Origin of the sequence: Thermoanaerobacter wiegelii Rt8.B1, from assembly GCF_000147695.2 — a bacterium.
Lineage (GTDB): Bacteria > Bacillota > Thermoanaerobacteria > Thermoanaerobacterales > Thermoanaerobacteraceae > Thermoanaerobacter > Thermoanaerobacter ethanolicus.
This window is the reverse complement of record NC_015958.1, coordinates 852,229-909,899: the sequence shown is the minus strand read 5'-3', so window position 1 is coordinate 909,899 and position 57,671 is coordinate 852,229. Positions and strand designations below refer to the sequence as shown.

Genomic DNA, 57,671 nt, shown 5'->3' with positions numbered 1-57,671 from the left:
CACAAGGTTCTACAACTGTTTGGGGAACTTTAATGGTACACTATCAAAAAAAATGGCTGTGGTATGTGGGAACTGCTATTGTGTTACTAGTCTCTTTCTCCAGAATGTACTTAGGAGTCCATTGGCCAATGGATATTGCTGGAGGAATATTGATAGCTATTTTAATTATAATTTTAAGTGAACTTATTGATAGCATCGTGAAAGAAAGCAATTTTAACATAAGTTTATCTTTTAAAATTATTTTGTCAATTTTAATCTCTGCGCTTTTTATATTAATTTTCCCTCACAAGGATATTTATGAATACATGGGTTTAATTTCTGGTACTTTAATAGGTTATTTTATAGACAAAGAAAAATTTGATTTTACTGTCCATGCTCCTCTTCAAAAGCAAATTTTGAAGTTACTAATTGGCATAATTGTATTTTTTGTACTTAAAGAGGGATTAAAATTTGTGTTGCCTTCTGGAAATATTTTTAACGCTATAAGGTATACAATTTGCGGACTGTGGCTTTCTCTTGGTGCACCTTATGTATTTAACATTTTTAAACTAAATGAAAAATCGATTAAGGCATAGAATTAATCTATGCCTTTTTTATATAGTTTCAATTATATCTTTTGCTCCAAATCCTTTATTTAAAATATTTGAAAAGTCTTGCTTTGATTCAATAGCATTTTTTAACTTTGTACTTTTCCCAATATCTCCAATCAATATTGCACCAACAATAATACCGTCTTTAAAGTAAAGTTTGTAATATACATTATTTCCCCTATATCCTTTTGATATATTTCCTTCGCCCGATATATCACCTGCTGAAAACACGTCAATACCTGTTATTTTAAGTGTACTTGAAGGTGTAACTTCCTTATAGAGAGTTTTATTGCCAGAAACATTTAAACCTGCATTCTTGCCTTGAGCCATTGCCACTGTCCATAAACCATATATTTTGCCATTAAACTCAGCAACATCTCCTGCTGCATAAACATCTTCTATATTTGTTCTCATGTACTCATCTACGATTATCCCTTTATTTACCTTAATTTCAGTTTCTTTTACTATATCAATGTTTGGCTTTACACCAGAAGAAAAAATTACAAAATCCGCATCCATTTTTGTTCCATCTTTTAATATTATTCCATTTACAGTTTGCCCTGTAATTTCTGTTACTTCAGCTCCAAGAAGGAGATTTATCCCATTTGACTCTATAATATCTTTCAAAATCATTGATCCTTCTTCATCTGCTTGTCTTGGCAAAAGTCTTGGGAAAAATTCTACCACTGTAATTTCATAGCCATTTTGTCTTAATGTCCAGGCAGCTTCCAGTCCTAGAAGTCCTCCACCAATTACAACGCCTTTTTTCTTATCTTTGATAAACTCGTTTAAGTCTTTTACATCCTCAAGACTTCTTATTGCAAAAACTCCTTTTTTCTCTCTCCCCAAGACATTAGGAATAAAACTTGAACTTCCTGTCGCAATTATGAGCCTGTCATAGCTTATTATTTCATCATTTGAAAGTATCAATTTTTTATTTTTTGTGTCAACTTTTTTAACACTTGTGTTCAGCATAAGTTCTATATTATTATCTGTGTACCAATTTTCTTCCTTGACCAACAAAGACTTAAAATTCAAATCCTTACCTAAAAATTGTGATAATTTCAATCTGTAATAAGTTGGATAAGGTTCTTTTGATATAATGGTTATTTTACCTCCTCTGTCATTTTTCCGTATATTTTCACAAGCACTAAGAGCAGCAATACCATTGCCTATCAAAACGTATTTCATAAGCTCATCTCCCATAAATATTTTAACAATAATTATTTTCTAAAAACATTATATCCTTTTTAAAAATATTATTCAATAATATTTTTAAATAAAAAAGACCTCTTCTTTTTAAGAGGTCTTATCCAATATTAGCCATACTTTTAGTGTGCTTATCAGCTACTTTGCTAGCCCCATAAGATGCAGGCTTAACTTGTGCTTCAAATCCACATCCTAACACCATGTTAACCACTTCTTTTATAATATCTCTCGTTTTACCATTTTCCCCTACATCTAAATGAATCTGTATATTTATATCTTTTTTATCAGTCTGATTGATCTTTTCAAAAAGCTGATTCGCTATTTCAATGCTGTAAGTAGCCTCCATAAAAATCCGTTGTCTTAAAGACAACACCTTTTTATTATAAAATTTCCTATAATAGTACCTGGCACCTTTTCCTTCTCGGTATATGATTACAGCAGTAACAAAACATACGGATTTACCTGGTTGAGAGTCTGTGCCCACCATTAATTTGTAATTAGATTGCCGGTCTCCCTCAACAAATTCCATGATGTCTTCGAACATTTTATCAATATCCATTTTTCCCTTCGTTGGGCTAATGAAATACAATGGCCCCATCTCCTTTAACTGCAAATTGCTTAGCGCAATTAAATCTTATTTTAATTTTTATTATACACCATTTTCTTAAAAAGTGTATTAAAATTTTTTATTTTTTGTTAAACTATCAATTTTGTAACAAACAGTATCAAATCTGCAGCTGGTATAAATATAAGCTGAGCCAGCAATGTACCCAAAATTTTCCCAAACACAAGAAGCACTACCATACTGTCCACATCATGTTGGGTCCTTTTACCGCTTAAGGCCTGGTCAGTTATAAGAGCCGCCACAGGGTCAACTACAACGGTAAACAATACAGTCGCAAATCCATTTACAATACCAGAAAGCTGACTGGCTGTAATTCTATACTCAGGAATAATAGCTCCGGCGTAAAGTGAAGATATAACACCTGTGGTGTAGATAGAAGTAATAATAACGTTATATATCAAAAAAGTTTTTGGTATGTTAGCCTTCCAGACACCTTTTAACATAGACAGCCTTGGCAGAACAATCTTTTTCTTTATCTTTTTTAAATTACTCCATCTAAACCCCTTAAGAATAAGCTTAGGGACTGTTCCAGCTCCTTCCATTCCATTTATGGCAACAGTAAAAATCGATACAAAAGTGGGCATCAGGGGTGCTCCTATCAATGCCCCTAATGTAGCTGAAAAAAGTACAATTCTCATATCATTTTGAAGGAGATGAACCTTGTCCATTTTTATCGCCATATCTACAATACTGCCAAGAAAAGGTGCTTGAATCATATTTGATAGTCTTGATATCACAGCCATAATGTTAAAAAGCGAAAGAGCAACAGCAAGCTTTCGAGTTCTTACACCAGAAGGTCTTATGGAATAAGAAAGTGTATCAATCAAATTTATAACCATCGTAAAGAAAGCTACAATTATGAGTCTTTTTGCATCTATCATTTGTTCACATCCGTTTCTTTATTTAAATTCCTTTATAATTATATTGTACAATGCTTTTTTTTTCAACATTTATCTTTTTCCAAAGATCGTGGTATAATCTATGATATCGGAGGGATATAAATGACACAAAAACATTACAGCAAATGGGTAATTCTTTCTGCAGTCGTCATAGGCAGTATTATGGGACCAATTGATGGAAGTGTTGTCAACATAGCGATGCCAGAATTCACAAAAATTTTTCACACTAACATAACAACAGTAAGCTGGGTCTCCATGACATATCTCTTAGTTGTAAGTAGCTTAATGATGACTTTTGGAAGACTTGGTGACATGTTAGGCTACAAAAAATTGTATCAGTACGGCCTTTTGACTTTTTCAATTTCTTCTGCGATTTTAAGTCTTTCTGTAAACATATATATGTTGATAATTATGAGAGCTTTTCAAGCAGTAGGAGCCGCCATGCTTATGTCAATGTCTTCCGCCATAATTACATCTGTGTTTCCTCCAAACGAAAGAGGTAGAGCTCTTGGCATCAACGCTATGTCTATATCAATCGGTCTCGCGATAGGTCCTACATTAGGTGGACTTCTTTTGAAATACTTAGGCTGGCGTTCTATATTTTACATAAACGTACCTATCGGTATAATAGGTTACATATGGGCTCATATTGTGGTCCCTGACAACAAAGGAGTAGCTGAAAAATTCGATCCTTATGGCTCTATTTCTTTCTTTGCTTTTCTTGCAAGCCTTTTGCTTTTTATTTCAGAAGGTGGAACATGGGGTTGGTCGTCTCTTACAAGCATAGTCGCATTAGTTACATCAATAGCATCTTTGATAATTTTTATCAACGTAGAAAACAAAGTAGAGTTTCCTATGTTTGACTTTTCCCTTTTGAAAATAAGGTCTTTCACTTTTGGAAACATAAGCACCCTGCTAAACTTTATGGCTCAAAACACGATGACTTTTTTAACCCCTTTCCTCCTTCAGCATCTAGGATTTACTACTGAAAAAGCAGGTATAATCATGACTTCTTTCCCTCTCGTCATGTTCGTCGTAGCACCTTTAAGCGGTATTTTAGCTGATAGATACGGCGCTCAAATTTTATCAACTATTGGCGCACTAATTTCTGCAACAGCCCTTTTTCTCATGGCAACTTTAACGGAAAAATCTACTATGTTTGCCATTATGGCTCGCCTTGCTCTTTTTGGAATAGGAAATGCTATCTTCCAAACGCCAAATAACAGTGCAGTAATGGGAAGTGCACCAAAAAACAGATTAGGGGTAGCCTCCGCCTTCCTTGCAACAATGAGAAATGTAGGAATGGTAATGGGCATCGCAGTAGGAAGTGCGATATTTACCAACAGGTTAAAAGTTTATCAAGCTCTAAAATTTTCTTCTAATGCAGCCTTTATGATTGCGATTAAAGAAGCTTATATAACTGCAGGAATTTTCTCATTGATATGCGCTTTTACTTCTCTGGTGAGAAATAATGTTAAATTAATACAAGGAAAGGATTGATTTAAATGGAAACCACTCTTGCTATAGTAAAACCCGACGGTGTCAAGAGAGGGCTTATAGGAGAAATATTAAAAAGATATGAAAACAAAGGTTTAAGGCTTAAAGCGGCAAAAGTAATAACTCCAACAATTGAGCTTTTAGAAAAGCACTACGAGGAACACAAAGGCAAGCCTTACTACAAACCTTTAATACAGTACATGTCCTCAGGTCCTGTCTTTGCAATGGTACTAGAAGGAGAAAACGCCGTAAAAATAGTTAGATTATTAAACGGTGCTACTAAAGTGGAAGAGGCCCTCCCTGGAACGATAAGAGGTGATTTTGCTTCTAGTACTACTTTTAACATTATTCACGGTTCAGATAGTATTGAATCTGCAAAAAGAGAAATAGCACTGTGGTTTCCTGAATTAACATGAATATTTTTGTGGACAGGGCATAAACTCTAATAAGGCGAAGTGACTTCACTTCGCCTTAGTTAATGGTACTATATAAGCAGTATAAAGATTGTTAAATACAAATTCTATTGAAGAGAAAAACACCACGACCAGCCAATCATAGCCAGTAAGCACTGTTGTCTTAAACACAACACTTAAAGGTGGAATATATATTGTAGCTAAGAAAAGCAAAAATGATGTCAAAACTGCTAACACCAAGTAAGGATTAGTAAAAATCCCTATCTCAAAAATTAAATTTCTTTCTGACCTACATTCAAAGGCGTGTATCAGCTCTACCATCACTAATGTAGCAAAAGCTATAGTTCTAGCTTTTTCCAATGTCCCATAACTTAATGCAAATACATATGCTCCAAGAGTACTCAATGCCATTAAAAATCCCACTATAATGATTCTTATACCCAACCATCTTGAAAATACACTTTCTTTAGCATTTCTCGGTCTCATCATCATTATATCTTTTTCAGGAGGATCCATCCCCAGAGCTAAAGCCGGCAACCCATCAGTAACAAGATTGACCATTAATATTTGAATTGGAGCAAGAGGCAATTTTAAGGCCATTAAAGCTGCAAAAAACATAGTCAAAACTTCTCCAAGATTACAAGAAAGCAAAAATCGTATAAACTTTCGTATATTGTCATAAATTATTCTTCCTTCTTCAACAGCTGCCACAATAGTGGCAAAATTATCATCTAATAAAATCATAGAGGAAGCCTCTTTTGCAACTTCTGTTCCTCCTTTTCCCATAGCAATACCTATATCTGCCTCTTTCAAAGCAGGGGCATCATTTACCCCATCCCCTGTCATTGCTACTGTAAAACCTTTGTTTTTAAGGACTCTGACAATTCTGAGCTTATGTTTTGGGGTTACCCTTGCATAAACACTAATATTTGTACAAACTTTCTCAAGGTCCTTATCTTCCATGTTATCTATATCCTGCCCTGTAATCACTTTATCATTTTCCCCTAATATTTTTAATTCTTTTGCTATAGCAGTTGCAGTAATCTTGTGGTCACCTGTTATCATAACCGGTTTTATTCCTGCCATCTTACATTTTAAAACTGCACCATATACTTCCCCTCGAGGAGGGTCTATCATCCCTTCCAATCCTACAAAAACCAAATCTTTTTCTATAAATTCTGCAGCCATTGGAAATTTAGGAGGAAGCTTTTTGTAAGCAAAGGCCAATACTCTCAAAGCTTCCCTGCCAAAACTTTCATTGATATCTAATATTCTCTTTTTATCAAAAACAGTAAGGGGCACTTCTCTGCCTTCTGTATATTTATATGTACAAAGGTCCAATATTACATCTGGAGCACCTTTTACATAAGCATATTTTTCACCATTTATCTCCACAATAACAGACATCCTTTTTCTATCTGAATCAAAAGGAATTTCCTCCATTCTTTTAATATTTTCTACCAACTCAAGAGAAAGTCCTGATTTCATTGAAAAAGAAAGTATAGCGGCTTCAGTAGGGTCTCCTATGTATTTTTCTTCTTCTAAAGTTTCTTTGCCAATTTTTATCTTTTCCCTCTTAATCTTTGCATTATTGCATAATGCCCCTATCTCCACCATCTTTCTAAAAGCGCTTCTCTCTTTATTTCTCATTGTAGTAAATTTTTTACTTTTATCACCTTTTACTTCAAAAACTTCTTCATCACAAAACACTTTTGTCACAGTCATTTTGTTCTCTGTCAAAGTACCTGTCTTATCCGTACATATTACATTAGTGCATCCTAATGTTTCAACAGCAGGTAATTTTCTTATTAATGCATTTCTTTTAAGCATCCTTTGTACCCCGATGGCCAAAGAAACTGTAACAACAGCAGGAAGTCCCTCAGGAATAGCAGCAACTGCAAGGCTTACACCTGATAAAAACATATAATACAAAGACTCTCCTCTTATTATTCCTAATACTATTACAATACCGCATATAGCAAGAGCTCCTGCTACTAATACTTTTCCAAGTTTATTGAGTCTTTTTTGTAATGGCGTTTCATCTCCTTCAATATCTTTAATCATTCCTGCAATTTTCCCCATTTCTGTTTGCATACCTGTAGCAGTTACAATAGCTTTCCCTCTTCCTTTCGTAACAATAGTACCCATATAAACTACATTACTATCAGTTACTACCGCTCTTTTTACATTGTTTACAGCTTCCTTGTGGACAGGGACTGACTCACCAGTCAAAATCGATTCATCCACTTCTAAATTATGACTTTCTATCAAAACAGCATCTGCTGGAACTTTATCTCCCGCCTCCAAAATAATAATATCATCTATTACAATCTGAGAAGCCTCTATCTCTTTTTGTTCTCCATCCCTCAAAACTTTTGCAATAGGCGCTGCAAGTTTTTTTAAAGCTTCCAAAGACTGCTCTGTTCTATATTCTTGGATAAATCCTAATACAGCATTTAAAATGACGATTATCGTTATTGTCAAAGCATCCGCTAATTCTCCCATCAAAGCAGAAATTAAAGTTGCTGCCAATAAAACCATCACCATAAAATCTTGAAACTGATTTAAAAATATTTGCAAAGGACTAACTTTGTGCCCTTCCTCCAATATATTCGGCCCATATTTCAATAACCTTTTTTGCGCTTCTTGACTATTTAAGCCGGTAAAGTCAGTTTTATCAAAGTAGTAAATTGTTTGTTGCATTTGCTTCTTACCGTAATACATCCCAATCCCCTTTCTTAAACTTTTTGCTCTCTAAATAAAATATGAGGGCATTCTAAAAAACATGCCCTCATTCTTTTAAACTTTGCCATCCATCTCTTGCAAGATTGACTATTAAATTATATCGAGACCTATCAGGATGATTTATCACTTTATTATACCATTTTAATGCCTCTTCTTTATTGCCTAACATTCTATTAAGTTCTGCTATCATGTATATAAGAAGTATTTCTTCCTCATATATATCCGAACCACTATAGGCTTTTATATAAGAATCCAATGCATATTTCAAATATTTTTCTTCATTTACCTTATCATTTAAAATCCTATATATCCAAGCAATTCTAAGACAAGTCTTCGCAAAAACTATGGGTTTATCTTCTTTTATCTGTGAACAATATAAAGCCAATAAATAGGCTTCTAACGCTTTTTGAGGTGTTCTTTCACCAGAAAATTCTCTTTTAACCCACTTAGCCGTTACCAGTGATAAGATTTTTTCCTTTTTGTCATTAGTTATTCTGTCAAATTCAGATTCCAAAGCAGCATATCCACAATTTGGGCACACAATAACTTCATAAAAGAAAGGATTAATGCCATCTTTATATTTAGTATAAAAATCTCTTTCTCTTTCTTCCACCTTCAATTGCGAAGATCTTACTTTGGTATATGTAAACTCTTTTTTACATACTGGGCATACAGTTTTTTTATCGTACAAATATTTGTTCCCCAATATTACACCTCCGTCCAACATTAGTCCTATTAAATATTTTAACATACTCATCTACATTTTTCGACATTCTATAGATAAAAAATTAGCTATACCTCAAAAATTGAAATTATTTGTGATTTATTATTCTATATGTAAGGCCAATAAGCATAATAATGCCTCCATAACCAGCGATAGGATATAAATAATGAACAAGTTTTGCAAAACCAAACCCACTAGCTATAAGGGCCATTCCCCCCGAGGCAACAGTAAAAATCTTATATTTCACTGACCCAACTTCTGTAAACCTTGCCGCAAACCCATATAGATTTCCAACAGCCGTAGTATATATTTCTGCAATCAAAATAAAACTGTATACAAATTTCAAAACCGGCGAAATTTTACCAGCAACATAAAGCATGGGTATCTCATATAAAGAAGCAGTAGGCATATTTATAAGAATTGTAAAAAATATCAAAAATGCTCCTAATCCTAATCCCATTCCTCCTAATATAGCTCCCCATCTTAGTTTTGACCTGTCGTTGGTTTTCTGTCCAAGAGGAGCAAGAATGGCAACTGCCATCAAAAGATTATAGGAAGCATAAAGTATTCCCGACAATGCAAAATTTTTTACTGCAGCTTTAAAAGGAAAGTCAGCAGTTGTTATAACCGTAATGTCTGGTACATAAAAAAGGGAAAAAATACTCACAATAATTACGGCAAGCAAGAGCAAAAGTACGACAAAAGAAATGGCAGAAATAACTCCTCCAATTCCTGTTAATACTGTTACAACCGATAATATTGCCATTACTACACCACCAAAAGCAGAAGAAAGCCCAAATTGCTCTTCAAAAATTGCCCCACAACCTGCTATCATTGCAGATAGTGCTCCAAACAAAAAAATGTAACTACTAAATCTATCACCCTTCCAAATAAAGGTCCCCCAGCCTTCATGATGACCTTTTTATAGGAGGAGGCATTAAGCCTGTTACCTAATCGCAAAATTACATACCCATAAAACACAAACATAAAAATAGCAATTAAAAGCCCTATAATTCCGTTAATTCCATGGTATACAAAAAATTGCAATATTTCTTGTCCCGAAGCAAATCCCGCTCCTACTACTGTTCCTATATAAGTTGCAGCAACTTTAAAAGCCGAAATCTCTTTTCTAATCAAAAAAATCCCACCTTTCTTTCTATTTTAAATATATTTTTGGCGGGAGAAAAAATATTATTCTTTTGTAAAAAACTATTTACTTTTTATCATAAAATGAGTTAAAATAATAGTTGTGCCATAACAAAATATTCTAATAATACGTTACATTTTTTATACACAAGCAACAGGGTGAAAACAAATGAAAAAAAGAAAATGGTTTATTTTCTTTTTAATAGTAGCTATTATAGCTTCATGTGCCTTTTTTGTATATTATAAATACATCCATATAACAAAACATCCAGAATCTGCATTTAATAATGATAACAAAAATAATATTTCCAATTCTGAACAGGCATTATCTAAAAGTAAAATATATATTGCCTTTTTAGGCTTAGACAAAGATGATGAAAGAGTACACACCATAGGAAATTTTAGGACTGATACTATAATGATATTTTCAATTGATTTTAATGGTAAAGTCGTAAAAGTTCTTTCTATTCCGCGAGATACATATGTAGATATTCCCGGATTTTATAAAGACAAAATAAATGCTGCATATGTATATGGCGGTATGGGAGAAAAAGGTTATGCTCTTAGCTTAAAAACCATAAGTGATTTTTTAGGTATCAATGTGCCTTATTACATTTCAATAGACATGCAAACAATACCAGATATTGTAGACGCAATCGGTGGTGTACCTCTCGATGTAGAAGTAAACATGCATAGCCATGGAGCCAACCTAGATAAAGGATACCAAATTTTGGATGGGCAAAAGGCTTATCAGTATGTAAGATGGAGATATGACCCCATGGGAGATATAAACAGAGTTAAAAGGCAACAAAAGTTTATAATTGCCTTTGCTAGCCAGCTTAAGAGTAAAGCAAAAGATGTTTCTACTTATATAAATTTATACAATACTTTTAAAGGAAAGTTGTACACTAATCTCAATTATGAGCAAATACTTGCCTTAATATACTTCGTTAAAGACGTATCACCAGATTCGATAGAAAAATTCACAGTGCCAGGAGACTTTTATGATTTAAATGGAATAAGTTATTGGAAACCAGATATAGAAAAATTAAACGAGGTGCTTCAAGAATTCACAAAATAAAGAGACGCAGCTAGAAGCGTCTCTTTATTTTGTGAAACCAACTTAGTTTCTTTTTTATTGGTTCTATCACTTCAATATCTTCGCCATTAATCACTTTTTGACTGTTACTAATCAAATAGTCTATGTAGGCATCTTCAATTCCTTCTTTTTTTAAAGTCTCTAAAGCTTTTGATATCTTAGGCGCTCTCCCCCTTGTTGTATGAGCATCAGAAGCTATAAAATGCACCATATTGTGTTTTATAAGCTCTAATGACTTATACCTTATCTCATCTCCAAACAAGCCTGTAATGCTTGTAGAATTAATTTGCATAAGCGCTCCTTCGTTAATTAACCTGTATATTATATCAAAATCTCCTTTAACATATGAATATCTTTCTATGTGAGCTATAATAGGAGTAACTTCTATCACCTTAAAGTCAAATATTACATCCTCTATGTATTCCGGATAACTAGCTACTGGTAATTCTATCAAAATATATTTACCCATATCATTTATTGACATAACTTCCCCTTTTTTATAACTTTTCACTAATGTAGGAGAAACAAAAGCTTCACACCCTGGAATTATCTTTAAATCTATGCGCTTTTGAATTAAAAACTCATTTACCTGCTGACAAGTATTTAAAATACTCTCTTTTGATATTTCATGCTCATATTCTATATAATGAGGTGTCGCTACAATTGACTTTATACCATCTTGTACTGCAATAAGTGCCATTTCCTTCGAAATGTCCAAGGACTCAGCACCATCATCAAGGTTAGGTAATATATGACAATGTATGTCCACCATTATCTTTTCCTTCTTTTCTTATGTTGTGGTTTATTATCATCATAATAATAATAATAGTAATAGTAGTATCCTCTATGGCTTTCTTTTACTCTATTTAGTACAACCCCAAGAATATTAGCTTTTACACTTTCTAAAATTTCTTTTGCTCGGCTGATTGCTTCAATTTCTGTTTTCCCAGCTTGTATAACAAGTATTACTCCGTCAACCACTGGCGCTAATACTACTGCATCTGTAACAGTTACAACAGGAGGACTATCTATAAATACATAGTCGTAATCTTTTTGAATATTACTTAATAATTTTTTCATTTTATTCGAACCCAATAACTCTGCTGGATTAGGTGGAATCGGTCCGGAAGTTAATATATGTAAATTATTGTAGCTGTTATCTATATTTAAATAAGCCTCATAGTCCCCTTCATCTATCAATAAATTTGTTAAGCCTCTACTATTAGGCAAATTAAAAGTTTTATGAACTGTGGGATTCCTTAAATCTGCATCTATTACAATAACTTTACTTCCTGTCAAAGCTACAGAATAAGCTAAGTTTTTAACAACAGTACTCTTTCCCTCATTAGGTAGTGAACTGGTAATTAATATACTTTTAACTTTTTTATCTACACTTGTAAATTGCAAATTAGTTCTTAAAGCACGAAAAGCCTCAGCAAAAGGCGATTTTGGATCTGCTACAATTAGATTTCTTGCTGCTACCATTCATTTTCACATCCTTACCTAAATTTAATTTTTTATTTCGGGAATGACACCTAATACAGGTAAGTCCAAGTACTTCTTTATATCTTCTGGGCTTTTTATAGTCCTGTCCATATATTCCAATAAAAATACAACAAAAATGCTTACCATAAGGCCTAAAATAGCTGCTACTGCAATATTCAAACTTGTTTTCGGGCTAATTTTAGAGGTTGGTGGAATAGCTTTATCAATTACCTGCACATTATCAATTTTCATTATTTTTACAATATTTTCCATAAACGAATCTGCAATGGCATTTGCCATTTCTGCTGCTTTACTAGGATCACTATTTTCTACGCTTATCTCAATAATCTCTGTGTTATCTTTAGCTGCTACATCAACACTATTTTTTAATTGGTCAACTGTTAGAGGTAACCTCAGTCTCTCAATTACTGGCTGCAGAACCCTCCTACTTTTAACAATTTCACTATAAGTGGCAGCTAACATCCTACTAGTTTGTATATCTTGAACTTGTATCTGGCTATTGGTAAGCACAGAACTTTGTGTTCTGCTGACTATCAAAGAAGTACTCGCCTTATACACAGGAGTAGCAATGAAATATGAAAAAATCCCGCTCACTATCATAGCTAAAAGGGTAATAATTACTATCACTTTTGCCCTTTTTCTCATAATCAGGAAAATTTCGCGCAAATCAATTTCCTCTTCTGCCATTTTTAAACCCCCTTTTATCTTTTCCTTTGTATACAATTCGCTATAAAAGCAAAATTCAGTTCTTTTTAAACTTTTTTGCTATTTTACTTTTGTAACCGCAGCCTCCTTTTCGATAGCTGTTAAATTGTCAACAAGTTCTAATAAATACCTCTTAAAAGGTTCCCTTAAGTCCTCTCTTTTCAGAGCATACTCAACAGTTGCCATAAGGTAACCTAATTTATCCCCTACATCATATCTCTTGCCAATAAAATTATAGGCGTAAATTGCTTCATAATTTAAAAGAGTTTTTAAAGCATCTGTAAGCTGTATCTCCCCACCTGTTCCTGGTGGCGTGTTTTCTAATATTTCAAATATTCTTGGCGTTATTATATATCTTCCCAGAATAGCTATATTTGATGGAGCTTCTTCTTTTTTAGGCTTTTCTACGAGATTATTCACCTTATACAATCTGTCCTCAATAGGTGTAGAATCAACAATACCATATTTATCTACATCCTCATACGGCACTTCTTGTACCCCAATAATAGAACAGTTGTACCTTTCGTATTGTTCTATCATCTGCTTTAAAACAGGGACTTCCGCATCTACTATATCATCCCCTAAAAGAACAGCAAAGGGTTCATTGCCCACAAATGCTCTCGCACAGTATATAGCATGTCCTAAACCTTTTGGTTCCTTTTGCCTTATATAGTGAATGTTTACCATATTGCTAATATCTTCTACAAGGTGTAAAAGGCTTTCCTTCTTTTTCTTTTTTAACTCCAGCTCCAACTCCACAGATTTATCAAAATGGTCTTCTATTGCTCTTTTATTTCTGCCAGTTATTATAAGAATGTCCTCTATCCCCGACTGTATCGCTTCTTCAACTATGTACTGAATAGTGGGTTTGTCCACAATTGGAAGCATCTCTTTAGGCTGAGCCTTGGTAGCAGGTAAAAACCTGGTACCAAGGCCTGCAGCTGGAATTATCGCCTTTTTTATTTTCACTGTTTTTTCCTCCCATGTAAGTTTTACAGCTTATTTAAATTTCACACCAAATTTAGCTAAAGCTTCTGAAAGCTCTTTTTTAATTGCTTCAAGTTTCTCTTCTGTCTTTGCCTCACATCTCACAATAAGCTCTGGTCCTGTGTTAGAAGCTCTAACCAGTCCCCATCCTTCGTCAAACAACACTCTTGCGCCATCAACATCTATAATGTCGTATCCTTTTTCTTTAAAGTACTCAGTCACACCTTTTACCACATCAAATTTTTTCTCATCGTCACATTCTAACCTTATTTCAGGTGTTGCAGGATATTTAGGGACATCAGCTAAAAGCTCAGACAAAGATTTATCTGTGTTAGAGAGTATTCTAAGTAGCCTTGCCGCAGCATATGCCGCATCATCAAATCCATAGTACTCATCTGCAAAAAACATATGACCAGACATTTCTCCTGTAAACACAGTACCTAATTCTTTCATTTTTGCTTTTATGAGGGAATGTCCTGTTTTGAAGAAGATAGGCTTGCCTCCCAATCTCTCAATTTCTTCTACTAATGCCTGAGAACATTTCACTTCTACAATGGCATCGGCACCGGGATGTTTTTTCATTATTTCTCTCCAATAAAGAATCATCAACATATCTCCCCAAATTATATTCCCCTTATCATCCACAACGCCAATTCTATCACCGTCACCATCAAAAGCTATACCCAAATCAGCCTTCACTCTTTTTACTTCTTCAATTAAATCTTTTAAATTTTCTTCTTTTACTGGATCTGGGAAATGGTTTGGAAATGTAGGATCAGATTCACAATAGAGAGGATATACTTCACAACCTAAGTTATATATAACATCAGGATAAAAATATGAACCTGTGCCATTCCCACAATCGACAACAACTTTAAGCTTTCTGTCACCTAATTTAACCTTTTCTTTTATCATGTTAATATACGAATTAATAGGATAAGCATACTTCACATTCCCTGTACCTTTTTCAAATTCGCCTTTTTCTGCTATATAGTATAGTTTTTTAAGTTCATCGCCATAAATAGTAGAAGGTCCTACCATAACTTTGAAACCATTAAATTGTGGCGGATTGTGGCTTGCAGTAATCATCATCCCTGCTTGATAATTGTACAGGACATTAGAATAGTAAAAAGCTGGAGTTGTCAAAACCCCTACATCTAATACATCACAGCCTGTAGAAGTAAGTCCTTTAATCAAAGCATCTCGTATAGGCCTTGATGATAATCTATTATCTCTGCCTACCAGCACATCCTTAATTCCTTTTTGTCTCACATATGTACCAAAAGCCTTTCCTATTATTTCTGCGGTCTCAGCAGTTAAATCTTCACCCCACACCCCTCTAATATCATACATCCTAAACATGTTTTCATTCAACTTCATTTGTCTCAACCTCCTTTTTATGTCATACAATTTAATTATATAGATAATACTGAAAATCCTCAATACACAATCTTCACAAAATTGTTTCTTGACTTTCCACAAATATATCAACAAGCGTAAACCAGACTCCTTTGCTGCTCAGATACATTTTCAATTACTTCAATAGCTAAATCTACACTTTTCAGTTCCCCCGCTATACTAAGCATAACTTTTGCTCTCTTTTTCCTTTTGTCTATTTTCTTAATAAGCCCCTCATACCCTTTCAATGGTCCTTCAATTATCTTTACTCTTTCTCCTTCCATTATACCTTTTGACAAATCTATTAAATCAGAATTTTTAGTAAGAGCCAAAATTATTTTCATCTCTTCTTCTTTTACAAAAGCAGGCCTTTTCCCTTCTTTCAGAAAAATACCTCTTTTTAAAACTTCAGATATTTTATAATATAAATCATCGCTCATCTCTGCATTTACAAAAACATATCCTGGAAACAAAAGTTTAATTTTTTCCACTGGTTGTCCTTTTACTCTCTCTATAATTTTTCTTTTCGGAATAAGCAATTTCACTTCCTCTTGTTTAAAGCAATTTTCAATAATATCTTTAACTTTGTTCTCATAACCACTTCGAGTAAAAATAACATACCATTTTTTCATTTTTCTACCCCCATTTAATAATTTTATCTCTTATTTTTACAAAATTCAACATATAATTTCTAATTCTTATATAAATGATTATACAAATGGAAACTTGAAAAACTCAGCTATTGTGTTATATTATAATTATTCGAAACAAATTAACGGTTAAAGGGGGACTTTTCATGCAAATTTTTATTGTCGATGCTTTTACAAGCAAAGAATTTAGTGACGATCCTGCAGGAGTAGTAAATCCATCAAGGTGAAAGCATAAGTTTAAGTTATATTAAAAAATTATTGCTGTAAATTTTTAAAGCTTTATAACATTAAAACATTCACAAAAATGTGGAGACATGAGGCAAAATTTTTGATAAAATATTTAAGCGTGTGATTTTAAATTTCGGATTAGGAGGATTTTAGATGGACTTATTTAGAAAAAAATCAGCAGACCAGCTGCTGGAAGCAGCTGAACGGACAGGTTTAAACAAAAAACTCACCGCTATTGACCTTGCCGCTTTGGCAATAGGTTCTGTCGTAGGTACAGGTGTCTTTGTCACAACTGGCGAAGGCGCATTAAGAGCTGGTCCAGCCGTTATAATTTCTTATGTTATAGGCGGTATAACTGCTGCTTTAGCTGCCCTTATATTCGCCGAATTGGTTACAATGTTCCCTGTTGCTGGAAGTACTTACACTTATTCTTATGTTGCCTTTGGTGAGATTATCGCTTGGATAATAGGTTGGGACTTACTTTTGGAATATTTAGTCTCAGCCAGCGCAGTAGCTTCTGGATGGTCTGGTACTTTTGTAGGACTTTTAAAGTCTTTTGGTATAACTTTGCCAGAAATTATAACAAAACCTCCTATTTCGGGAGGAATAATGGATTTGCCCGCAATTTTAGTAACAGCATTTGTCGCTTGGATTTTGTACATTGGTGTCAGAGAAAGTGCAATGACAAACAACATTATAGTGCTCTTAAAAATAGGGGTAATCCTTTTGTTCCTGTTCTTAGGCTTTAGCCATGTAAAATTGTCAAATTTAACACCTTTTGCACCTTACGGTTGGAAAGGCATAATGTCTGCTGCAGCTATTATATTCTTTGCATATATAGGGTTTGATGCCGTATCTACCGCAGCGGAAGAAACAAAAGATCCAACTCGAAATGTACCGTTAGGACTTGTAATGGCAATGATTGTAATATTAGCACTTTATATTTCAGTTGCCGTCGTTTTAGTAGGTATGGTACCTTATAAACAGATTATTCCGGATAATGCTCTCCCAGGTGCATTAATGAGCATTGGAATTAACTGGGGTTCTGCATTAGTAGCTACTGGTGCTGCCGTAGGTATGATATCCACACTCCTTGTAACTCTTTACGGTCAAATAAGAATATTTATGGTTATGGCAAGAGATGGGCTTTTACCAGAAGTTTTCTCCCATGTTCATCCCAAATATAGAACACCCCATATCAACACTATAATTACAAGTGTAGTAGCAGCTATTATTGCTGGATTTTTGCCACTTGATATAATTATTGAGCTTTGCAATATAGGTACTCTGTCTGTATTTGTAATTGTATCAATAGGAATATTAGTCTTAAGAGTTAAAATGCCTAATGTTGAAAGGAAATTCAGAGTTCCTTTTGTTTGGGTAGTAGCACCTCTTACAATGGCTTTCAGCTTATACCTTATGGCAAGTCTACCTTGGGTTACATGGGCAAGGTTTGGAATATGGATGTTAGTAGGCTTGATAATATATTTTGCTTATGGCAGATACCATAGCGTGCTAAATACACAAAAATAAGGGAGGCTGCAAAAAACAGCCTCCTACTTTTGTAAATCTCTTAAACCTTTTATTCCTCTTTTGACCATTTCAGTTACTATAAACGTCGCCACATCATCAGCATATTTACCTGGTCCAAAACCTGCATCATACCCCAATTCCTTTGCAAGTTCATGAGTTATTCTAGGGCCGCCACATATTAATAACACCTTATCTCTTATTCCCTCTGCTTCAAGAAGCTCTACAAGATGAGTCAAATTTTTTATGTGAATGTCCTTTTGTGTAACTGTTTGAGAAATCAAAAGCGCGTCTGCTTTCAGTTCTATCGCCTTTTTAACAAATTCCTCGTTGGGAACTTGGCTCCCAAGATTATGGGCTTCTATCATCTCATACCTCTCAAGCCCATAATGACCTGCATATCCCTTCATATTCATAATGGCATCCAGTCCGACGGTGTGGGCATCTGTTCCTGTTGTGGCACCAACTACCACAATTTTCCTCTTTATGTGCTCTTTGATGTATTTATTGACTTCTTCCATTGTCATAGTTTTGATATCTATAGTCTCTACATGTATAGAAGTATAGTCTACAGTGTGAATAAGGCTTCCGTATATTATGAAGAAGGTAAAATCTTTGTCCAAAGGTGTATGATATACCACCATTGGATTTTCCAGTCCCATCTTCTTTACTAGTTGCTTAGCCGCCTCCACTGCTTTTTCTCCATCTGGTACAGGTAAAGTAAAGCTTAATTGAACTTTTCCATCATTCATCGTATCTCCATAGGGTTTAACTTTGGTCAAATCAAGGGTTTTATCGTAATCTTTCCGCTCTGTAGAGTAAAGCCCACTGCTCATTGTCTATCACCTCTTAGCATAAGGTCTATGAAAGGATTAAAATAGTTTGGGTCTTTCTCTACAACTCCCTCTAAACCTCTTCCTCCATTCATTGACCTTTTAATTCCTGCAAACTTACCTTGCTCTAATGTTCTAAAGAGTCCTTCCTTTTCAATTTCCCTCAATAGCTCATAAGCCTTAATAAGAACTTCATTAGCCCTCTGTTGGATTATTCCACCTTCTTTAAAGTATATCTCATCTGCTATATCTGCCATATTGTTGAATATATACTTTGCACTCTCAATAGACAAAGCCCTATCAGACATAAAAGGCGTGTGTATAGCTTCTGTAAGCATACCCAAAAGGTGAATCTTTTGCTTTGTCATTATAGTCACAATATTAAATAAAGCGTCTTGCACATGCCCTTTAAAAATATTCCCTGTCATGTACTTTGTAGGTGGCATGTATTTTAAAGGAGCTTTAGGGAATATCTCTCTTGCCATTTGCGCTTGCGCAAGTTCGTATAAAAATCCATTTTTAAGGTCAGGATTCATTTCAAAAGCGTGCCCCAATCCTATCTGCTCTTCAGGAATTCCTGCTAAAAGAGCAAATTGTTCATTTATAAGCTGGGAAGCTAAAACTGTGTGAGCCTCTTCATAAGCATCAGAAGTTGTCAAATAATTGTCTTCTCCAGTGTTTATAATAATTCCTGCAAAACCATTTATAATTCTTGAAAAATATTGGTCTACAAGAGTTCTCTTCATATTTATATCTCTAAAAAGAATCCCATACAATGCATCGTTTAGCATAACATCTAATCTCTCTAAAGCCCCCATAGCCGCAATTTCGGGCATACAAAGGCCAGAACAATAATTGCAAAGCCTTATATACCTCCCTACCTCTTCAGAAACCTCATCAAGGGCTTTTCTCATAAGGCGGAAATTCTCTTGTGTAGCGTAAGTACCTCCAAATCCTTCAGTAGTTGCTCCATAAGGTACATAATCTAAAAGGCTTTGTCCTGTAGTCCTAATTACCGCAATTACGTCTGCTCCCTGCCTTGCAGCAGCCTGTGCCTGCACAATATCTTCATAGATATTACCCGTTGCCACAATCAAATAGAGAAGTGGTTCTTCTTTGTCACCGTATTTTTTCAAAAGTTCTTCTCTTTTCCTTCTATTTTCTTTTATCTTTTCAACAGTTTTTACCGCAACCTCTTGAACAGCTAATTTTATATCAAACAAATCCGCCATTGGTATTTTAGTAAGGTCAAGTTCATTTCTACCCACTTTTTCAGCTATCTGTTGAGGAGTAAGTCCTGTATAAAGCATAGCATTACCTATATAGAAAGCTGCTCCAAGTGAAAGTCCCCCTCCATTTTTTATGTTGTCAACCACAACATTAGGAAGAGGGACTCCCATATCATTTACTCCATCTATTCCTAAAAGCCTACATACTGTTCTTTCAATTGCAACAGTAGTATGGGCATCAATAAATTTTTGTGTATTTTCTGCAATATTTCTTGCGCACTCTCTCGCCTTATTGACTATATCCCAATTTAAATTGAGCTTGCTTTTCATATATCACTCCTCCTTCTCATAGTACTTTTCTGCAAGTTTTATAACTTCTTCTTCTAAGCCCAATATTCTACAAATGTTCAAAGCATCTTTTGGAACTTCATAGAAAGAATCTGCCCTTTCCAAATTGTAATCCATATATTCTTGAAGAATTTCTATCGAATTGCTTCTATTCATGCTAATTTTTTGTTTTAGCATTTCAAAGTCAACATTTTTCAGCCCCACTACTTGATAATGAATCATATTTTCCTCTACCACACCGTCATAATGGGTGGCTAATACGGTTATAGAAGGAAAACTATTCAAATACTTTGAAATAGCTTTTACAATGTACAATCCCTCTTCTGGATTTGTTCCCCTCGCTATCTCATCCAATGCAATAAACCCACTCCCTTTTTTTACATCCTCTATTATTTCTTTTAATTTAATAACTTCCGCTCCAAAACTACTTAATCCTCTTGATACAGACTGTAAATCCTCAGAAACAAAATGTATAAAATCTACAATAGGAAAGGAAGCTTCCTCAGCAAATACAAAAAACCCCATTATGCCTAATAAAAGATTAAGAGTGATAGTTTTTAATGCTACAGTTTTTCCTCCCATGTTGGCACCTGTTATAACAGTAGTTCCATTTTTTATCTTTAAACTTATTGGAGTAAATTTTTTGCCTTGAGCCTTTAAAATGTCTGAAACCTGAGGATTTATTACATTCGCAAAGTTAATCTCTAAGTCTTCATTTATCTTGGGTTTTATTCCTCCATATTCCATTGACAATTTAGTTTTTGCCATCAAAAAATCAAAACGACCTATAGCTTTTATATTAGCTTCTAATATACTGATGTAGCTAAACAACTCTTTAGAAATCCTCTTTTTAACTTCTAACTCTTCCTGTTGCTCTAAAACCACTATCTCTAATCTTTTTTCCTTTAACTTTTCGATTTTTTCCTTTTCTGTCTCTAAAAATATTTGTCTTTCAATTTCCCTTTTTTTCTCTCTTATTTCTTTAAGCCTTTGTGAGTATTCATCATAAATGTGAAAAGTAGCAATCCTCTTTTTTTGAGGGTCAAGTAAATCTAAAATAGGTTTTACTGATTTTAGCTTTATATCTTCTATGTCAATCTTTAATCTTTCTATAAAAGTGCGCAGTTCTTCACTCAAAAGGCAAAATATTTTTATTTCGTATAGCTCCACTTCATCTAAAATTTCGCCAGTTTTACACTTTTTTACACTATTTCTTATATCTTTTATCTTAAAAAGTATTTTTAAAATTTTATAAAACAACTCTTTGTCCTTTTCTAAACTCCCTCTCATTAATTCAATATAGTCATACTCTTTTATAACTTTTTCTTTTTCCTCTCTTTTAAAAGGTTTTACATTTTTCATCTCTTCTTTCCCATAAGGAGTTATAACCTGCAATTTAGCCATTATATAGTTAAAGCCTATTTGCTCTCTTTCTTTTTCTGTCAAAAATTTAATATTAATCACCACCCATTACATCAAATACAGGGATAGAGATTTCTCTTTTTAATCTCTCTAAAAACTCCTTTTTGTCATACTGATAATTTAAAGAGGAGACAGGATTTATAGTAACGCAAACTAAATTTACTGGTTTTAGTACTTTTAAAATGCCACCACCCTTTTGAAACTTTAAAAATGTTTCTTCTTGTAAAAAAAGCTTTGTAGAGTCTTCTGCAAGAAACACTACTCCTTTATACTTATCTGTACCTCTCATCACATCTTCAATTAATTTATCAGAGACCACTCCCTTTATAACTACATGAGTGGCCCTTTCTAAATTTTCAACAATCTCTTTAGAAGAATCTATAGCTGTAGGTAGTTCTATCGTTTTATAACGCTTGTCTTTGTATATAAAACCCAAACGAGAGTTATCTAAAATATTTTGCGCCAATTTTAAAATTTCTTTATCTTTTTCTGCCTCTATAGACAAAAGTTTCACAGTAAAAGCTGTTTTTCTAATCGTCTCCTCCATATCATAGGACAAAGCTGCTCCTGTAGCCAGTATTGTAGCTTCAGATACAGAAGGAGAAGCCTGAGTTTTTCTACTTAAAGCTCCATCTATAATAGCTTTATCACAACCCAATTTCAAAAGAAGGTTACATACTTTTGCCATTTCACTATTTATAGATGGTCCTGCCAAATCTACATAACCATCGCTTAATGCTTTAGCAATTACTATTTCTCCCATTGGAGTATCAAATCCTGTAGTTGCAACTATTTCTTTAGTAATATCGCTGTTTAGCAAAGCCTCTTTCGCTGTCGCTATATAGCTACCTTTAGCTATGTAAATTCGAGGTTTGGGGAAAAAAGCTACTTGGTCATACTCTTCTCCATCTCTTCCTATTGAGGTAAGACCAAGGGTATATTTACCCCTGGCCTTACTCAAAATATAATTTAGCACAGTGGTTTTCCCTACATTTTTCGCCATACCTATTATAGAAATAGTACGATAGTCCTTCAGCAATTCAAGTATTTTACTCATCTAATCTCCTTCTCTTTTTCCTTTCTAATTCTTGAGGCTCTATTGTAGCAATTTTGTCTTGCTGGAGAAGACCCGCAACACCAGTTATTTCTTCTGGTCTTTCCTCATCGCATACACAAGGACCTGGCATATAATTTTGTGGCTCTATATATGTGGTGATAACTCCTTCATAATTTCTAAGAACTACTTTGTCATGGCTTTGAGATATTACATAATTGGGGCCTACTGGAATTTTCCCTCCTCCGCCTGGTGCATCTACCACAAAGGTAGGAACGCAAAATCCTGATGTATGACCTCTCAAAGCCTCAATAATTTCAATTCCCTTTGAAACAGGAGTCCTAAAGTGGGAAAGCCCTAATGACAAATCACATTGGTAAATATAATAGGGCCTTACCCTTATTTTCACCAATTCATGAACAAGTTTTTTCATGACATGTACGCAATCATTTACTCCCCTTAGAAGAACCGTCTGGTTTCCAAGAGGAATTCCCGCATCTGCCAGCATTTCGCAGGCCCTCCTAGAATCCTCTGTTATTTCGTGAGGATGATTAAAATGAGTATTTAACCATATTGGATGATATTTTTTGAGCATATTAACAAGTTCGGGCGTTATTCTTTGTGGAAGCACAACAGGAGTTGAGGAACCTATTCTTATTATCTCTACATGAGGTATCTCTCTTAGCCTTTTTATAATCCTCTCTAACCTATCATCTGAAAGAGTAAGTGGATCTCCCCCCGAAATAAGTACATCTCGTATTTGCGGAGTTTTAGCAATGTACTCGATGGCCCTCTCTATTTTATCCATTGGAAGTGGCGCATCAGTTTGTCCTGAAAATCTTCTCCTCGTGCAATGTCTGCAATACATAGAGCATTGGTCTGTTATAAGAAGCAGCACCCTATCAGGATATCTGTGAGTAAGCCCCGGCACTGGTGAATCTACATCTTCACTAAGTGGATCTACCAAATCTTCGGAAGCCCTGTAAAGTTCATTTATAGTAGGAACCGCTCTCTTTCTTATAGGGTCATTTGGATCGTTTGGATCTATTAAAGAAAGGTAATATGGCGTTATAGCCATTCTCAAAGTCTGCAAAGTCTTAGAAATCGCTTGTTCTTCCTCTTGTGTCAAAGGCAAATACTTTTTAAGCTCTTCCACTGTCTCTATTCGGTTTCTAATTTGCCACTTCCAATCGTTCCACTCTTCGTCCGACACATGGCCGAAAAGCTCATATCTCCTATTAACTCTCATTTTTAAAAATCCCCCCATTTAATTTACCTCTGCCTCACTTAGCATACATTTCTTCAAAAACTTTCCTCAGCTTTTCATTCTCTCTCAATTCTTGCAGAGTGATTTCTGCATGATCTTTTGTATAGCCATTTCCTATTATCATCGTGATATCTTTTCCTACGCCTTCTGCACCTAAAGCTGCTTTTGTGAAATTTGTCGCCATTGAGAAGAAATAGGCAATTCCTTCATCTCTTACAGGCAAAATAGTGGACATCTCTGTGTTTGGGATATTTACACAGTTTATAGCAATATCTACTTCTTTTCCTCCGTTTGCTTTTAGAGTTTTATTTAGAACCTCCACTGGTTTTTGCGCATCAGCGATTATAATCTCATGGCAAATGTCTAATTCCTCTAATTTTTTCTTTGCTTCTTCTCTTCTCACAACTCCTATAACTTTGCCAGTCGGTCCTACTCTTTTTTTAGCCTCATAACAGCAAAGCATTCCTGACTTCCCATTAGCTCCAAGCACTAAAACACTCTGACCTGGTTTTACAAGTTTTGCAGTTTGAGCAGGCGCTCCTGCTACATCTAAAGCAGCCAAAGCTAATGTTTCTTCCATGTCATCAGGAAGTTTAGCATAAATTCCGCTTTCAAAAAGTATTGCTTTGCCCTTTATTTCAACTCTGTCTATATCGAGTTTGACGGATAAAATCTCATCTATTCTAAGAGGAGTAAGTGTAAGAGAAACTAATGTCGCTATCTTATCCCCTATTTTTAAGTCCCTCTTGCCGAGTAGTGCATCTCCTATTTTTTCAACACGGCCTATAAGCATTCCCCCAGAGCCTGTAACGGGGTTTTGCATTTTTCCCCTTTCATTTACAATTTGAAAAATTTTTGCCTTGATTTTTTCCACATCTCCGCCAGCTTCTTCTTTAAGCTGTGTAAAACTTGCAGAATCTATATTCAATGCCATCACATCTATTAAAATTTCATTATCATAAATTGTATCCATATCGTTGGAAATCTTGTATGCCGCTTGTGGCAAAACCCCTTTTGGTTCAATTACGCGATGTGTTCCATATTTACATCCCATCATATATAACTCCTCCTACCTTCCTTTAAAATTAAACCTCCATGTATTTTACCCCTAATCCCAATATCTTTCTTGCCTCATCAGGGGTTGCAATTTCCTTTCCTAATTCTCTTGCAATCCTTACAACTTTTTCTACTAATTCTCCATTGGATTTAGCAAGGACTCCTTTAGAAATGTATACGTTATCTTCAAAACCAACTCTTACATGCCCACCAGTCAGTATAGCCATTGTGGCAACTGGAAATTCATATCTTCCTATCCCAGTTGCAGTAAAAGTACTGCCTTCTGGAATACTTTCTTTTAAAAACAGGAAGTCTCTCATTTCGCCCGATATTCCACCGTTTACTCCCATCACAAAATTGAAATGCATAGGCGCTTTTATGTATCCTTTTTTGTGAAGCCTTATTGCTGTATCAATCATACCTTTGTCAAATACCTCAAGTTCAGGCTTTATTGACAACTCATTCATTTTAAGTGCAAACTCAATTATCATATTTTCAGTATTTACAAATATTTCATCTCCACCAAAATTTAAAGTACCACAATCTAAAGATGCCATTTCTGGCTGTAAATAAATAGGTTGAAGCCTTTCTTCACTGGTCATACCAACAGCTCCACCAGTTGAGGGCTGAATTATCACATCTGGACATCTCGCCTTTATGGCTTCGATACACTCTCTAAATCTCTCTTTGTCTTGTGTAGGTGTTCCATCATCATAACGGACGTGCAAATGAATAATGCTTGCCCCTGCGTTGTACGCTGATTCCGCTTCTCTTGCAATTTCTTCTACTGTATATGGTACATTTGGATTGTGTTTTTTTGTGACTTCTGCTCCACATATGGCAGCAGTTATTATCAATTTTTCCACTGCCTATCCCCCCCATCTTTATTTCTTATACATTTGCTTATCCTTTGGAACTACGCATGTACCACTGGCTCTACATACAACGATTGGTTTATCTAAAACTTCTGCCGCCGAATCGCTAATGTCAGGTCTTGCTGCTATCACCTTTTTGGCTTCAAACACCATTTTCCTCGAAGTATTGCCCACTTCTACTATTTCACCTGTAGCTTCTATAAAATCTCCTGCATACACTGGTGCGAGAAATTCAACATTGTCATAGGCTCTAAAAAGTCCTTCATCTCCATCATGCCGTATCAAAAGTTCTGTTGCAACATCCCCAAAAAGGTTTAAAATTCTTGCCCCATCAACAAGATTTCCACCATAGTGGGCATCGTGCATACTCATCCGCACTCTTATTATTGCCTTCAAACCAATCCCCCCTTTACTTTTTCTTTGTAAAAATAAAAGCACTGAAAGATTTTCAGTGCCTAAATAGCCTTTTTGACAAAGAAAAGCGCTATTTATGCAATGAAAATCTTTTCACTGCATAAATAGCGCTCCATGGGCCCTCACCCATGACAGTGATGAGTTTTGTTCTCACCCCCAAGGATATACTCAAGAACAAGTATACCCTTTCGGCAGACAAACCTTCGCCACAAGTATTGGAGGTTCTTCTCCTTAACACCCTGTAGGTACCTGCTTGCCCGCTCCTCTATTTATGCTATTAAAAGCTATTAAGTTTTCAAAATTAATGTAAAGCTTATCATCTATAATATATTATATCACACCCAAAAAATTTTTGACAATACAATATCAAAAATTTTTGTAAAAAAGGGCTTTAACAAGTTAAAGCCCTAAAAAGTATTTGTAAAAGCTCAAATCATCTGTAAGTTCTGGATGAAATGCTGTAGCAAGTAAATTGTCCTGCTGTGCCGCAACAATTTTACCTTCATAATTTGCAAGTATCCTAACACCATCCCCTACACTCTCTATATACGGCGCTCTTATAAACACCGCTTCTATCTCATTTTCAGATACCGCTGGTATCATAAGCCGCGTCTTGAAACTGTCAATCTGACTTCCGTAAGCATTTCGTCTAACAGTAATATCCATTATTCCAAGGTGTATCCTCTCATCATTAACTATATGTTTAGCCATAAGTATCATGCCTGCACAAGTACCCCATATAGGAACTTTCCTCTCGTTTAACTTTAAAATGGCATCTTTAAGCCCAAAATCTACAAGTATTTTTCCTATTGCAGTGCTTTCGCCACCTGGAATAATGAGGGCATCGAGAGTTAAGATAGTGTCCCTGTTCTTTGCCTCTACCGCTTCAATTCCTTTTATAAGCTTTAATTTATCCATATGTTCCTTAACAGAGCCTTGAACTCCCAAAACTCCTACGCGCAAATTACCATCCCCTTGTTGCATATAAATCTTTTTCTTCCAGTTGCCTTATATCTATGCTGGCCATCGCTTCTCCTAGCCCTTCTGAAACTTCCGCAATTATTTCCGGCCTATCAAAATATGCTGTGGCTTTTACTATAGCAGCTGCCATTTTCTCAGGGTTTTGCGATTTAAATATTCCTGAACCCACAAAAATTCCATCTGCACCCAGTTGCATCATAAGTGCCGCGTCTGCCGGTGTGGCAATACCTCCCGCTGCGAAATTCACAACTGGAAGTCTTCCGTGTTGTGCAACATATTTTACAAGGTCATAGGGCGCCTGAAGTTCTTTTGCAGCAGCCATAAGTTCGTCTTCCCTTAAAGTTGTAAGCCTTTTTATTTCGGCATTTATCGTCCTCATATGCCTTACAGCCTCTACTACATTTCCAGTCCCTGCCTCTCCTTTTGTCCTTATCATTGAAGCTCCTTCTCCTATGCGCCTTAAAGCCTCTCCGAGGTTTCTCGCACCGCATACAAACGGCACTTTAAAATCCCATTTGTTTATATGGTACATCTCATCTGCAGGGGTTAAAACTTCGCTTTCATCAATAAAATCTATCCCGAGTGCCTCTAAAATCTGTGCTTCCACAAAATGCCCAATTCTAACTTTTGCCATAACAGGGATTGATACTGCTGCCTTTATCTCCTTTATTATTTTAGGGTCTGACATTCTTGCAACTCCGCCTCTTGCCCTAATATCAGCTGGCACTCTCTCTAAAGCCATAACTGCAACAGCCCCTGCCTTTTCAGCAATAACCGCCTGTTCTGGTGTTGTCACATCCATTATGACTCCACCCTTTAGCATTTGGGCAAGATTTTTATTTAGTTCATACCTTTCATTCATTGTTCTACTCCTCCTTATAATTGTATCGGTATTTGTATGTATCTTAATATCAATTGTATCTATTAAATAATAACAAGTCAATCGGAACATTATAGATACAAAAAAAGAATGCATAACGCATTCTTCAGTTTGTTGACAAAGTTATTTTCTCTTAAGGAGGCATTTTGCATTGTTCGCTCCAGAGTTACAAAGCGACTAAACATAAGCTCGACCCCGGACTCCGGCAGGGTTCCTACGTCAGGTGGCATCCATGCCTCAGGTGCCCGCCTCCGCCGTCCTTGGCTTCGGCCCTGCCTCCGTTCCTTGGTCTCGCTAAGTTTAGTTGCCGCTTTGTAACAAGTCGCTTCACCTATGCAAAATGCCTCCTCTATATGAAAAAAAGAGGTTTGTCTACAGTCTAAAGAATGCATAACGCATTCTAATCCAAAAGTTCTCTATACAATTTCATTAAACTTTCATTTATATTGTTTAACTCACTTACAATAGGACTTAAATCTTTTGTTATATCTTTACTGTATATTAACTCTTGAAGTTTATTCAATGCTTTGTCACTTCTTAATTTCATTTCTTCGATCTTGTTAGTAAGTTCAACGCTCAGCTTAACTTTATCTTCAGCTTCTGCAGTAAAAAGTTTATCTTCTTCAAAATTATATGTATCATATCGCGAGGGTATCAAAGTCTCTATGCCTAGTTGATTTTCAATCTTATCTGCTAGTTCTTCCTGTGCTTCATCTTCCCCGTGTACAATGAATATTTTCCTTGGCTTATCCGTAAATTGAGAAAGCCAATCTAATATACCCTTTTGGTCTGCATGCCCAGAAAAACTTTCAATATATTCTATTTCAGCTTTTACGCTAATATCCTCACCAAATATTTTGACATTTTTTTCTCCTTCCAAAAGTTTACGTCCTAAGGTCCCTTTTGCCTGATACCCCACAAACAAAACCGTGCATTCTGGCCTCCACAAATTGTGTTTTAAATGGTGTTTAATTCGCCCAGCTTCACACATTCCACTGGCTGATATGATTATGACAGGTGTTTTAATTTCATTTAACGCTTTTGATTCTTCCACGCTGTGAGTAAAGTGCAAATTAGGAAAGTCAAGGGGTAAATCCCCTCTTTTAATATAATCTTGAGCTTCACTGTCCAAATATTCAGGATGTTTAGTAAAAACATCTGTTATAGAAGTTGCAAGTGGACTATCTACATAAACAGGTACGTTGTTTAAAAACTCTATTTCGTCTTTGTACAATTCTCTGTTTTTATGTAATTCATATAAAAGTTCTTGAGTCCTTCCGACAGCAAAAGAAGGTATTATGACATTTCCGCCTCTCTTTACGGTTTTTATGATAATCTCCATAAGTTTTTTTGCCCTATCTCCAATATCTTCATGAAGCCTATTGCCATATGTGGACTCACACAAAACATAATCCGCACTCTTAATCGGTGTAACTTCTTTTAAAAGAGGAATTTTTTTATTCCCCACATCCCCTGAAAATACAATTTTAGTTTCTTTGCCTTTTTCATTTACCCAAACTTCGATTATAGATGAGCCAAGCATATGTCCTGCATCATTAAATCGCACTTTTACATCTTGCGCTGGTTCAATTATTTCTCCATAATCTACTCCATAGAAAATGCTTAAAGAATCTTTCGCCTCATCAGCAGTATAAAGAGGTTCCCTCAAAGGCTTATCTGCCCTTTTTCTTTTTCTGTTTTTCCATTCACTTTCCATCTCTTGTATATGCCCACTGTCTGGAAGCATATATCTGCATAAATCCACGGTAGCTTTTGTAGCATAAATCCTTTTTCTGTATCCCCTCTTGTACAAAAGAGGAATTCTTCCGCTGTGGTCTATGTGAGCATGAGTTAAAAGCACAAAATCGATATCGGCTACATCAAAAATAAATTCTTGATAGTTTAGCTCGTCTTCAACTTCTCCCCCTTGAAACATTCCGCAGTCAACAAGAAACTTAGTCTTTTCCGTCTCAACTAAATAGCATGAGCCTGTAACCTCTTTAGCAGCTCCCAAAAAACTTATTTTCACAATAACGTCTCCTTTCATATTAGGAATAATAATTTTCTTCGATCCATTTATTTATATAATGTATATATTTAACAAAATCATCCAAATGGTTCTTTAATATGTCAACAATCACCTTCTCATCAATTTTCATATAATCATGTACAAGTATATTTCTAAAAGAAACTATGTTAGAAATATTTTTGGCAAAATTTTCTGGCAAAATGTTTGATTTACCTAATAATAAAACCGTTTCTCTATAGGTATCGGGTTTTTCTAAACCAAGAGAAGAAATAATTATATTGGTTATATCAATAACACATTCTATAGATATTTGAATTCCTCTTTCTATTCCCCAATATTTGAGCATATCCTCTTTTATATTTTCTTTAGTTACTTCTTGCGATACTTTTTTTAACAATATTAAATTTTTTGTAACTCTTTTATTTTAGAATTTATTGTTTCTATTATACTTTTAGTCACTATTATCACCTACAACACTTTTTACCCATTCTTTAATAACATCCATCTGCACTTTTCTAAAATATTCCATGTCCATATATTCTCTTAGAGTTTTAACCTCAAATTCCACCTTTACATCTTCATTTTCTTCAAAAATAAGTTTGCCGTGCTTTATTACTTGATGCCTTAACACTGGATTTGCAGAATTTAATACTACCAAATCTATATCATCTCGTTTAAATATTGAAACCAAATCGCCAATTAAAGCAAGTTTGTCCATAGGATCATATCCATTCCCTAAAAGTACCGCAATATCAAGATCACTATTTTTTGTATTAGTGCCTTTACTATATGAGCCAAAAACATATATCAACTTTATGTCATATTTACCCTTTAAATATTGCAAATTTCTCTTAAATATTTCTTCCACTTCTTTTAAATCTCTCTGAACCACTACAGACACCTCTTTAAGAAGGCATACTTATTACCTTAATTTTACCACTCCCCCTTACCTTCTTCAATCAATTTTATATCATTTATAATATCATCTATTATAAGCTCCTGATACCCTGCTTTTTTTATTATTTTCATCTCCTTTGCCACATCAAAGAGTAAAGGTGATTCAATCTTATTTAGCTTACTAAGCCTCACATCATTTATGACTTCATTTGAAAGAGATTTTAAATAATCTTCTACACCGTACCTTAAAAAGTGAAACTTGTCTTTATACCTTCTGTACAATCTATCTGCTATCATAAGCCCCTCTGGGTCAAAATCTCCCGAGTAATATATCTCTGTCCCTTCTTTATAAAGCATGTCCAAGAGCAGGAGAGAAGAAAGTTTTGGCTGGCCATATGTGCATACAAGAGGAAATACTTTATTTGTAGCATCTATTAAAGATGTAAAAACTGAAGGATTCTCTACAACATACACTTTCTTAGAAGGGCTTATGACCCTCTCAATTTTACTCAAATTTAAAAGAGGAACTTGCAAGACTTGATTGCTTTCATAAGCAGCCTTAAATACTTGATTTTCCGTATCGCCCTCATATGCCAAAAGTCCTGAGAGTGTGACATAATTGGATATTTCATCTATCAAAATGCCAACGTTGTAATAAAGTTCTGATATTTCTTCACTTCCTTTTACTTCATTCAGCCCCATTAAAGTGCATAAAGCGTTTATAAACATACTTCCAGCTTCTGTATTTGAATCAAAATAGTGAGGATTACGTGCAATCTGGGAAGAAAACACCGGCAGTCTTTTCTTTTCCCCTTTATAAACAGGCAAATTGTTTATGGCATCGCATACGTATATTATATCTTTTTTTAATCCGGCCTTATCATTTAAATACCTCTGATTTACTGTCCTTACCCCTACAGCGGTTCCCTCATACAAACTTTTTAGCCAATCAATGCACTTACATTCCTGGTATTTAGAGAAGAGCTCTTTAAAGAACTCTTCTCTTTCTTTTGCCAATATTTCCATATCCTCTTTTTTGCTGGTGAGTTTTTCGCCAAAATAGTATTCCAGTATGTCTTTTAGCGTATACTCCTCAAATCGCGTATTTTTTAGCGACTCTTCAAACTTTGCCACATCAATGGATGCAGATTTTTTTGTCCTATAGTCTTTTTTAAAATGGTTTGTAAGTACTTCTTTTTCATCTTCCGTAAGATTATCAAGCTTTACAACGCCTCCAAGACGTCCTAAACTTCTGTACTTTTCCCGTATACCTTCAAAAATCCTCTTGTATCCTTTTTTTCTTTAAAATATTTAAGTTCTTCTTTATTCATTTACAGCACCCACTTCTGTAGCGGCAACCTCCTCTTTTTCAGGAAGTATAAGATGCTTTACTTTTCCATCCCACAAATACTTCATGACCAATACAGCCTTTGCATTTTTTGGCCTTACAAGTTCATAAATTGAAAGCTTGGGGACAGTGTCATAATCTCCCCATAAAACCTGCGAATTCATTATATAATTAAATCTTAAATCCTCAATCAGTTTAAACATATCCCTTATGTTTGTGTCATCAACTCCTGCAAATGCTTCATCTAGAGATATTATGCGAGGTGCAGTCGGCGATGCTCCCTCATATCTTGAGTAAACCGCGGAAAACAAAGGTATATACATGGCCATCGCTTTTTCTCCACCGCTCAACTTATTAAAGGCATTATCAGTAAGCTCCTTGCGGCTTTCCCCTTCTTTTCGGTAGTAAAGCTTAAACTCAAACCAATCTCTGTAATCTAATATTTCTTTCATAATCTTGTGAAAAGTTTCTGTATTGTTTTTTTCCTCCATTGCCCTCCTGGCTCTTTCTACTTTTGACCTAAAATGATTTACAACTTTATCGAAGACTTCCTTTTTCAGCATATCAGCATCGGATTTTAAAATATCCACAAGTTCCTTTGTATCAAGTTCTTCTTCATTAGAAGCAGGAATGCTTCTCCACTCAATAGAGAACTTAAGTCCGCTGGAAGTATCCCTTTCAGACATGAGTTTGTTCATTTTCTTTACCCATTCTTCTGCTTTAAAAATCTTTGCTCTTATCTTAATTCCCACATTGTGCATTATAATCTCTTCAAAAAGAATCTTATCAGTCTCTCTTAAAAGGCTTTCATTCGCCATTATATCCTCTTCAATATTAGAATAAAGTGTATATAATGAAACGACTTTACCATTAATATTTGCAGTAATACTAAGTCTTCTCTGCTTACTTTTTGCTTCTTTTATTCTTTCATTGTCTCCCTCACAAGCTTCGTCAAAGATATTGCCAATTGAAAGCCCATATTCCAAAAGTTCGTTGCGAGTTTCAAAATACACATTTTGAAGTCTCTCTGTAAACTTTTCTCTGTCAAAGCCCGCTTTGTCAAAAAAGCCTTTGTATTCAGAAAGAATGCTTTTACTTAATTTTAACATATCCTCCATTTCAACCTCTTGCTTGACAAAGCCAAGTGCTAATTCCCTTTTTAAACCCTCTTCAACAATATTGTAAATTTTCTCTTTAAGATTAATCTCTTCTTCAATGTTTAAAAGGTCTTTTAAGCTTCTCTGTAGCCGCTCCTCAAGTTTTGCTTTTTCGGCTGATTTATTTGTAATCTCTTTAGGTATTTCCTCCAGCCTTTTTAGGCAAATCTCCAGTTCTTTTTCAATTTCTTCAAGTCCAAGTTCTTTTAATGTCTCTTTTAGCATCTCAATTTTCTTAACAGAACTCTGTATTTTGTTTTCCAGTACGTCTATTTCGTACTTTAAGTTATCAATATCGTATTCTAAATCTTGTTTTTGCTGCAATAACATTTCTTCGTTTGAAATGTGCAAAACATATTTGTTGTATAGTATTTCTACTTCATTAAGCCCTGAAGCGTATTCTTCCGCATATTCATACGCAGAAGAATAGGTATCAATATCTGGATGTATGTTTATGCCAGATGTCAATTCTCTTACAACAGCTTTCTTTTTCTGAAGGTCCTCAAAACAGTTTTTAACTGTAAAAAGCTGTTCATCCAGTTTATGAGAGGTGTATTCATAATCAGCCTTTGCCGTTTTTAAATATCTATATGCTTCTTCAATGTCTTCTTTCCCGGGAAATGCCGAATATTCGTAATCCAGCCTCTGTATCCTTAATTTTTTTGCATTTATTTCCTCATCGATTGCAGATATTTCAGCTTTTATAGCCTGTATTTCTTCTTGTATAGATTTAATAAGCTCTTCTCTGTAGCGCTTTCTAGACTCACTCCCGATGTACTTTGATTTAACTTTATCCCGTGCTTTCCCTTTTATTACTCCTATTCCATATGTGCCATTTGAATCAATATAGGTTGTTCCGCTTTCTTCGGATACAAATATATTGCTTAAAGCGTCTGAAATATCTTCTGGTGAAACCCCTTCTTCATTGTCAACTACTCTAAAATATTGAGATACATTTAACATCATATTAAAGCTTCCAGGCATAACATATTTATCCGCCATATTGCTGTCCATTTGAAGAGCTTTTTCAAAATATTCTTTGGGGACGATAAGAGCATCCAAAAGCCCCATGTCTTCTATCGCAGCTTCTATATTGCCTCTTGTCTCTTCATCCACATCCTCTTTAAAATCAATCGCCATGTAAAGAGGAATGTAAGGAATTCCAGCTTCTTTAAGCCTTTTTCTGTTGTTTATGACTTGTTCATCTCTTTCAGGCTCAGGATCTTTTTTGTTTTTCCATTCCTCCAATAACTTTTCTTTCTCATGAAGCTGATTTTCTTTTACCTCTCTTTGATTTTCTAATCTTAAAATTTCTTGCTGAATTCCATTTAGTATTTCCTCATAGGGTTTTCTCACAAAAGCCAAAATATCGTCAAATCCTTTATCCTCTCCATACGCCAGTATGACACGGCTTAAGCCTTCCAGTTGGCTACTTAAAAGCTTAAGCTCTGCATTGCCCTGCGACCAACTATAAACTCTTTCAACGTATTCTCTTTTTTGTTCGTCAAAAAGCCTTTCTGCCTCATTAAGCTTTTTAGCCCTGTCTTCTCTTTCTTTTTTAAGCCTTTCCTGCTCTTTAAGTGCGGCATCATACCTTTTATTTGCTTCTATTTCTTCTCTCAATGCATTGATGGCACGCTTTATTTTATCTTTATGCTTTTTTAATTCATTTTTCCAATAAGTAAAATCAAATTCTTTTCCATACACTTTTTTAAGTTCACTTACAGAAAACTCATGTTCCATGAAATCTACATCCTGTGCAATTGAAGATATATCCTCTAATTTATCCTGTAGTTCTTTATCCAGTTTGTATTTTTGTTCCTCAGTGTTTTTTATCTTTCTTTCTAAACCATAATATTTATCTTGTTTATTCCGGAGTTCTTCTTCTTTTTTAGACTTATCCTCCAAATACTGCTTATATCGATCCTCTTCTTCTAATAACTCCTTTTGGGTTCTTTTAGCATCACCACTTGAAAGCTGTTCTTCCTTTTTCTTTAAGGCTTCTCTTTCACTTTCAAGAGAAATGATGTCATTTCCTAAGTTTGCTATTGTACTTCTGTAATTTTCAATATCTTTAGTTAAATTATCGTATTCTTTTTTTGATGCGTATAAATCGCTGTATGCCTTTACTAAATCCCCAGCCTTTTCATAAAGAATGTATCTGTTATAGTTGTCGTACTCATTTTTAAGCTTTTTTACTGCAGCCATATTCCTGTAAAGAACATCAAGGTGCATCTTAATCTGGTCCATGTTTTCTATGGTTTCTGAAAGAGGCCTCAAATCATCATCTGTGAGTGAAGGCAGTGAAGCTTTCATAATTTCATATATCACAGTAGGCCTGAAGTCTTTGGAAAGCTTTGGACTTCTAAGCTGTATCAGCAGTTTTATGAGCTCGTCGTATTCCTCGATAGAACTAAAGCCAAAAATGTATTTATTGACCATTTCCATGTACTCTTTTTGGCTTTCAACTACTTCTCCGCCTTCACCTATTCTATTCTTAAGTTCTTTTTTGGTAAGTGGGACTTTTACTCTTTTGCCGTCATCGCCTATTTCCATTTTGTATAAAAAGAAGTCGATACCTATACGCCTGCCGTCAAGTATTACAAAGCCCCAAAAGTCCATATTTTGATGCCTTTTCGCCTTTAGTCCCATGCCTATTGTAATGTAGCTGTCTTTTTTCTCTTTTTTAAATTCCATGAAAAGATAGCCAGTTCTTTCATCAAGCCCACTTACCTCTTCTTCCCCAAGAAGATAGTCCTCAAGCTTTCTCGCCTTTGAGCCAAAGGGATCAAGTCTTTCAGGACTTTTGTTGCCATCTAATACTAAAGGTATGAAACTCTGCATTGTCACTGACTTTCCAGAACCATTAGCACCTCTTAAAAGAAGCCTTCCATCTGCAAACTCAAATATTTCATCATCATAATACCAAAAATTAAGAAGCCCAATCCTGTTAATCATCCATCTTTCAGCTAATTTTTCACTCATCTGCACCTTCTCCTTTTTCAAAATCTGGAGGATATTCCCCAATTAACTTTGCCGCCATAGGCAATATTTTAATAGAATGCAATTCCTCAACTCTTTTTATCATCTTAAAGCTTTCCATGTTTTCAATGACCTCTTCTATAAGCTGCTTTTCACTCATTTCCCTGTAAGACTTATACCAACCATCACTAAATCTTTCCTTTACTTTCAAAATAATATTTATAAATTCTGCTTCAGTTATATCTATAGTATCATCAGGATTATAGGCGAGTTTTCCATCTTCAATCATTTGTCTTATAATTTTATTTACCTGCAGCATTATATCAGATATGTTTTTGTTTTTGTCGGGAAAATAGGACTTTAAATATTTGTTGTCATTAAAGAGAACAAAAGCAGAAGTTTTGTGGAGGTGAAGTTTTGCATCAAGATACTCCTCTAAATCTTTCGCTATAGTATTTCTGTAATTTTTTATATACATGAAGTCTTGGTCATCAGGTCCTTCACTATACACAGAAGGTGAAAGAATAAGTTTTCGGTACACCCTGTGTCTTCTCTGTATAACCGCATCTTTGGGGTTTGAAAGATTTAAATCCTCCTGCAAAAAATCCTCAATCTTCATGTCTTCTGTAATTTCTCTGTTAAAAGACCTCAAAAAATACCTTGAAATACCTGTGTTTTCGTAAAGAACTTCAGTATCTTCACTTTCTGAAAACCTCTCATGGTCACCATCATCTATTTTAATTATGCCAATATCTACAGCAAAATTGAGCACCCGCACAAGTGACTTTCTGTGCTGAAAAAGCGTCCAATCTACTTTATCAGGTCCATCATACTGTGCCTCTATGTATTCCGTTATATTAGACAACACAAACTGGTCTTCTGGTCCTTTATCCTCCAAAAAAGCTAAGAGCAAACACAAAAATGCATAATCCATAGGCGTTTGAAATGCATCTATCCCCATCCACTCTTCAACATCTGACGGCACTTTTTCTAACTTAACAATATATGGGTTTATAATCAATCTATATCCTAATTTTTCTTCAACAAAAGGTTTTATTTTATTCTCAGCATCTCTTATTTTGTTGAAATTTTCTCTATCCTCTCTCAGTATCCAAAAATTTTCAAGAAGCATCTGAAGTTCTTCCATTTTTTCACCTTCAATCAACAAACTCAATTACAATATCAGGCATATCAAGATTACCATCTGTGCATTTTAGTATTGCCCTCTCACCATTCTTTGGCATATGAAGCCTGTATGTTCTTCCATCTTCTGTCTTTCCTGTAAAGCTATTTCTTGCCATCGCTTTTCCTATCCATTTAAGTATCGTTGCCCTCACAAAAGGTTTTACAACAGGTAAATCCTTTATCCTTATTCTATTGCCAACAATGCAACTTGCTATTATTTCATCTTCTATATTTTTCTGATTGAGATAGTCCATCAGCATCTCCGTCTTGTCAGCACTTTTATCAATAATCGCATTTGTCTTAACATAATTACTGTAGCTCCTTGTTTTTGGCTTTATAATCACTTTAAAGGGCGGTTCTTCCCACACGCTCTGGTTTACACTTTCTGTCTTTCTTTCAAAATCACCTTTTATGTGCCTTGTGTAAAAGCAACCGAAAACCGCCGCAGACAAAAGGTGTGCTTCTTTTATATTGCTTGCTTTTGCAAACATTTTAGAAAGAGCAATATATTCATTCTTTCTGCTGGCAGCTTTCATCCTGTTTTCTGCTATTCTCGCCGCATACATTGTTATTTTTCTGATTATTTCATTTGATATATTAAGAAGCCTTACTGCCTCGCTGTCTTCAAAATTATGACCTGTAAACCAAAAAGATATGTTATTCCACTTATCCATCAAATCTTCTTTTACTTCCTCTTCATTTAAAACCCTGTCAATTCTTGGGATACTCATTTCATATTGGCATAACTTATCTACAACGGAATTGACAACCTCCGGACTCACCTTTTTCAAAAAGCTCTCTATGGCAACAGAAAATCTCTGAAGGTCTTTTATAAAATCTCTTAAATATTCTATAAGCTTGTCTTTGTAAATTATAAACTGCTCTGACTTCATAAGTTCATCAGCGTTAGAGCTTTGAAGACTTGCAATGTAATCTGTCGCATTGTGATATATATTTTCAAAGTCGGTATTGAGGTCTTCCCACCATCTGTTTATTTCCTGTAAATCCTCTTTTTTCGCCATTTCATTTATCTTTATTAAATTGCGGTAAATCCTTTCAAATAAAGACGGCTGTAGTGACCCACCATAACCGACGATGCTTTCCAGCCTTATGGTCATTCTTTCTATCTCAATAGAATATGGACTCAGCTGATACCTGAATTTTTTGTTTTTAAATTCGTCAATCGTAGAAGCTTTACTGGTATCTTGTGTCGCAATAAGGTTTTTCCATTCAGTAAGTGCTTTTAAGTCCTGCTCACATTTTTCCATTGTATAGTCAGCAAACATATCAAATTGACTTACATATTCATATACATCCTCTTTGTACAGCCAATATTTAAATTTCTGGTACTGTTCATAAAAATACCTCATGATGAGGCGATATCGCGAAGCATTTTCCGCAGACAAATACTTTACCTCTTCAATCGGTTTTATCACATTCAAATCAAGTTTATCTTCCATAACACTTCACCTTGCATTTATATTTCATATATATTGTAAACTTAATACTCCCTCATTTCAATTTATTTTTTGACTTTTTAAAACAAAAACCCTTATTATTTCTCACGATTAGTGGAATAATAAGGGTTTTAAGTTTTTTGACAATTTAATTCTAAAAAGTGCTTCCATTATAACCCCAATTCTGCCCTTCTATCTCTTGTATGACTATGTAAATATTGTCTTTTCTATAATTTAAAACTTTATTTAAAACGTCACAAACTCTTTTCGATATTTCTTCTTTTTGGCTATTTTGAAGCTTGCCTACAAGCTGTATCTCCATAATTGCTCCGTCATCTAAGGGCTTACCCCGGAAAAATATATCTTCTCCCTCAGTAAATCTCACCATAAGCCAATTTTCACTTTTGACTGCGACTTCATACATCATATCTGCAAATTCTTTCTTTAAAATTTCTTTCTTTTCTGATGCAATCTTTTCTTTTGTAATTAAATTTACAATTGGCATAAATCTCACTCCTTTCCAATAATAAACCATTATAAATGTTTTTTAAATTCCTCCAATGATATTCCTGCCTGTTCGAGAATACTTTTTAACGTTCCTTTAGCTATCTCATAATGGAACGGTACAATAACTACTTTACCATCTGGGTTCTTAAGCTTTATATGACTACCTTTTTGAGAAACCTTCTCAAATCCAAATTCTTCTAGTGCTCTCAAAATTTTGTCTGGCGGCAGAACTGGATATTTCGATCCCATTATATTGCTACCTCCACTGTTGTTATAAATAGCGGTTTCTCTTCCAGGTCAAGCTCTCCATTTTCATAATACAACTCTAATGCTTCTTTTAGATTATCTAATGCCTCCTCTAAAGTTTTCCCCTGAGATGCAACACTGTTTTCAATACACTTTGCTACATACCAATTTTCTTCTTTTTGAATAACTACAGTAAACTTAACTTTCATACTATCACCCCACCAAAATTCTTATTTTAACACAATTAGTATTATTTACCTTACCCACATCCACTACCCTATTTCCCTCCCCTCTTTCTCTATTTCCTTTAACAAAGCCTCCGTAGCATCTCGTTGTGTAACTATACTCACTTTATAAGGCCTTGCAATATTCTCTATCTCAACAAACATTGTCCAGTAGTTAAACTTATCATCATCCCAATCGTCTACAAAAATATCAATATCCGAAAATTCCCAAAAATCAAATCCCCTTGCCAGTGATCCATACAAGACAACTTTACTTACATTATATTTTTCTTTCAAAAATTTAGCAATCTTATACGCTTTATCTAATGCATCCTTTTTTCGTATTTCTAGCATTTCTTTCTCTTTTTCACTCTTTAACCGCCAATTTTCACGTATTTTCTTTTTCTCTTCATCAGTGATACTCATCTTTCTCACCACACAAAATTCTTTACATATATTCTACCATTTTATAGCATTTATATCAATCACCCAACAAAACTTTGCAAAACACTAGTATACCTCAATTTTTTAATAAAAAAATCAAGGGTATCTCACCGGTCCCCTCTCATAATTTATCATCATTTTCTTATTTTCTTAAATAAATATCTCTACTTTACAAATCATACATTTCTTTTAAGAAACTTCTTAGTTCAACAATCTTTATCCATCTATAAGGATTTAATACAAGCAAATCATCATCACCAGTTATTATATAGTCCGCATTTCCATATACAGCTTCTTCAAGAATCATATTGTCTTTTTCATCTCTACAATCTGTGATTTTTTGATATATAACAGGCTCAACTATTTTCAAAGAAAGCAATTCAATAAGTGCATCAATTTCTGACTTAGAAACATACTTTTTAAACTTAGGTCGATTCAATACTTCTTTTATTTCTAGCAATTGTTCAGCTGACATTATGAGTATATATTCATCGTTAAAAATTTCTTTCATTAAAAATTTTGCATTTTTACTTCCTAGAAAAGCACTAATAAAAATATTTGTATCAATAACTACTTTAATTTTTTTCATATCTTTTCCCTCTAATATACTCTACTTCTTCAGTTATTTCTTCTAATGATATGGGGTATTTTTCGGCTCTTTCATTAGTTTTTTCTAATATATCAAGCAATTTGCTGTTTATCTCGTTTTGCATCTTTTTATAAATGATTTTTTTCTCTGCAAATGATAAATTATCTATCAGATTGAGTATTTCATTCAAATTTGATTTCATTATCACTCACCTCAGCTTTCACTTCAATTAAACTTTCTTAAACAAAATATTTATATCTTTACATTTTAATTTTAACATTTAATTAAAAAAGTATCAATCATCCAACAAAGCTCATAAGAAGCATCACATTTAAAACCGTCACTATAATTCCTATAGTCCACAACAATACCTTATAAAGCGATGTATTTGCAAACTTACCCATTAATCTGCGCCTTTTACAACTGCAAGAGGCACAAATCGAGCAACAGGTATAGTAATTTCTCTTTTCTCAAGAACAGACACAACCTCTTCTACGTCTTTGTAAGCAAGTGGCGACTCATCAGCGATATCTTTATAAGACCGAACATTGTATATTACATCCCCCATAGCCTTTTCAAATTCCTCTTTACTGATTTTTTTAGCCTTATTTCGTGAAAGCCTTCGTCCTGCTCCGTGATTTACAGAATAAAAGGTCTCTGCCGCTTTTTCTGTGCCAACCACCACATAAGAACCCGTACCCATACTGCCGGGAATAAGAGCAGGATGCCCAGTTTCTTTGTAAAAAGAAGGATTTTGAGGATGTCCTGATGGTAAAGCCCTTGTGGCTCCTTTTCTGTGAACAAGAAGTCTCTTACCGCCATGTACTTCCCACTTAGCAATATTGTGGGCAACGTCATACACAAGTTGGAACCCCATAGACTCCTCAGACTTTTTCAAAACATCCTCAAAAGCCCTTATTACATCAAACATGATTATCTGCCTGTTTGAAAAAGCAAAGTTCACTGCAGCTGCCATCGCTTTATAGTAATTCTGCCCTTCCTTTGACTTTATAGGGGCTGCTGCAAGCCCTTTTTCAGGTACCTCAATTCCATATTTTTTCGCCGCTTCCCACAAAATCTTTGTATAATCTGTAGCGATCTGATGGCCAAATCCGCGGCTTCCCGTGTGAATCATAATGACAATTTGCCCTTTAAAAAGCCCAAATTGTTTTGCCAATTTTTCATCCAAAATAGAATCAACTCGCTGAATCTCTATGAAGTGATTGCCTCCTCCTAAAGTGCCAAGTTGTTCTTCGCCTCTTTCCCGTGCTTCCTTTGATACCGCAGAAAGATCAGCACCTGAAAGTCTACCATTTTCCTCAATATACTCCAGATCTGATTTTTTTCCAAAACCAGCTTTAATCACGGCTTCTACCCCATTGTGCACTACATCATTAAAAATTACCCGTGTAATACCCTTGTGTCTTCCCTTTTTCCCTATGCCTGTTGGAACATAATACTCAATCCGTTCTATAAGCTTATATAAAAGCTCTTTATTAAAATACGCTGCTTCAAGGCTAGTTCTTAAAAGCCTTACACCACAATTAATATCATACCCTACCGCTCCAGCTGAAATGACACCTCCCTCATCTATTGCCATAACTCCTCCTATGGGAAGCCCAAACCCCTCATGGATATCCGGCATGCCTATAACAGGTTCCACAACTCCGGGAAGACTAGCAGCATTGACAAGCTGCCTCAAAGACTGGTCTTCATGCAAAAACTCTTTTAACGCATCATTCACATAAATAACAGCATCCACTTTCATTTTCCCAAACTTAGGAATGCACCATCGATTAATCCCATCTTTTACAACTGTATACCCCTGTATAACTTCTACCCCATAGGGATTCACTCCTTTTTTCATTAATTCCCATAAATTAAAAAACTATCTCGTATAATCTCCCGTATTATTCACTCCATTGCCATTTTTCTTTCAATTCCATTATATCATACTTTGTTTGCCATTAAGTATGCCCCTATGGTCTGAGATTCTTCACCTCCGCTTACGCTACGGTTCAGAATGACATCCCCTCTGTTGTCATTAGGTCTTGAAACCGAAGGTCTCATCCTAAAGCAACGCTCTGAGCTAAGCAAAGGGTTTGCAGAAAGGTCTGTAAAAAATCTCAGCCCCTTTTTGTAACTTTTTTAAAATTTCAAATAACATGTTAAAATATAATTGTGTTTACCTTTATTGGCTTACAATCCTTTAAAAACAAAAAAAGGGAGTGTACCTATTATGACAACCATTTTTGAATTGCCAACCCCTTCTTTCCTTGTTGACTTAGACAAACTAGAATCAAACATAAAAGAAATGGCTGATACGTGTAGAAAAAATGGAAAAGAATTGTGGCCAATGGTTAAAACTCATAAAAGTACTGCTATAGCAAAAATGCAACAGAATTATGGATCAAAAGGTTTTTTAGTGGGGACAATTGATGAAGCAGAAAAATTAACAGAAAACGGTTTCAAAGAAATAATGATTGCCTACCCTGTAGCCTCAAAAGAAAACATTGAAAGAATATTAACCCTTGCACAAAAAGCCCATGTTATTCTAAGCTTTGATGGCGTTGAAGCTGCAGCCAAAGTAGAAGAGACTTGCAATAGAATTGGACTTTCTATGGATTACCTTATAATAATTGATTCTGGATTACACCGCTTTGGAGTAGTGCCTGAAAAAGTACTTGAACTGGCAGAAAAATTGAAAAGTTTTACGCACTTAAAATTTAAAGGTATAGCCACCCACCCAGGACATACATATGCAAAAAGAAACATTGAAGAAATTAAAGCAGTCGCTCAAGAAGAAGTGGAAGCATTGACAACTGCTGCAAATATTTTGAAAAAAGAAGGTTATTCTGTTGACATTGTAGCAACTGGCAGCACTCCTACGGCAGCATTTGTAGTAAGCAGTAAAATTATTAACATCCTTAGGCCAGGAAATTATGTATTTTATGATGCTATACAAGTAGCCTTAGGGGTTTCTCCTTTAGAAAAATGTGCTCTTACTGTATTAGCTACAGTAATAGCTCATCCTAAAGAAGACTTATTTATCATAGACGCTGGAAGTAAATGTTTTGGTTTAGATAAAGGTGCCCATGGTGTTTCCTTGATTAATGGCTATGGGATTGTAAAAGGCTATCCTGAATTGGTAGTAGAAAGCCTTTCAGAAGAGGTTGGAAAAGTAAAAGTCACTGCTCCAACCGATATAAAAGTGGGTGATAAAATTGAAATAATACCAAACCATGCCTGCTCCACTGCCAATATGACAAGTTACCTTGTAGGACACAGAAAAGGTATTGTAGAAAAAGTCATCCCTGTTGATGCCCGAGAAGGTACACAAAATCCCTTGGCTTTATTATAGCTTAAATAAGCAAAAATAAAGGTCCCATTTTCGGTACCTTTATTCATGTATAATTATGGTAATTTATTCCCTGCAGCCCTATATAACTCATACCATTCCTCTCTTGTAAGTTCAATCTCTGATGCTTTGCATATATCTTTCAATCGAGCATGATTTGTCGTACCAACAATAGGTTGTATCTTTGCTGGATGTCTTAAAATCCATGCAATAGGTATAGCAATACTTGGCACACCCTTTTTAGCAGCAATTTCGTCAATTTTGTCATTAAGTTCTTTAAATTTTTCGTTACCTAAAAAAGTGCCTTCAAAAAATCCATATTGGAACGGTGACCACGCCTGTATCGTAATATTCTTTAACCTGCAATACTCCAAAACACTGCCATCTCTATCTATAGACTGATCTACTTTCATATTCACATTAAAACCAGAATCTATCATACCTGTATGCATAATACTAAACTGCAATTGATTTATGATAAGCTTTTGGTTTAAATACTTACTAAGCAGTTCTATCTGCATCGGATTAAAATTACTTACACCGAAATTTCTAACCTTGCCACTGCTGTGAAGTATTGAAAAAGCCTCTGCAACCTCTTCTGGTTCCATCAAAGTATCAGGACGGTGTAATAACAGAACATCTATGTAGTCAGTTTTGAGCCTTTTTAAGCTTCCATCGACAGATTTTAAAATATGCTCCTTTGAAAAGTCATAATATCCATGCCTTATACCACATTTAGTTTGAATAATTATTTTCTCTCTGATACTTAGCTTCATTTCTATGGCTTCAGCAAAAACTTCTTCAGATTTGCCACCGCCATATATATCAGCATGGTCAAAAAAATTTATGCCTTCCTCCAGAGCCGTATTTATAAGTTCCGCCACTTCCTTTACAGGCTTATCAGCAATCCTCATACAACCCAATGCAATTGCCGAGGCCTTTATTTCCCCATTACCAATATTGATATACCTCATTTAAAACACCTCTTAACTTTTTGCTTTTATTATAACATACAGCAAAAATTTCTAAACAAGAGAAATATCTTTATTATATCAAAAAGCCTCCATATTGTCTATAACTATTATATCATATTTTAGCTATTTTATGTTCTAATAATTTTAGCTATAATAATAGATGTAGAGCCCGGATTAATCTCCCATTGTCCAGCAATCCATTTAGCAATTTCTTTAGGTGGGGTAAGAAAAAATAAAAATACTAATAGACATTTACCACATTAACTTTACCATCTAAAAACAAAATATCTTTTCCGCTTTCCAAATCAATTATATGAACACTTCCACTTTCAACTTCAATAAATCCTACCGAATTAATCTTATCTTCCCGTTTGCTAATGGATGTAGAACCAGGATTAATCATCACACAATTTTCAATCTTTTTTATTAAAGGAATATGCGTGTGCCCAATTATAAAATAATCTAATTTATACTTCTTAATCAACTTATGTATATCTTCATCAGAAATATTATGGCCATGTTGAATCATAAATCTCTTCCCCTCAATGAAAGCAAAGACATACGGTGTTTGTATAGGTACATCAAGCATCATTTGGTCAACATAAGCATCACAATTCCCTTCTGCAATCAAAATTGGAACGGGAGAGGCATTTACAGCATCAGCAAGTTTTTTCGGGTCATATCCTTCAGGAATTTGATTACGGGGTCCATGATATAAAACATCCCCTGCATGTAAAATAATATCCGAATCCTTTAAAAAATCCCACGCCTTTTCCCATGATTTATAATCTCCATGAGTGTCACTTATAACACCAATTTTCATATAATATCACCCTACCTTTCTACCTATTCTAAAGCTATTTACTATAAGAACATTCTTCAGTGCACTATCATCCACCTGCTCTACCTTAATAGCAAATCCCTCTTCTATCACGGGAGGTTGTAGTATCTTTCCTCACCCCCGGCAATCAGACCATCAAAACGAGTGTTCCCATCTCCTTCTCCCCTTGTCTTATGTGACTTAACGTCTCACCTTAATTTTAATTTTATCATTTTATAAAGCAAATTCCAACACAAATATTAAGAAAATTTCGACATACCCTGGCAAAAATAATCTAAACCCATTTTGGAACGCCGGATACCAAAACTATATTCTGTTGCATGTATAATAGATGTATAATATAATGAAACTAAGAAAGATTTAAGAAAACACAGAATATAAAAGCTATTAAAATGTCAAACTTAGTGTAAGAAAATTAAAGGAACAAATATGGTAAGCCAGAAATTTATAATGAATATGAAGGAGGAACACAAAATGACATGGATAATTTTGGGTATCGTAGCAGTTATAGTTTTGTGGTTTATTGTGACTTACAATGGTTTTATTAATTTGAAAAACAGAGTAGAAAATGCTTGGGCGCAAATAGATGTACAGTTAAAGAGAAGATATGACCTTATACCTAACCTTGTGAATACAGTAAAAGGATATGCTGCTCATGAAAAAGAGATTTTTGAAAATTTAGGAGAATTAAGGGCTAAGGCAATGGGAGCTCAATCAGTAAAAGAAGTAGGAAATACTAATAATCAGATTACACAAGCTCTTAAGACAATTTTTGCTGTTGCAGAAAATTATCCAGAACTAAAGGCAAATGAGAATTTTTTAAAACTCCAAGAAGAATTAACTAATACAGAAAATAAAATTGCTTTTGCAAGACAGTTTTATAATGATATAGTCATGCAGTACAATGCAGCACAACAGAGAATTCCTGCTTCTATTGTTGCAAATATGATGAGATTGACACCCAAGGAATATTATCCTGTTGATGAAGGTGAAAGAGGGCCTATTAATGTTCAATTTTGATTAACGAGGGTGTGAGTGTAATGTCTAGAAAAACTCTATATGAACTTCAAGCAGAAAATGTAAGGAAAACTTATCTATTTATAGTTACATTTTCTCTTATACTTTTTGCTATAGGTTATTTTTTGTATGGTATTTCAACTGGGGACTTACAGGAATAGTTCTTTTAGCAATTTTTATTGTGCTGTATAATTGGATAGCGTATGAGCAGTCAGATAAAATAGCTCTCGCATCGGTGGGAGCCATTCCGGCAAATCCAGAGGAGTATTATGTTCTTCATAATATTGTGGAAGAAGTCGCTCTCGCAGCAGGTATACCAAAGCCCAATGTTTATATAATGGAAGAATCCCAACCTAATGCTTTTGCTACGGGCAAAGACCCAAAGCATGCTTCTGTTTGTGTCACAACCGGTCTACTTCAAATGATGAATAGAGAAGAGCTCCAAGGAGTAATAGCTCATGAAATATCTCACATCAGAAATAGAGATATACTTTTGATGACGGTTGTTGCAGTTGTTGCAGGACTTATAATTTTACTCAGGGATGTAATGCTAAGAAGTATGTGGTGGGGAATGGGAGAAAGCAGAAGAAGAGATAAAAATGACAATGGAGCTATAATTCTCCTCATTATTGGGCTTATTTTTTCTATTATTGCTCCTCTTATTGTATTAATTATAAGGTCTGCAATTTCAAGACAAAGAGAATATTTGGCAGATGCAACTGGTGCCTATATTGTAAGAGATCCCTATGGTCTTGCATCAGCTCTTGAAAAAATAGGTAGTTATACTAGACCCATGAGAGTTACCTCTGACGCAACAGCTCATTTGTTTATATCAAATCCTTTCGGAAGAGCGGAAAAGTTATTTGCAACTCATCCACCAATTGAAGAGAGAATTAAGAGGTTGAAGAGCCTTACAATGTAAAAGACATAAGAAAATTTTATAAGGAAGGGTGTAAATAGTAATGAAAGAAAAAGCGACATTAGAAGAGTGGAAAGAATTGTATGAGGTAACTGTTAAAATAAAGGAATTAAATCCTTGGAAATATTTTTGGGATGTAGATATAATAACACTAATTTTGCCAGAAAATGAAGAACCAGTATATTGTAGTGTAATGGGAAGAGGAGGAGAATTTTACGGTATAGGTTTTTATTTTGGGTTTGATGCTTTGGATAATTTTTACAAAATTATTGAGGTTACCGATATGCCACCACAGCAAATTCAGCGATTTCAAGAAGATAATGTAATTATATGCTATTTTGGGGATAGAGAAGAGTTGTTTAAAGAAGAATTGCAAATTGTAAAAGACCTGGGATTGAAGTTTAGAGGTAGGAATAACTGGATCTATTTTAGATCTTTCAAGAAAGGATATGCTCCTTATATTTTGAATAAAGAAGAAGTATTAAAACAGACAGCAATAATGAGACATTTATCACAAGCACTAAAAAATTACATTGAAGAAGATATTGTAGTTAACTTCGAAGAGGGAGAAACTTTAGTTCATAAATACGATGAGCAAAAAAATCAATGGGTTACTTTAGCAGCTCCCCTTTTGTTACCCCAAAGAAAATATTTAATCCCTATATTAAAAGATGAGCTTCTTTTATCAAGAATGGCAAAGCAACCAACTACTTCTGCCGAAATAGAAGTTGATATAGCGTACTTGAATACCATAATTAGAGATAAAGAATATGATAGACCAATTGCAGGGAGAATTTGTATTCTTGCTGATTCTAAATCAGGGATGATAATAGATCAACATATTCTTTCTCCAGAAGATAATGAAGTACAATATGTTTTTGATATGGTAATTCCATATATTTTAAATATGGGTAAACCAAAGAAAATATTTGTAAGAGATGAGTATTTATTTCATTTATTGGTTGATTTGTGTGAAAGGACTAAAATTGGTTTGTATATAAAGAGCCGATTAAATGCGATTGATTATTTCATAGAAGAATTTATAAACTTTAGATAGGGAGCAGGATTTTATCTGCTCTTACTTATTTTCAAGGTAATATATGATATTGCTGAAATTGTATTTAGCAAGGTGGTACGGCGGAGTGATGGGTATATATGGATATATCTTAATACAGTTATAAGATAGGCCAAACGTCCCCCTATCTTTTTCCTGTGCAAATATTAAGAAAATTCGACACGTCCTGACAAAAATAATGTAAGCCCATTTTGGAACACCGGATACCAAAACTATATTCTGTTGCATGTATAGTATATGTATAATATAATGAAATCAAGAAGGAATTTCTCTATGAAAGTACAGAATATAAAAGCTATTAAAATGTCAAACTTAGTATGGGAAAAATTATGAGGAGTGCCAATTATGTCTTTGCCAAAAAGAAAAGAAGTTTATACTTATGAAGATTATTTAAACTGGCCGGATGAACAGAGAATAGAATTAATTGACGGGCAAGTTTATTTACACACTCTTCCACCTAGAATACATCAAGAAATTTCTGGAACAATAGTCTATCAATTCTTTAATTACCTAAAAGATAAAGAATGTGAAGTTTATTTTGCACGTCTTGGAGTAAGGCTTCCATCAGGGGATGAAAAAAGCGATAAAGAAATAAAGACTGTTGTGGAACCTGATATTGTGGTGGTATGCGATAAATCAAAATTAGATGATGAAGGGTGCAAAGGAGCTCCTGATCTGATTGTTGAAATCACATCACCTTCAACTGCAAGAAAAGATAAGGTAGAAAAATTTAACTTATATGAAAAACATGGAGTGAAAGAATACTGGATAGTAGAACCAGAAGTAAAATTGGTAACAGTATTTTTGCTTCAGGAAAATGGTAAATATGGCAGACCAGAAGTTTATACCGAAGAAGATAAAATTAAAGTTTCTATTTTTGAAGACCTTGTAATAGACTTAAAAGATGTCTTCAACTATTGAAGTGATTCTTTTTTTGGTATGTCTTTTAGTATGCTTCTCCATCTGGTAGAGCATGTTACACTAAACATTTAAGAAGATTTCAACACATCTCGACAGCGTTCCACTACCAACTGAGCGGTTCTTCTCCCATAAAGGGAGCTTTTATAACTTAAAACCTCTTCCTCAATAAAACTTGCAGAAGAACCCCAAATAATTAAAAAAAGCTTAGTATCCTTTAGATGATGGTCTATTAAATTTTGCAAAAGTGATAGAATACTTTTATTTGAATTAACAATATAAGGAAATTCGTCAATTACAACAACTAGCCGCTTGTCCTTCGCCTGTTGAGCCAAAAAGAGAAACGCTTTTTCCCGTGATTCATATTGATGGTTTATCTTTACAAAACTCGGTCAGTAATGTAGTTTTTCCTACACGTCTTCAAGTTTGTTTAATGTTTCAAGTTCATATTCTCTTACCAATAAACATTAAATTCACCTCATTAACTTATAAATTACTAACTCTAAAGTTACTAACTTTAGAGTTAGTAATATTATAGCAACAGATTTGTTTTTTCATGTCTACCAAATTATCTATTATTATTCTGCAAGATATCATGTATTTATCCATTCATCAGCTAATTCATCCATAAGCTTCCACACATCTCCTAACTTCCATTTATTACTTGTACTATCAACCTGCTCTTTTCTATGCTGTCAATTCTCAAATTAAATCTCCAAAGATTTTCAAATTATAATGGCATTTTTTAAGTGCATAAAAGTATTTTTTCTCAAATTATTACAGCCTGATTAAAAATTTTTTTCACTTTCCAAGAGCATTACCGCCAAAATATGTTAATATCTGTTATTGAAATTTTATTTAATTAATATATAATAAAATTGAGAGTAACACAAAAAGTGCTACTCTCATAAACTGATTTCATTTTGTGCCTGGTATATTACTTCTTCGTCTATTTCTCTTAGCCTTTTAGAATACGCATAGAGTAAAGAAGCTGTTACCAGGTTATTTATTATCCTTGGGAGCCCTTTTGTTAGGGAATATATTGCTTCATATGCTGATGGTGTAAATATATCATCCATCATTCCGGCTATTTTCATTCTTGTTTTTATATAATCTTGAATTTCTTCTTTTTTTAGCCCTTGCATCACATACTTTATAGAAATTCTTTGCCTTAGTGCACTGTTTACATTGAGAGCTAGTTTGTTTCTTATGTGTGGTTGTCCTGAAAGTATCAATATATACGGGTTTTGAGAATCCATATTAAAGTTAAATATTATTCTCAAATCTTCAAGAACATCATTAGAAACCAGTTGTATTTCATCTAATATTATGACAGGAGTTATTTTCTGGCTATAGTAAAGTTCTGTTATCGCTCTTTGTATCTGGTAAAAGAGCGTTACTTTTTTGTATGAGGGTGTTTCGCCTAAAATCATAGCCAATGCTTGATAGAATTCTCTCACTGTAAGTGTAGATAAAGCGAAATAACATGGTTTAAATGTAGAACGGTTGAGGCTTTCAGCATATCTTCTTAATGCAGTAGATTTACCTGAACCGGCCTCCCCAACGATAAGTCCTATACCCCTTGTTTCTTGTAAATATTTTAACCTGGCATTTAATTCAGCAATGTCTTCACTTATGTAAAGGTCGTTTACACTTATCTCTTTAGAAAATGGATTAAATTTCATTCCAAAATATTGGGTAAACACTTTAAGGCACCTCTCTTTCAATCAATGATATCGTTAAAAGAGATTACTTTATGCTTGGTAAAATCACTTATTTCTTCATTTTCGTTTACGTCATTTTTGCCTTTTATATACGCAGCAGGAATTTTAGCATTCTCATGAAAGTTCACTTTATACGCTTCCCCCACTTTTTTGCCCTCATAATAAAGTAGAAGCGGTGTATTATCCTTAAGCCACTCAGGGTCATATCTGACTTCTAAGTGCATATTTTTAAACTTTTCTTCTGTTTCATAAAGTATATTTTCCACTTTAAGTGTAGCATCCTTATTTACCTTACGATTTACTCTTATGAGAAAACATTCATTCAACATATCTATGTTACACATATTTATTCTTGATATTTGTGACATGAAAAAATCTAAAGGACTCATGCCAATACTGCTGTGTTCTTTTCTGTTGTAATCTTCCTCCAGCCATTTAAAAACATCATGTTGAGTTCATCTATACTCTTTACGGAGGTAGGATCTATTGTGCTTAAGAATCTCATTCTCACCGTATGAAAGAATCTTTCTATTTTTCCTTTTGAATGAGGTGAAAAAGGCTCAGCGTGAATAAGAGATGTGCCTAGTGAAGCACAGATATATTCCAATTGAGTGCTTCTATATATCTTTCCGTTGTCAGTGTAAAGCATTTTGGGTATCCCCCTTCTTAGCACCGCCTCTTTAAATGAGTCTCTTAAAGCTAAAAAATTCTGGGTATAGTAAAAGCGAGCATAGGTACAAAGCCTTGAAGCATCATCTATATATGCAATAAGGTACGTTTGTCTTTTTGTTTTACCTTCTTTAATATATGGCCCATACATGACATCAGTTTGCCACAGTTCATTGATGTATTCATGGGAAAACCTCTTTGTTTTACCCTCTTTTTCTTTATCTAGAGATTTTACAGGAATGTTTTTCAAAAACCTATAGAATGTCGAAAGGGATACTTTATCCGGTGATATTATTCCTTCTCCTATCAATGTCTCATAAAGAAGTTTGTTGGGCATTTCAGGATGTTCAAGCTTCTTTTGCTTTATTCTCTCTGAAAGTTCAAAGTCTATCTTTCTGTATTTGCCTCTGTCACTTCGATAACCCGGCTTTAACGCTTCTATACCACCTCTTAAATACTGATACAGCCACCCTCTAAGTGTCTTAGGAGTATATCTTCTCATTCCAAGATAAGGTATCTCAATAGGTTTATCGGAAAGAGCATCAAAATATTCTTTCTGATTTTTTACCTGTCCGTTTAACACCGGACTTATCAGTGAAAATCTCTTTAATGCTATAGCTTCTCTCGCTTTTTCATCAAGCATTTATATGTTCCCCCTTCACTTTTTTGATTTCTTAATCGTAATTTTAGCTCATATCTGGGGGACATTAAAGGAAAAAGCTATGTTGCTAAGAAAAAATCAAAATTTTTATTTAAATCTTTCATGTTTAATGCTAAAATTATGTGAGAGGGGCCAGAAATGATTTTTGGCAATGGGCATAAAACCGTTGGGAAAAGAGTGGTACAATGTTTATTATGTCCAAAATCTCTCTGGCCCTCTCTCTTTGAGAACTAACCTCGAATAACTTTATGTAAGGGTCTATTTGCCTTAATCCATATATGATAAAACTTAAATTATTCATTATCCTTTTGGTGTAAAAATATATATGCTGTCTTGAAAATAGTATGGTAGGGAAGTTTCTTTTTAAGTCATTTATGAAAGAACTGAGAGTTTTTTCTCTTGTAAGTGTCTCTTTTAAAGACTTTACAATCATATTGGAAGAATACTGAAAATGAGGAATACAGAAATCAGGGAGGTAGGAAAGAGTCCTTTTGCACACAGGGCATATATATCTTCTTATGGCTATTTTTGTGCAGATGGTTCCATCTAAATAGTAACGGTAGTAAAAACCGTGCTTTTTTAGTTTTACTCTACATTTGCAGTCAGGATGAGGGCATCTATCTGGTGGGTCAGGGAAATTGTAATCTTTACTTTTTTGCAAATATTCTTCAATGTTATCAACATGAAAAATTATTTGCATAAAACAACATCTCCAATTAAAAAATTAATGCTAAAAGAATGTGATGAATTTTTTTCACATTCCTTTAGCATTAATTTTATCACAAGATTATTTAATCTGAAAAATTTTATCGGTTTTGGGCTGAATTAATTTGAGAAATGACACTATGCCAAGTGTTACAATAAGTGTACGTATAAACTCTTCTTGGCAAAAAAGATTTAACAGTTACTGTTGCAAAGCTTACCACCATTAACTCTTCCTTCAAATTCTAATATAGATCTGTTACCAAAAAAATAAAGACACTACTTTTCATAGTACCTTTATTTCAAGAACTTATCTAAATCCTCTATTTTATCTATCTCAAATATATTATCAACAATAGCCATCAATGTTTCTCTGTTTGCACCATCTATTTTCTTTACATATTCTTCAGGAACATTTCCAAATTTCTTCTCTAATAACTTAATAACAGTTACTCCTATTCCCCTCTCCATGCCTTTTTCTATTCCTTTTTCTATTCCTTTTTCTATTCCTTTTTCTATTCCTTTTTCTATACCTTTTTTTATCCCTTTTTCAATACCCCTTTTCTCGCGCTCTTTCATCTCTTGCAATATGGTTTTTTCAAGATTTGATATCATTATTTTCACCTCCTTGTTTTCATCTATTATCCTCTCTATATTTTCTCGCTCTTCTTCCGGCAATCTAGCTAGTAATATCTTTTTAAACCATGCTTTAAATAATAATATTTCATCTTTATCCAAGTTATTTAATATCTCTGATAATTCCTTAAGCCTTTTCATTATTTCTTCAAATTCTACTTTTTGTTCTAATAAAAATACAGAAGCTATTAAGTTTTCTAACTTTAATAATTCTTCTTTTGTATACCTATTTACATCTACTAGTATATATTTGAAATCTACTGTATATTCTCCAAAGGTTTCATAGGAATTTAGTGTTTCTTTGTAGCTTGTTTTTGCTGTCCATTTACGGACTCCGTTGTACAATACTATCGGTACTATAACTGGTAATTTAAAATCTTTCCTTCTTGATTCTTTTTTTGGTATGTCTTTTAGTATGCTTCTCCATATCTCTACCATATATAAAAGTAATCTGTAGGGCATTTGATAGTCAACTGTAGATTGTAATTCCATCAATATATAAAATATAACTTCTTTTTCTTTTAATTTTACTCTGTAAACTAAGTCTGCTTCTTTATCTGCAAAGTCTTGTAATACAAATGACTTATCTACTTTAACTACATTTGCCTCGTCTATATCATTTACCCATTCATGTTTTACAAAACTTCTTAATAACTCTATAAACACTCGCTTACTGGATAACAAAAATTTATACCCTTTGTCATGCTGATTGTAAATAGCTTCCTTTACATTTTTATCATCCATGACATTTTGCTCCTTCTTAATATTATTATATCTCATAAATGATAAGTTTTGAATAACAATTTATAATTGCTGTTACTAAGTCTCTAAATAATTTTCATTCTGTATTCATTTTACCATTTTATTTCCTAAAGACCAATACAAATATTAAAAATATTTCGACATATATCGACAAAAATGAAAATGTGTAACACAGCAAAGCCCTGAGGATAATATTAATAACTTAGCTTCACCTAACATCTTTACTATTTTTCAAGCTTTAAGAATAATAAAAAAACCACACATTTTTATCTTTCTTATCCTGCCTTATTTCGCTTATTGTATAATTTTGGTTTTTATACTCCTCTGCAACTTTTTGGGCATCTTCCTTTGTTCCCAAAATCCTTACATACATTTTACCACTTGAAGTTTTTCCTGTTGTAACTTGGTATCTTTTTTCATCCTCTTCTTTCCTTTTACTATGCTTTCTCTTCCATTCTTCATGATCTAACGGTTTAGCATTTTTTACAGCTTCAATAATCAAATTAATATCCTCTTCACATATATTTTCTCCTTTTACTTTTCTAATTTCTCCAACAGCTTCCATTCCGCCAATAACAACAGGCATGCTGCAATCTTTAGCTTTCACCCATTTAGCCCGTTTAAATATTACAATTGGATATATATGACCTTTAACTCTCTCATGCAAATCAGGCAAATTTTCTTCTAACCATTTTTTGAACAATCTAACATGCCTTTCATTTTGCTTAGTAGGGCTTTGAACTTCAACCCACTTACTACCTTGTTTCATGCGCCATTTATCTTTTGTCCCTAAAAAAGCCCCGTCCCATGACTTTGTCTCTAATACAAAAATCCCATTTGTATTCAACACAAGGTGATCGACTTGTATAAATTCGTCAGGCTCTACTTCCAAAACAAGATCGTTTACAATAACCGCATTACTTGGAAGCCAAAGATGTAATGCCCAGCCTACCGAATTCTCACCACTGTTTCCTTGCTCTTTCTCAGAAATGCGTCTCCATGTATAAGCAACATCTGCAATAGGTTCTAACAGCCATCCAAAAAAGCCTTCACTAATTTTGTCTAGATGTTTTTGTTTCTCTCTTTCTTCTTTTTCTTTGATTTTCTGATAAAAGAGCTTTTTTATTTCTTTATCTTGTTCTACAAAACTGGCTAACATTTTTCTCCCCCTATACATTTTCCTTTTCCCTACACTCTTTCAATCTCCCTCGCCAAATTCCTTTCTAATGCTATATTTACGGCGTTAGTTTGATAAACTCTTACAATGTCTTCTCTTAACGGCTTAAGAAGTCCTGAGCATCCAGCATGTTAGGATTTTTTATAATCCTTTTCTTTGAAATAATCAAGTAAATATGTCAAAGATTGTAGCAGTCAGAATATTTAGTGGGTATATCAGTAAAAGTTTTCTTAATCCCAAAAGAATCTAAAAAGTCTTGAATATGCTATCTTTGTATAAAGTGTATTTTTCCATATTAAATCCTGCTAATAAGTACCCAAAGAGAGGAGTACCTAAGCTAATTGACGGATTGTAACTTTTTGCAGTATTTATAAATCTTCCTATCCTGTCGCTTAGACTCACCGATTCTTCATATAAATAATTTAATAACTCAGCTACTTCAACCAGTCTTTCTTTAGCATATTTATATAGGTCATCCAAATTGCTCCAGTGGACAAAACTACCCGTTGGAGGATTTTTTCCCTGGAAATATTTTATTATTTTGCTAACATTTTTAGAAGTAATTCTTTCATCCTTCAAATAATTATTCAGTTCACTTAAAACTTCTTTCTTATATCCTTCACCATAATCATCAGTTTCTTTAAACTTTAAATACTCCTAAATAGCAATGTCGATATAATTATCTTCAAATAATTTTCCTCTCAAATCCTCAATCCTCATTTCAAGACCCCCTGTAAAAATATAAATTGCTTTCTTTAACTAATCCATAATATAAATGTTATTATACCCTTAAATTCTTAGTAAGCATAAAAATTCCCCAATTTTTAACCTTAACGACTTTCCAATTCTACTATAATAACCAT

52 protein-coding genes, 3 pseudogenes and 1 riboswitch (1 of these 56 running past the window's edge) are annotated in these 57,671 nt (G+C 34.3%); of the genes and pseudogenes, 10 read left to right on the top strand and 45 right to left on the bottom strand.

Features of this window, described 5'->3' with window-relative positions:
* Positions 1 to 575, top strand: partial view of a phosphatase PAP2 family protein gene (locus tag THEWI_RS04295; RefSeq protein ID WP_014062586.1) — the 3' portion only. Its footprint begins 295 nt before the window's first position; 575 of the gene's 870 nt are visible here — the last part of the coding sequence; its start codon lies beyond the left edge, outside the window; its stop codon occupies positions 573 to 575.
* An 18-nt stretch (positions 576 to 593) separates the two neighbouring features.
* On the opposite strand, the gene THEWI_RS04290 is transcribed toward THEWI_RS04295, so the two are convergent.
* From THEWI_RS04290 to THEWI_RS04280, 3 genes are all read right to left on the bottom strand, one after another.
* The gene (locus THEWI_RS04290) at positions 594 to 1,781 is read right to left on the bottom strand and encodes an NAD(P)/FAD-dependent oxidoreductase (RefSeq protein WP_014062585.1); all 1,188 of its coding nucleotides are present in this window, start codon (positions 1,779 to 1,781) and stop codon (positions 594 to 596) included.
* Between the two features lie 118 nt (positions 1,782 to 1,899).
* On the bottom strand, positions 1,900 to 2,388 hold the full coding sequence (locus THEWI_RS04285) for a ribonuclease H-like YkuK family protein (RefSeq protein WP_003869099.1): 489 nt from the start codon (positions 2,386 to 2,388) through the stop codon (positions 1,900 to 1,902).
* 107 nt (positions 2,389 to 2,495) lie between these two features.
* Positions 2,496 to 3,305: a lipid II flippase Amj family protein gene (locus THEWI_RS04280; RefSeq protein WP_003871055.1), complete on the bottom strand. Its 810-nt coding sequence runs from the start codon at positions 3,303 to 3,305 to the stop codon at positions 2,496 to 2,498.
* A 120-nt stretch (positions 3,306 to 3,425) separates the two neighbouring features.
* On the opposite strand from THEWI_RS04280, the gene THEWI_RS04275 reads away from it, so the two are divergent.
* Entirely contained in the window at positions 3,426 to 4,823 is a 1,398-nt protein-coding gene (locus THEWI_RS04275; protein ID WP_014062584.1) for an MFS transporter, read from the top strand.
* A 5-nt stretch (positions 4,824 to 4,828) separates the two neighbouring features.
* The gene (ndk, locus tag THEWI_RS04270) at positions 4,829 to 5,236 is read left to right on the top strand and encodes a nucleoside-diphosphate kinase (protein WP_014062583.1); all 408 of its coding nucleotides are present in this window, start codon (positions 4,829 to 4,831) and stop codon (positions 5,234 to 5,236) included.
* Between the two features lie 45 nt (positions 5,237 to 5,281).
* On the opposite strand, the gene THEWI_RS04265 is transcribed toward ndk, so the two are convergent.
* The 3 genes and pseudogenes from THEWI_RS04265 to THEWI_RS04255 form a co-directional block, all read right to left on the bottom strand.
* Complete coding sequence (locus THEWI_RS04265) at positions 5,282 to 7,957, bottom strand: calcium-translocating P-type ATPase, SERCA-type (RefSeq protein WP_014062582.1); 2,676 nt, start codon at positions 7,955 to 7,957, stop codon at positions 5,282 to 5,284.
* 67 nt (positions 7,958 to 8,024) lie between these two features.
* Positions 8,025 to 8,735, bottom strand: a complete 711-nt coding sequence (locus THEWI_RS04260; RefSeq protein WP_014062581.1) for a DUF2225 domain-containing protein — start codon at positions 8,733 to 8,735, stop codon at positions 8,025 to 8,027.
* Positions 8,736 to 8,790: 55 nt separating this feature from the next.
* Positions 8,791 to 9,839, bottom strand: a pseudogene (locus tag THEWI_RS04255) (YkvI family membrane protein).
* A gap of 178 nt (positions 9,840 to 10,017) precedes the next feature.
* On the opposite strand from THEWI_RS04255, the gene THEWI_RS04250 reads away from it, so the two are divergent.
* Positions 10,018 to 10,929 carry an LCP family protein gene (locus THEWI_RS04250; protein ID WP_014062579.1) on the top strand — a complete coding sequence of 304 codons (912 nt, stop codon included), beginning with the start codon at positions 10,018 to 10,020 and terminating at the stop codon, positions 10,927 to 10,929.
* A 10-nt stretch (positions 10,930 to 10,939) separates the two neighbouring features.
* Here the strand turns inward: THEWI_RS04250 and THEWI_RS04245 are convergent, their stop codons facing one another.
* The 6 genes from THEWI_RS04245 to loaP all read right to left on the bottom strand — a co-directional run bounded on the left by THEWI_RS04245 (position 10,940) and on the right by loaP (position 16,175).
* Positions 10,940 to 11,719 (bottom strand): tyrosine-protein phosphatase, encoded by a 780-nt coding sequence (locus THEWI_RS04245; protein WP_014062578.1) that lies wholly within the window; start codon positions 11,717 to 11,719, stop codon positions 10,940 to 10,942.
* Positions 11,719 to 12,432: a CpsD/CapB family tyrosine-protein kinase gene (locus THEWI_RS04240; protein WP_014062577.1), complete on the bottom strand. Its 714-nt coding sequence runs from the start codon at positions 12,430 to 12,432 to the stop codon at positions 11,719 to 11,721. The genes THEWI_RS04245 and THEWI_RS04240 overlap by 1 nt, the downstream gene beginning before the upstream one ends.
* Positions 12,433 to 12,456: 24 nt before the next feature.
* Positions 12,457 to 13,140: a YveK family protein gene (locus THEWI_RS04235; RefSeq protein WP_014062576.1), complete on the bottom strand. Its 684-nt coding sequence runs from the start codon at positions 13,138 to 13,140 to the stop codon at positions 12,457 to 12,459.
* A 78-nt stretch (positions 13,141 to 13,218) separates the two neighbouring features.
* Complete coding sequence (galU, locus tag THEWI_RS04230) at positions 13,219 to 14,127, bottom strand: UTP--glucose-1-phosphate uridylyltransferase GalU (protein WP_014062575.1); 909 nt, start codon at positions 14,125 to 14,127, stop codon at positions 13,219 to 13,221.
* Positions 14,128 to 14,157: 30 nt separating this feature from the next.
* Positions 14,158 to 15,525, bottom strand: coding sequence for a phosphoglucosamine mutase (gene glmM, locus THEWI_RS04225; RefSeq protein ID WP_014062574.1), 1,368 nt, complete (start codon positions 15,523 to 15,525; stop codon positions 14,158 to 14,160).
* Between the two features lie 107 nt (positions 15,526 to 15,632).
* On the bottom strand, positions 15,633 to 16,175 hold the full coding sequence (loaP, locus tag THEWI_RS04220) for an antiterminator LoaP (RefSeq protein WP_014062573.1): 543 nt from the start codon (positions 16,173 to 16,175) through the stop codon (positions 15,633 to 15,635).
* Between the two features lie 399 nt (positions 16,176 to 16,574).
* On the opposite strand from loaP, the gene THEWI_RS04215 reads away from it, so the two are divergent.
* Positions 16,575 to 17,954: an amino acid permease gene (locus THEWI_RS04215; protein ID WP_014062572.1), complete on the top strand. Its 1,380-nt coding sequence runs from the start codon at positions 16,575 to 16,577 to the stop codon at positions 17,952 to 17,954.
* Between the two features lie 23 nt (positions 17,955 to 17,977).
* On the opposite strand, the gene kamE is transcribed toward THEWI_RS04215, so the two are convergent.
* The 24 genes from kamE to THEWI_RS04095 form a co-directional block, all read right to left on the bottom strand.
* Positions 17,978 to 18,787 carry a lysine 5,6-aminomutase subunit beta gene (gene kamE / locus THEWI_RS04210; RefSeq protein WP_014062571.1) on the bottom strand — a complete coding sequence of 270 codons (810 nt, stop codon included), beginning with the start codon at positions 18,785 to 18,787 and terminating at the stop codon, positions 17,978 to 17,980.
* On the bottom strand, positions 18,784 to 20,343 hold the full coding sequence (gene kamD / locus THEWI_RS04205) for a lysine 5,6-aminomutase subunit alpha (protein ID WP_014062570.1): 1,560 nt from the start codon (positions 20,341 to 20,343) through the stop codon (positions 18,784 to 18,786). The genes kamE and kamD overlap by 4 nt, the downstream gene beginning before the upstream one ends.
* 3 nt (positions 20,344 to 20,346) lie before the next feature.
* On the bottom strand, positions 20,347 to 21,828 hold the full coding sequence (gene kamC / locus THEWI_RS04200; protein WP_014062569.1) for a lysine 5,6-aminomutase reactivase ATPase KamC: 1,482 nt from the start codon (positions 21,826 to 21,828) through the stop codon (positions 20,347 to 20,349).
* Positions 21,818 to 22,840, bottom strand: coding sequence for a lysine 5,6-aminomutase reactivase subunit KamB (gene kamB, locus THEWI_RS04195; protein ID WP_014062568.1), 1,023 nt, complete (start codon positions 22,838 to 22,840; stop codon positions 21,818 to 21,820). Before kamB ends, kamC begins: the two co-directional genes overlap by 11 nt.
* Complete coding sequence (gene kamA, locus THEWI_RS04190; RefSeq protein ID WP_244262325.1) at positions 22,833 to 24,086, bottom strand: lysine 2,3-aminomutase; 1,254 nt, start codon at positions 24,084 to 24,086, stop codon at positions 22,833 to 22,835. Before kamA ends, kamB begins: the two co-directional genes overlap by 8 nt.
* A gap of 34 nt (positions 24,087 to 24,120) precedes the next feature.
* Positions 24,121 to 25,161 carry an L-erythro-3,5-diaminohexanoate dehydrogenase gene (gene kdd, locus THEWI_RS04185; RefSeq protein WP_014062566.1) on the bottom strand — a complete coding sequence of 347 codons (1,041 nt, stop codon included), beginning with the start codon at positions 25,159 to 25,161 and terminating at the stop codon, positions 24,121 to 24,123.
* A gap of 28 nt (positions 25,162 to 25,189) precedes the next feature.
* Positions 25,190 to 26,026 carry a 3-keto-5-aminohexanoate cleavage enzyme gene (gene kce, locus THEWI_RS04180; RefSeq protein WP_004397226.1) on the bottom strand — a complete coding sequence of 279 codons (837 nt, stop codon included), beginning with the start codon at positions 26,024 to 26,026 and terminating at the stop codon, positions 25,190 to 25,192.
* A gap of 18 nt (positions 26,027 to 26,044) precedes the next feature.
* Positions 26,045 to 26,431, bottom strand: coding sequence for a 3-aminobutyryl-CoA ammonia lyase (kal, locus tag THEWI_RS04175; RefSeq protein WP_014062565.1), 387 nt, complete (start codon positions 26,429 to 26,431; stop codon positions 26,045 to 26,047).
* Positions 26,432 to 26,546: 115 nt separating this feature from the next.
* Positions 26,547 to 26,725, bottom strand: a riboswitch (Lysine riboswitch).
* Positions 26,726 to 26,848: 123 nt separating this feature from the next.
* Positions 26,849 to 27,412, bottom strand: coding sequence for a pyridoxal 5'-phosphate synthase glutaminase subunit PdxT (pdxT, locus tag THEWI_RS04170; protein WP_208854401.1), 564 nt, complete (start codon positions 27,410 to 27,412; stop codon positions 26,849 to 26,851).
* A 1-nt stretch (position 27,413) separates the two neighbouring features.
* Complete coding sequence (gene pdxS, locus THEWI_RS04165; RefSeq protein WP_014062563.1) at positions 27,414 to 28,292, bottom strand: pyridoxal 5'-phosphate synthase lyase subunit PdxS; 879 nt, start codon at positions 28,290 to 28,292, stop codon at positions 27,414 to 27,416.
* 418 nt (positions 28,293 to 28,710) lie between these two features.
* The gene (locus tag THEWI_RS04160; protein ID WP_014062562.1) at positions 28,711 to 30,339 is read right to left on the bottom strand and encodes an MBL fold metallo-hydrolase RNA specificity domain-containing protein; all 1,629 of its coding nucleotides are present in this window, start codon (positions 30,337 to 30,339) and stop codon (positions 28,711 to 28,713) included.
* Between the two features lie 19 nt (positions 30,340 to 30,358).
* Complete coding sequence (hepT, locus tag THEWI_RS04155; protein ID WP_341853095.1) at positions 30,359 to 30,685, bottom strand: type VII toxin-antitoxin system HepT family RNase toxin; 327 nt, start codon at positions 30,683 to 30,685, stop codon at positions 30,359 to 30,361.
* A 105-nt stretch (positions 30,686 to 30,790) separates the two neighbouring features.
* Positions 30,791 to 31,231: a type VII toxin-antitoxin system MntA family adenylyltransferase antitoxin gene (gene mntA, locus THEWI_RS04150; RefSeq protein WP_003871029.1), complete on the bottom strand. Its 441-nt coding sequence runs from the start codon at positions 31,229 to 31,231 to the stop codon at positions 30,791 to 30,793.
* Positions 31,232 to 31,272: 41 nt separating this feature from the next.
* Positions 31,273 to 32,517 (bottom strand): TIGR02679 family protein, encoded by a 1,245-nt coding sequence (locus tag THEWI_RS04145; protein WP_156786933.1) that lies wholly within the window; start codon positions 32,515 to 32,517, stop codon positions 31,273 to 31,275.
* Between the two features lie 42 nt (positions 32,518 to 32,559).
* Positions 32,560 to 36,726, bottom strand: coding sequence for a TIGR02680 family protein (locus THEWI_RS04140; protein ID WP_014062559.1), 4,167 nt, complete (start codon positions 36,724 to 36,726; stop codon positions 32,560 to 32,562).
* On the bottom strand, positions 36,719 to 37,870 hold the full coding sequence (locus THEWI_RS04135; protein WP_014062558.1) for a TIGR02678 family protein: 1,152 nt from the start codon (positions 37,868 to 37,870) through the stop codon (positions 36,719 to 36,721). Before THEWI_RS04135 ends, THEWI_RS04140 begins: the two co-directional genes overlap by 8 nt.
* 10 nt (positions 37,871 to 37,880) lie before the next feature.
* Positions 37,881 to 39,368, bottom strand: coding sequence for a TIGR02677 family protein (locus THEWI_RS04130; protein ID WP_014062557.1), 1,488 nt, complete (start codon positions 39,366 to 39,368; stop codon positions 37,881 to 37,883).
* Between the two features lie 151 nt (positions 39,369 to 39,519).
* Positions 39,520 to 39,870, bottom strand: coding sequence for a phenylpyruvate tautomerase MIF-related protein (locus tag THEWI_RS04125; protein WP_014062556.1), 351 nt, complete (start codon positions 39,868 to 39,870; stop codon positions 39,520 to 39,522).
* A 29-nt stretch (positions 39,871 to 39,899) separates the two neighbouring features.
* Positions 39,900 to 40,121: a type II toxin-antitoxin system HicA family toxin gene (locus THEWI_RS04120; protein WP_014062555.1), complete on the bottom strand. Its 222-nt coding sequence runs from the start codon at positions 40,119 to 40,121 to the stop codon at positions 39,900 to 39,902.
* Positions 40,121 to 40,327, bottom strand: a complete 207-nt coding sequence (locus THEWI_RS04115; RefSeq protein WP_014062554.1) for a type II toxin-antitoxin system HicB family antitoxin — start codon at positions 40,325 to 40,327, stop codon at positions 40,121 to 40,123. The genes THEWI_RS04120 and THEWI_RS04115 overlap by 1 nt, the downstream gene beginning before the upstream one ends.
* A gap of 63 nt (positions 40,328 to 40,390) precedes the next feature.
* A complete protein-coding gene (locus tag THEWI_RS04110) occupies positions 40,391 to 40,768 on the bottom strand; it encodes a nucleotidyltransferase family protein (protein ID WP_004397258.1) in 378 nt (125 codons plus the stop codon).
* A 187-nt stretch (positions 40,769 to 40,955) separates the two neighbouring features.
* Positions 40,956 to 41,375, bottom strand: coding sequence for a putative toxin-antitoxin system toxin component, PIN family (locus THEWI_RS04105; protein ID WP_003871020.1), 420 nt, complete (start codon positions 41,373 to 41,375; stop codon positions 40,956 to 40,958).
* Positions 41,362 to 41,577: a hypothetical protein gene (locus THEWI_RS04100; RefSeq protein ID WP_003871019.1), complete on the bottom strand. Its 216-nt coding sequence runs from the start codon at positions 41,575 to 41,577 to the stop codon at positions 41,362 to 41,364. The genes THEWI_RS04105 and THEWI_RS04100 overlap by 14 nt, the downstream gene beginning before the upstream one ends.
* Before the next feature lie 201 nt (positions 41,578 to 41,778).
* Positions 41,779 to 43,242 carry an RtcB family protein gene (locus THEWI_RS04095; RefSeq protein ID WP_014062553.1) on the bottom strand — a complete coding sequence of 488 codons (1,464 nt, stop codon included), beginning with the start codon at positions 43,240 to 43,242 and terminating at the stop codon, positions 41,779 to 41,781.
* A gap of 372 nt (positions 43,243 to 43,614) precedes the next feature.
* Here THEWI_RS04095 and THEWI_RS04090 point away from each other — a divergent pair, with 372 nt between their 5' ends.
* Positions 43,615 to 44,736, top strand: a complete 1,122-nt coding sequence (locus THEWI_RS04090; protein WP_014062552.1) for an alanine racemase — start codon at positions 43,615 to 43,617, stop codon at positions 44,734 to 44,736.
* Positions 44,737 to 44,789: 53 nt separating this feature from the next.
* Here the strand turns inward: THEWI_RS04090 and THEWI_RS04085 are convergent, their stop codons facing one another.
* Together THEWI_RS04085 and yfcE are read right to left on the bottom strand one after the other, a co-directional pair.
* Positions 44,790 to 45,707 carry an aldo/keto reductase gene (locus THEWI_RS04085; protein WP_014062551.1) on the bottom strand — a complete coding sequence of 306 codons (918 nt, stop codon included), beginning with the start codon at positions 45,705 to 45,707 and terminating at the stop codon, positions 44,790 to 44,792.
* A 241-nt stretch (positions 45,708 to 45,948) separates the two neighbouring features.
* Positions 45,949 to 46,530, bottom strand: coding sequence for a phosphodiesterase (gene yfcE / locus THEWI_RS04080; RefSeq protein WP_014062550.1), 582 nt, complete (start codon positions 46,528 to 46,530; stop codon positions 45,949 to 45,951).
* Between the two features lie 492 nt (positions 46,531 to 47,022).
* Here yfcE and THEWI_RS04075 point away from each other — a divergent pair, with 492 nt between their 5' ends.
* The 4 genes and pseudogenes from THEWI_RS04075 (at position 47,023) to THEWI_RS04060 (ending at position 50,480) form a co-directional block, all read left to right on the top strand.
* Entirely contained in the window at positions 47,023 to 47,568 is a 546-nt protein-coding gene (locus THEWI_RS04075) for a LemA family protein (RefSeq protein WP_014062549.1), read from the top strand.
* Between the two features lie 20 nt (positions 47,569 to 47,588).
* Positions 47,589 to 48,487, top strand: a pseudogene (gene htpX, locus THEWI_RS04070) (zinc metalloprotease HtpX).
* A gap of 40 nt (positions 48,488 to 48,527) precedes the next feature.
* Positions 48,528 to 49,541 carry a DUF7309 domain-containing protein gene (locus tag THEWI_RS04065; protein ID WP_014062548.1) on the top strand — a complete coding sequence of 338 codons (1,014 nt, stop codon included), beginning with the start codon at positions 48,528 to 48,530 and terminating at the stop codon, positions 49,539 to 49,541.
* 363 nt (positions 49,542 to 49,904) lie between these two features.
* Complete coding sequence (locus tag THEWI_RS04060) at positions 49,905 to 50,480, top strand: Uma2 family endonuclease (protein WP_014062547.1); 576 nt, start codon at positions 49,905 to 49,907, stop codon at positions 50,478 to 50,480.
* A 68-nt stretch (positions 50,481 to 50,548) separates the two neighbouring features.
* Here THEWI_RS04060 and THEWI_RS13865 read toward each other — a convergent pair whose 3' ends face one another.
* The 7 genes and pseudogenes from THEWI_RS13865 to THEWI_RS04030 all read right to left on the bottom strand — a co-directional run bounded on the left by THEWI_RS13865 (position 50,549) and on the right by THEWI_RS04030 (position 57,387).
* The gene (locus tag THEWI_RS13865) at positions 50,549 to 50,812 is read right to left on the bottom strand and encodes an AAA family ATPase (protein WP_341853094.1); all 264 of its coding nucleotides are present in this window, start codon (positions 50,810 to 50,812) and stop codon (positions 50,549 to 50,551) included.
* 570 nt (positions 50,813 to 51,382) lie between these two features.
* Positions 51,383 to 52,183 carry an ExeA family protein gene (locus tag THEWI_RS04055; protein ID WP_014062504.1) on the bottom strand — a complete coding sequence of 267 codons (801 nt, stop codon included), beginning with the start codon at positions 52,181 to 52,183 and terminating at the stop codon, positions 51,383 to 51,385.
* Between the two features lie 17 nt (positions 52,184 to 52,200).
* Positions 52,201 to 53,513: pseudogene (locus THEWI_RS04050) on the bottom strand (DDE-type integrase/transposase/recombinase).
* A 136-nt stretch (positions 53,514 to 53,649) separates the two neighbouring features.
* Positions 53,650 to 54,231, bottom strand: coding sequence for a DUF6431 domain-containing protein (locus THEWI_RS04045; RefSeq protein ID WP_014062545.1), 582 nt, complete (start codon positions 54,229 to 54,231; stop codon positions 53,650 to 53,652).
* 299 nt (positions 54,232 to 54,530) lie between these two features.
* A complete protein-coding gene (locus THEWI_RS04040) occupies positions 54,531 to 55,613 on the bottom strand; it encodes an Rpn family recombination-promoting nuclease/putative transposase (RefSeq protein WP_014062544.1) in 1,083 nt (360 codons plus the stop codon).
* Positions 55,614 to 55,869: 256 nt separating this feature from the next.
* A complete protein-coding gene (locus tag THEWI_RS04035) occupies positions 55,870 to 56,790 on the bottom strand; it encodes a nuclease-related domain-containing protein (RefSeq protein ID WP_014062543.1) in 921 nt (306 codons plus the stop codon).
* A gap of 264 nt (positions 56,791 to 57,054) precedes the next feature.
* Positions 57,055 to 57,387: a hypothetical protein gene (locus THEWI_RS04030; protein WP_041589199.1), complete on the bottom strand. Its 333-nt coding sequence runs from the start codon at positions 57,385 to 57,387 to the stop codon at positions 57,055 to 57,057.
* Positions 57,388 to 57,671 lie beyond the last annotated feature (284 nt).

What these genes read in the sequence shown, in the direction of transcription:
- THEWI_RS04290 (WP_014062585.1), bottom strand. Translation starts at nt 1,781, where the DNA reads ATGAAATACGTTTTGATAGGCAATGGTATTGCTGCTCTTAGTGCTTGT.
- THEWI_RS04280 (WP_003871055.1), bottom strand. Translation starts at nt 3,305, where the DNA reads ATGATAGATGCAAAAAGACTCATAATTGTAGCTTTCTTTACGATGGTT.
- THEWI_RS04275 (WP_014062584.1), top strand. Translation starts at nt 3,426, where the DNA reads ATGACACAAAAACATTACAGCAAATGGGTAATTCTTTCTGCAGTCGTC.
- ndk (WP_014062583.1), top strand. Translation starts at nt 4,829, where the DNA reads ATGGAAACCACTCTTGCTATAGTAAAACCCGACGGTGTCAAGAGAGGG.
- THEWI_RS04265 (WP_014062582.1), bottom strand. Translation starts at nt 7,957, where the DNA reads ATGTATTACGGTAAGAAGCAAATGCAACAAACAATTTACTACTTTGAT.
- THEWI_RS04260 (WP_014062581.1), bottom strand. Translation starts at nt 8,735, where the DNA reads ATGAGTATGTTAAAATATTTAATAGGACTAATGTTGGACGGAGGTGTA.
- THEWI_RS04250 (WP_014062579.1), top strand. Translation starts at nt 10,018, where the DNA reads ATGAAAAAAAGAAAATGGTTTATTTTCTTTTTAATAGTAGCTATTATA.
- THEWI_RS04245 (WP_014062578.1), bottom strand. Translation starts at nt 11,719, where the DNA reads ATGGTGGACATACATTGTCATATATTACCTAACCTTGATGATGGTGCT.
- THEWI_RS04240 (WP_014062577.1), bottom strand. Translation starts at nt 12,432, where the DNA reads ATGGTAGCAGCAAGAAATCTAATTGTAGCAGATCCAAAATCGCCTTTT.
- THEWI_RS04235 (WP_014062576.1), bottom strand. Translation starts at nt 13,140, where the DNA reads ATGGCAGAAGAGGAAATTGATTTGCGCGAAATTTTCCTGATTATGAGA.
- glmM (WP_014062574.1), bottom strand. Translation starts at nt 15,525, where the DNA reads ATGAAGTTGAATGAAAACATGTTTAGGATGTATGATATTAGAGGGGTG.
- loaP (WP_014062573.1), bottom strand. Translation starts at nt 16,175, where the DNA reads ATGAAAAAATGGTATGTTATTTTTACTCGAAGTGGTTATGAGAACAAA.
- THEWI_RS04215 (WP_014062572.1), top strand. Translation starts at nt 16,575, where the DNA reads ATGGACTTATTTAGAAAAAAATCAGCAGACCAGCTGCTGGAAGCAGCT.
- kamE (WP_014062571.1), bottom strand. Translation starts at nt 18,787, where the DNA reads ATGAGCAGTGGGCTTTACTCTACAGAGCGGAAAGATTACGATAAAACC.
- kamD (WP_014062570.1), bottom strand. Translation starts at nt 20,343, where the DNA reads ATGAAAAGCAAGCTCAATTTAAATTGGGATATAGTCAATAAGGCGAGA.
- kamB (WP_014062568.1), bottom strand. Translation starts at nt 22,840, where the DNA reads ATGAGTAAAATACTTGAATTGCTGAAGGACTATCGTACTATTTCTATA.
- kamA (WP_244262325.1), bottom strand. Translation starts at nt 24,086, where the DNA reads ATGAGAGTTAATAGGAGATATGAGCTTTTCGGCCATGTGTCGGACGAA.
- kdd (WP_014062566.1), bottom strand. Translation starts at nt 25,161, where the DNA reads ATGATGGGATGTAAATATGGAACACATCGCGTAATTGAACCAAAAGGG.
- pdxS (WP_014062563.1), bottom strand. Translation starts at nt 28,292, where the DNA reads ATGAATGAAAGGTATGAACTAAATAAAAATCTTGCCCAAATGCTAAAG.
- hepT (WP_341853095.1), bottom strand. Translation starts at nt 30,685, where the DNA reads ATGCTCAAATATTGGGGAATAGAAAGAGGAATTCAAATATCTATAGAA.
- THEWI_RS04140 (WP_014062559.1), bottom strand. Translation starts at nt 36,726, where the DNA reads ATGAGTGAAAAATTAGCTGAAAGATGGATGATTAACAGGATTGGGCTT.
- THEWI_RS04135 (WP_014062558.1), bottom strand. Translation starts at nt 37,870, where the DNA reads ATGGAAGAACTTCAGATGCTTCTTGAAAATTTTTGGATACTGAGAGAG.
- THEWI_RS04130 (WP_014062557.1), bottom strand. Translation starts at nt 39,368, where the DNA reads ATGGAAGATAAACTTGATTTGAATGTGATAAAACCGATTGAAGAGGTA.
- THEWI_RS04125 (WP_014062556.1), bottom strand. Translation starts at nt 39,870, where the DNA reads ATGCCAATTGTAAATTTAATTACAAAAGAAAAGATTGCATCAGAAAAG.
- THEWI_RS04120 (WP_014062555.1), bottom strand. Translation starts at nt 40,121, where the DNA reads ATGGGATCGAAATATCCAGTTCTGCCGCCAGACAAAATTTTGAGAGCA.
- THEWI_RS04115 (WP_014062554.1), bottom strand. Translation starts at nt 40,327, where the DNA reads ATGAAAGTTAAGTTTACTGTAGTTATTCAAAAAGAAGAAAATTGGTAT.
- THEWI_RS04110 (WP_004397258.1), bottom strand. Translation starts at nt 40,768, where the DNA reads ATGAGTATCACTGATGAAGAGAAAAAGAAAATACGTGAAAATTGGCGG.
- THEWI_RS04105 (WP_003871020.1), bottom strand. Translation starts at nt 41,375, where the DNA reads ATGAAAAAAATTAAAGTAGTTATTGATACAAATATTTTTATTAGTGCT.
- THEWI_RS04100 (WP_003871019.1), bottom strand. Translation starts at nt 41,577, where the DNA reads ATGAAATCAAATTTGAATGAAATACTCAATCTGATAGATAATTTATCA.
- THEWI_RS04095 (WP_014062553.1), bottom strand. Translation starts at nt 43,242, where the DNA reads ATGAAAAAAGGAGTGAATCCCTATGGGGTAGAAGTTATACAGGGGTAT.
- THEWI_RS04090 (WP_014062552.1), top strand. Translation starts at nt 43,615, where the DNA reads ATGACAACCATTTTTGAATTGCCAACCCCTTCTTTCCTTGTTGACTTA.
- THEWI_RS04085 (WP_014062551.1), bottom strand. Translation starts at nt 45,707, where the DNA reads ATGAGGTATATCAATATTGGTAATGGGGAAATAAAGGCCTCGGCAATT.
- yfcE (WP_014062550.1), bottom strand. Translation starts at nt 46,530, where the DNA reads ATGAAAATTGGTGTTATAAGTGACACTCATGGAGATTATAAATCATGG.
- THEWI_RS04075 (WP_014062549.1), top strand. Translation starts at nt 47,023, where the DNA reads ATGACATGGATAATTTTGGGTATCGTAGCAGTTATAGTTTTGTGGTTT.
- THEWI_RS04065 (WP_014062548.1), top strand. Translation starts at nt 48,528, where the DNA reads ATGAAAGAAAAAGCGACATTAGAAGAGTGGAAAGAATTGTATGAGGTA.
- THEWI_RS04060 (WP_014062547.1), top strand. Translation starts at nt 49,905, where the DNA reads ATGTCTTTGCCAAAAAGAAAAGAAGTTTATACTTATGAAGATTATTTA.
- THEWI_RS04045 (WP_014062545.1), bottom strand. Translation starts at nt 54,231, where the DNA reads ATGCAAATAATTTTTCATGTTGATAACATTGAAGAATATTTGCAAAAA.
- THEWI_RS04040 (WP_014062544.1), bottom strand. Translation starts at nt 55,613, where the DNA reads ATGGATGATAAAAATGTAAAGGAAGCTATTTACAATCAGCATGACAAA.
- THEWI_RS04035 (WP_014062543.1), bottom strand. Translation starts at nt 56,790, where the DNA reads ATGTTAGCCAGTTTTGTAGAACAAGATAAAGAAATAAAAAAGCTCTTT.